Source organism: Paenibacillus marinisediminis (assembly GCF_054343325.1).
The window spans coordinates 173,014-230,684 of the sequence record NZ_JBTGUH010000004.1; the positions used below are offsets into that span (position 1 = coordinate 173,014).

Annotated in this window: 48 protein-coding genes and 1 riboswitch (1 of these 49 running past the window's edge); of the genes, 10 read left to right on the top strand and 38 right to left on the bottom strand. The window is 48.1% G+C overall.

Annotation, left to right across the window (positions count from 1 at the left end):
• Positions 1 to 51: 51 nt before the first annotated feature.
• Positions 52 to 283: riboswitch (cyclic di-AMP (ydaO/yuaA leader) on the bottom strand.
• A gap of 326 nt (positions 284 to 609) precedes the next feature.
• The 11 genes from ACXX53_RS12000 to ACXX53_RS12050 all read right to left on the bottom strand — a co-directional run bounded on the left by ACXX53_RS12000 (position 610) and on the right by ACXX53_RS12050 (position 15,965).
• Positions 610 to 1,743, bottom strand: a complete 1,134-nt coding sequence (locus tag ACXX53_RS12000) for a CgeB family protein (RefSeq protein WP_458568889.1) — start codon at positions 1,741 to 1,743, stop codon at positions 610 to 612.
• A 3-nt stretch (positions 1,744 to 1,746) separates the two neighbouring features.
• The gene (locus ACXX53_RS12005) at positions 1,747 to 2,055 is read right to left on the bottom strand and encodes a hypothetical protein (protein WP_458568890.1); all 309 of its coding nucleotides are present in this window, start codon (positions 2,053 to 2,055) and stop codon (positions 1,747 to 1,749) included.
• Positions 2,056 to 2,190: 135 nt separating this feature from the next.
• Positions 2,191 to 3,603: a glycosyltransferase family 2 protein gene (locus tag ACXX53_RS12010; RefSeq protein ID WP_458568891.1), complete on the bottom strand. Its 1,413-nt coding sequence runs from the start codon at positions 3,601 to 3,603 to the stop codon at positions 2,191 to 2,193.
• 63 nt (positions 3,604 to 3,666) lie between these two features.
• On the bottom strand, positions 3,667 to 4,707 hold the full coding sequence (locus ACXX53_RS12015) for a GT-D fold domain-containing protein (RefSeq protein ID WP_458568892.1): 1,041 nt from the start codon (positions 4,705 to 4,707) through the stop codon (positions 3,667 to 3,669).
• A gap of 11 nt (positions 4,708 to 4,718) precedes the next feature.
• Positions 4,719 to 5,705: a dTDP-glucose 4,6-dehydratase gene (gene rfbB, locus ACXX53_RS12020; protein ID WP_458568893.1), complete on the bottom strand. Its 987-nt coding sequence runs from the start codon at positions 5,703 to 5,705 to the stop codon at positions 4,719 to 4,721.
• Positions 5,702 to 6,433 carry a sugar phosphate nucleotidyltransferase gene (locus ACXX53_RS12025; protein WP_458568894.1) on the bottom strand — a complete coding sequence of 244 codons (732 nt, stop codon included), beginning with the start codon at positions 6,431 to 6,433 and terminating at the stop codon, positions 5,702 to 5,704. Before ACXX53_RS12025 ends, rfbB begins: the two co-directional genes overlap by 4 nt.
• Positions 6,434 to 6,469: 36 nt before the next feature.
• On the bottom strand, positions 6,470 to 7,228 hold the full coding sequence (locus ACXX53_RS12030) for a glycosyltransferase family 2 protein (RefSeq protein ID WP_458568895.1): 759 nt from the start codon (positions 7,226 to 7,228) through the stop codon (positions 6,470 to 6,472).
• Entirely contained in the window at positions 7,225 to 8,493 is a 1,269-nt protein-coding gene (locus tag ACXX53_RS12035) for a glycosyltransferase family 2 protein (RefSeq protein WP_458568896.1), read from the bottom strand. Before ACXX53_RS12035 ends, ACXX53_RS12030 begins: the two co-directional genes overlap by 4 nt.
• Entirely contained in the window at positions 8,421 to 9,317 is an 897-nt protein-coding gene (locus ACXX53_RS12040; protein WP_458568897.1) for a glycosyltransferase family 2 protein, read from the bottom strand. The genes ACXX53_RS12035 and ACXX53_RS12040 overlap by 73 nt, the downstream gene beginning before the upstream one ends.
• Before the next feature lie 192 nt (positions 9,318 to 9,509).
• Positions 9,510 to 14,681, bottom strand: coding sequence for a WIAG-tail domain (locus tag ACXX53_RS12045; RefSeq protein ID WP_458568898.1), 5,172 nt, complete (start codon positions 14,679 to 14,681; stop codon positions 9,510 to 9,512).
• A gap of 60 nt (positions 14,682 to 14,741) precedes the next feature.
• On the bottom strand, positions 14,742 to 15,965 hold the full coding sequence (locus ACXX53_RS12050; RefSeq protein WP_458568899.1) for a glycosyltransferase family 4 protein: 1,224 nt from the start codon (positions 15,963 to 15,965) through the stop codon (positions 14,742 to 14,744).
• A 133-nt stretch (positions 15,966 to 16,098) separates the two neighbouring features.
• Between ACXX53_RS12050 and ACXX53_RS12055 the strand changes: the two genes are divergently transcribed.
• Entirely contained in the window at positions 16,099 to 17,199 is a 1,101-nt protein-coding gene (locus ACXX53_RS12055) for a YheC/YheD family endospore coat-associated protein (RefSeq protein ID WP_458568900.1), read from the top strand.
• A gap of 130 nt (positions 17,200 to 17,329) precedes the next feature.
• On the top strand, positions 17,330 to 18,127 hold the full coding sequence (gene asd, locus ACXX53_RS12060) for an archaetidylserine decarboxylase (RefSeq protein WP_458568901.1): 798 nt from the start codon (positions 17,330 to 17,332) through the stop codon (positions 18,125 to 18,127).
• Positions 18,128 to 18,240: 113 nt separating this feature from the next.
• On the opposite strand, the gene ACXX53_RS12065 is transcribed toward asd, so the two are convergent.
• Complete coding sequence (locus ACXX53_RS12065) at positions 18,241 to 18,711, bottom strand: DinB family protein (RefSeq protein ID WP_458569054.1); 471 nt, start codon at positions 18,709 to 18,711, stop codon at positions 18,241 to 18,243.
• A 17-nt stretch (positions 18,712 to 18,728) separates the two neighbouring features.
• Entirely contained in the window at positions 18,729 to 19,427 is a 699-nt protein-coding gene (locus tag ACXX53_RS12070) for an HAD family hydrolase (RefSeq protein WP_458568902.1), read from the bottom strand.
• 217 nt (positions 19,428 to 19,644) lie between these two features.
• Between ACXX53_RS12070 and ACXX53_RS12075 the strand changes: the two genes are divergently transcribed.
• Positions 19,645 to 20,181, top strand: a complete 537-nt coding sequence (locus tag ACXX53_RS12075) for an acyl-CoA thioesterase (RefSeq protein ID WP_458568903.1) — start codon at positions 19,645 to 19,647, stop codon at positions 20,179 to 20,181.
• A 336-nt stretch (positions 20,182 to 20,517) separates the two neighbouring features.
• Here ACXX53_RS12075 and ACXX53_RS12080 read toward each other — a convergent pair whose 3' ends face one another.
• The 11 genes from ACXX53_RS12080 to ACXX53_RS12130 form a co-directional block, all read right to left on the bottom strand.
• The gene (locus ACXX53_RS12080; RefSeq protein WP_458568904.1) at positions 20,518 to 21,276 is read right to left on the bottom strand and encodes a class I SAM-dependent methyltransferase; all 759 of its coding nucleotides are present in this window, start codon (positions 21,274 to 21,276) and stop codon (positions 20,518 to 20,520) included.
• Between the two features lie 184 nt (positions 21,277 to 21,460).
• Complete coding sequence (locus ACXX53_RS12085; RefSeq protein ID WP_458568905.1) at positions 21,461 to 21,943, bottom strand: GyrI-like domain-containing protein; 483 nt, start codon at positions 21,941 to 21,943, stop codon at positions 21,461 to 21,463.
• 382 nt (positions 21,944 to 22,325) lie between these two features.
• A complete protein-coding gene (locus ACXX53_RS12090) occupies positions 22,326 to 26,918 on the bottom strand; it encodes an S-layer homology domain-containing protein (protein WP_458568906.1) in 4,593 nt (1,530 codons plus the stop codon).
• A 131-nt stretch (positions 26,919 to 27,049) separates the two neighbouring features.
• Complete coding sequence (locus ACXX53_RS12095; protein WP_458568907.1) at positions 27,050 to 28,327, bottom strand: ABC transporter substrate-binding protein; 1,278 nt, start codon at positions 28,325 to 28,327, stop codon at positions 27,050 to 27,052.
• Positions 28,328 to 28,438: 111 nt separating this feature from the next.
• A complete protein-coding gene (locus ACXX53_RS12100; RefSeq protein ID WP_458568908.1) occupies positions 28,439 to 30,088 on the bottom strand; it encodes a response regulator in 1,650 nt (549 codons plus the stop codon).
• The gene (locus tag ACXX53_RS12105) at positions 30,088 to 31,860 is read right to left on the bottom strand and encodes a cache domain-containing sensor histidine kinase (RefSeq protein WP_458568909.1); all 1,773 of its coding nucleotides are present in this window, start codon (positions 31,858 to 31,860) and stop codon (positions 30,088 to 30,090) included. The genes ACXX53_RS12100 and ACXX53_RS12105 overlap by 1 nt, the downstream gene beginning before the upstream one ends.
• A gap of 86 nt (positions 31,861 to 31,946) precedes the next feature.
• Positions 31,947 to 32,624, bottom strand: a complete 678-nt coding sequence (pgmB, locus tag ACXX53_RS12110; RefSeq protein WP_458569055.1) for a beta-phosphoglucomutase — start codon at positions 32,622 to 32,624, stop codon at positions 31,947 to 31,949.
• Complete coding sequence (locus ACXX53_RS12115; protein ID WP_458568910.1) at positions 32,620 to 34,989, bottom strand: glycoside hydrolase family 65 protein; 2,370 nt, start codon at positions 34,987 to 34,989, stop codon at positions 32,620 to 32,622. The genes pgmB and ACXX53_RS12115 overlap by 5 nt, the downstream gene beginning before the upstream one ends.
• A 29-nt stretch (positions 34,990 to 35,018) precedes the next feature.
• Complete coding sequence (locus ACXX53_RS12120; protein WP_458568911.1) at positions 35,019 to 35,831, bottom strand: carbohydrate ABC transporter permease; 813 nt, start codon at positions 35,829 to 35,831, stop codon at positions 35,019 to 35,021.
• Between the two features lie 4 nt (positions 35,832 to 35,835).
• Positions 35,836 to 36,777, bottom strand: coding sequence for a carbohydrate ABC transporter permease (locus tag ACXX53_RS12125; protein WP_458568912.1), 942 nt, complete (start codon positions 36,775 to 36,777; stop codon positions 35,836 to 35,838).
• A 638-nt stretch (positions 36,778 to 37,415) separates the two neighbouring features.
• Complete coding sequence (locus ACXX53_RS12130) at positions 37,416 to 37,547, bottom strand: hypothetical protein (protein WP_458568913.1); 132 nt, start codon at positions 37,545 to 37,547, stop codon at positions 37,416 to 37,418.
• Between the two features lie 327 nt (positions 37,548 to 37,874).
• Here ACXX53_RS12130 and ACXX53_RS12135 point away from each other — a divergent pair, with 327 nt between their 5' ends.
• Genes ACXX53_RS12135 through ACXX53_RS12145 form a run of 3 tightly spaced genes read left to right on the top strand, consistent with a single transcriptional unit; the run spans position 37,875 to position 40,246 of the window.
• The gene (locus ACXX53_RS12135; RefSeq protein ID WP_458568914.1) at positions 37,875 to 38,120 is read left to right on the top strand and encodes a FeoA family protein; all 246 of its coding nucleotides are present in this window, start codon (positions 37,875 to 37,877) and stop codon (positions 38,118 to 38,120) included.
• A gap of 4 nt (positions 38,121 to 38,124) precedes the next feature.
• Entirely contained in the window at positions 38,125 to 38,856 is a 732-nt protein-coding gene (locus tag ACXX53_RS12140; RefSeq protein WP_458568915.1) for a FeoB small GTPase domain-containing protein, read from the top strand.
• Positions 38,834 to 40,246, top strand: coding sequence for a nucleoside recognition domain-containing protein (locus ACXX53_RS12145; RefSeq protein WP_458568916.1), 1,413 nt, complete (start codon positions 38,834 to 38,836; stop codon positions 40,244 to 40,246). Before ACXX53_RS12140 ends, ACXX53_RS12145 begins: the two co-directional genes overlap by 23 nt.
• 81 nt (positions 40,247 to 40,327) lie before the next feature.
• Here ACXX53_RS12145 and ACXX53_RS12150 read toward each other — a convergent pair whose 3' ends face one another.
• On the bottom strand, positions 40,328 to 41,113 hold the full coding sequence (locus ACXX53_RS12150; protein ID WP_458568917.1) for a helix-turn-helix domain-containing protein: 786 nt from the start codon (positions 41,111 to 41,113) through the stop codon (positions 40,328 to 40,330).
• A 48-nt stretch (positions 41,114 to 41,161) separates the two neighbouring features.
• Positions 41,162 to 42,637 (bottom strand): MocR-like pyridoxine biosynthesis transcription factor PdxR, encoded by a 1,476-nt coding sequence (gene pdxR, locus ACXX53_RS12155; RefSeq protein ID WP_458568918.1) that lies wholly within the window; start codon positions 42,635 to 42,637, stop codon positions 41,162 to 41,164.
• A gap of 160 nt (positions 42,638 to 42,797) precedes the next feature.
• On the opposite strand from pdxR, the gene ACXX53_RS12160 reads away from it, so the two are divergent.
• Entirely contained in the window at positions 42,798 to 43,427 is a 630-nt protein-coding gene (locus ACXX53_RS12160) for a pyridoxamine 5'-phosphate oxidase family protein (RefSeq protein WP_458568919.1), read from the top strand.
• Positions 43,428 to 43,563: 136 nt separating this feature from the next.
• Positions 43,564 to 44,859, top strand: a complete 1,296-nt coding sequence (locus ACXX53_RS12165) for an aminotransferase class I/II-fold pyridoxal phosphate-dependent enzyme (RefSeq protein WP_458569056.1) — start codon at positions 43,564 to 43,566, stop codon at positions 44,857 to 44,859.
• Between the two features lie 102 nt (positions 44,860 to 44,961).
• On the opposite strand, the gene ACXX53_RS12170 is transcribed toward ACXX53_RS12165, so the two are convergent.
• The 3 genes from ACXX53_RS12170 to ACXX53_RS12180 form a co-directional block, all read right to left on the bottom strand.
• Complete coding sequence (locus tag ACXX53_RS12170; protein WP_458568920.1) at positions 44,962 to 45,774, bottom strand: pyruvate, water dikinase regulatory protein; 813 nt, start codon at positions 45,772 to 45,774, stop codon at positions 44,962 to 44,964.
• Positions 45,775 to 45,794: 20 nt separating this feature from the next.
• Entirely contained in the window at positions 45,795 to 46,421 is a 627-nt protein-coding gene (locus ACXX53_RS12175; RefSeq protein WP_458569057.1) for a helix-turn-helix transcriptional regulator, read from the bottom strand.
• Positions 46,422 to 46,487: 66 nt separating this feature from the next.
• On the bottom strand, positions 46,488 to 46,988 hold the full coding sequence (locus ACXX53_RS12180) for a hypothetical protein (RefSeq protein WP_458568921.1): 501 nt from the start codon (positions 46,986 to 46,988) through the stop codon (positions 46,488 to 46,490).
• Between the two features lie 301 nt (positions 46,989 to 47,289).
• Here ACXX53_RS12180 and glpX point away from each other — a divergent pair, with 301 nt between their 5' ends.
• On the top strand, positions 47,290 to 48,279 hold the full coding sequence (glpX, locus tag ACXX53_RS12185; protein ID WP_458568922.1) for a class II fructose-bisphosphatase: 990 nt from the start codon (positions 47,290 to 47,292) through the stop codon (positions 48,277 to 48,279).
• A gap of 81 nt (positions 48,280 to 48,360) precedes the next feature.
• Here the strand turns inward: glpX and ACXX53_RS12190 are convergent, their stop codons facing one another.
• The 8 genes from ACXX53_RS12190 to ACXX53_RS12225 form a co-directional block, all read right to left on the bottom strand.
• A complete protein-coding gene (locus ACXX53_RS12190) occupies positions 48,361 to 49,638 on the bottom strand; it encodes an ABC transporter permease (RefSeq protein WP_458568923.1) in 1,278 nt (425 codons plus the stop codon).
• The gene (locus ACXX53_RS12195; protein ID WP_458568924.1) at positions 49,626 to 50,417 is read right to left on the bottom strand and encodes an ABC transporter ATP-binding protein; all 792 of its coding nucleotides are present in this window, start codon (positions 50,415 to 50,417) and stop codon (positions 49,626 to 49,628) included. Before ACXX53_RS12195 ends, ACXX53_RS12190 begins: the two co-directional genes overlap by 13 nt.
• Before the next feature lie 114 nt (positions 50,418 to 50,531).
• Positions 50,532 to 51,986 (bottom strand): ABC transporter substrate-binding protein, encoded by a 1,455-nt coding sequence (locus ACXX53_RS12200; protein ID WP_458568925.1) that lies wholly within the window; start codon positions 51,984 to 51,986, stop codon positions 50,532 to 50,534.
• A gap of 114 nt (positions 51,987 to 52,100) precedes the next feature.
• Positions 52,101 to 52,652: an STM3941 family protein gene (locus ACXX53_RS12205; RefSeq protein ID WP_458568926.1), complete on the bottom strand. Its 552-nt coding sequence runs from the start codon at positions 52,650 to 52,652 to the stop codon at positions 52,101 to 52,103.
• A 62-nt stretch (positions 52,653 to 52,714) separates the two neighbouring features.
• The gene (locus ACXX53_RS12210; RefSeq protein ID WP_458568927.1) at positions 52,715 to 53,908 is read right to left on the bottom strand and encodes a DEAD/DEAH box helicase; all 1,194 of its coding nucleotides are present in this window, start codon (positions 53,906 to 53,908) and stop codon (positions 52,715 to 52,717) included.
• 267 nt (positions 53,909 to 54,175) lie between these two features.
• The gene (locus ACXX53_RS12215; protein ID WP_458568928.1) at positions 54,176 to 54,319 is read right to left on the bottom strand and encodes a hypothetical protein; all 144 of its coding nucleotides are present in this window, start codon (positions 54,317 to 54,319) and stop codon (positions 54,176 to 54,178) included.
• A gap of 511 nt (positions 54,320 to 54,830) precedes the next feature.
• Positions 54,831 to 55,607 (bottom strand): SDR family NAD(P)-dependent oxidoreductase, encoded by a 777-nt coding sequence (locus ACXX53_RS12220; RefSeq protein WP_458569058.1) that lies wholly within the window; start codon positions 55,605 to 55,607, stop codon positions 54,831 to 54,833.
• 28 nt (positions 55,608 to 55,635) lie between these two features.
• Positions 55,636 to 56,085, bottom strand: a complete 450-nt coding sequence (locus tag ACXX53_RS12225; protein ID WP_458568929.1) for a chemotaxis protein CheX — start codon at positions 56,083 to 56,085, stop codon at positions 55,636 to 55,638.
• Between the two features lie 388 nt (positions 56,086 to 56,473).
• Between ACXX53_RS12225 and ACXX53_RS12230 the strand changes: the two genes are divergently transcribed.
• Positions 56,474 to 57,535: a saccharopine dehydrogenase NADP-binding domain-containing protein gene (locus ACXX53_RS12230; protein WP_458568930.1), complete on the top strand. Its 1,062-nt coding sequence runs from the start codon at positions 56,474 to 56,476 to the stop codon at positions 57,533 to 57,535.
• 90 nt (positions 57,536 to 57,625) lie between these two features.
• On the opposite strand, the gene ACXX53_RS12235 is transcribed toward ACXX53_RS12230, so the two are convergent.
• A protein-coding gene (locus ACXX53_RS12235) for a glycoside hydrolase family 125 protein (protein WP_458568931.1) crosses the window boundary here: on the bottom strand, positions 57,626 to 57,671 show its end. It continues 1,274 nt past the right edge of the window; only the last 46 of its 1,320 coding nucleotides appear in the window; its start codon lies beyond the right edge, outside the window; its stop codon occupies positions 57,626 to 57,628.

The following is a 57,671-nucleotide window of genomic DNA, read 5'->3' on the forward strand; positions in this document are numbered from 1 at the left end:
TGCGCTGTATCTAATGTACCTGACCTAATACTTCATGTACTTTAGCATAAACGCGCCTCTCCTCGGACGCTTACGAGGTTAGCTGTCGGGTTCGGAATCGAAGAGTCGCCCTACTGGTTGAAGCGACAACTCACTTGAACTTCGTGAATATGTCCTTAACCGGATTCACCCCAGCGAATATTATCCGCTTGGCAGCTCCAATCATCTTGCGGCTGCAAGCTATATTATTCGCGATAATGGTTCCCCCGTTTCCGCAATACGCGGAATTCAGCGATGAAATCGCAACGGCAATGATCAATTTCTGAAATGTATCTTACGCCTCTCACAACCTTCATGTAAACGAAACTGAAAGTTGCTATTGAATTATTAAAGCTAGATTCATGTGACTAATCACACACTATCTTGTAATTTCATATTCACAGCTATGTCTTGCTCGTTTATTCTAGCGTTTATTAGATTGATGCAGTATAGATCAGATAATTTAAGAACGGTATGGTTGTAATCGTTTTTTCGACATAAAGCAATCGTTTAACGCTCATCTAATCTATTTTTTTCCACACAACACAAAACCGCCGCTCGGAAAGTCCGCGCGACGGCTATCTACTTAAACTAAGAGCCATATATGGTCACAAACAGCTGATGGAGTCGGTGGGCATAAGTATGCTCACGCAGTGTGCGTGCAAGTCCGCGCAGCGCAATCTCACGGCGTGCTTCCTCATGCTTAAGATAATGTTCAATCTTCTGAAGCATTTCCTCCGGTGAGCTATAGGTCTCTATCTCAACTCCTGGGGTGTAGAAGCGCGTCAGATCACTGCGTACATCTGTCAACTGCAGCGTTCCGCAGCCCATGATCTCAAACGTGCGCGGATTAGGTGAAGCACCGACGACCTGTGCCGAATTGCTATTAAAGGTATCATCGTCATGCGAGCGATGCATGTTAATCACGATCTTCGTTTTGTTGTACATTTCTGCTGTTTCTTGCGGGGTGAGCCAGCGTCCAAGATCAACCTTATGCGTGTATTTGCCATACCCTGCCGCGCGATCCCACCATATTCCGGAGATTCGAATATCATAGGACATAAGCCTTGAGAAGATAGGATCTAAGAAGCGCACTCGATTCCAATAAGCAGTGCCGATGAAGCATACCTCACGCAATCTGCCGCTCGAAGTGGTCCTAGGCTGAAAATGTCCGGGATATACGCCAAACGGCAAATAGTTTACATTCCTGCAGCCAATGGATTGATAAAAGCTGACACAGTTCATTTCCAGGGTGAAAATATAATCATAATGCGGTACCACATTCTTCATCACATCTGTATAGTAAGGATCATCCGTCAACCAGATTGCCGTGCGAATTCCGATCGCTCTCAGCTCATTCAATTGCTCCACCGGAAGCTCCATCCCGTCCAGCGCAAGGACGAGATCTGGTCTGACCTGAGCTGCTGTAGCTGCTACTGCATCCTTCGGACCTATTGTTGTCACTTGGGCAACCATTCCCCGAAGGGTCGCGATCATTCCTTCATCAAGCGGCGAATAGGGATATCCCTTTCCAGTCGATACATACATGACGTGTATGTGCCTGAACGGAATCTCCGGACGAATCAACTGTACGATTGATGCTGCTCGGCCTCTAATATAGCCTTCCTGATAGCCTTCAAGCAGACCTATTCTACGTCTTCGCCGCGCTCGAGTCGCGGTTAGTGGGGGTCTCCTGCGGTATGTTAGTCCACGGGGGATTCTCATCCATCACACCTGACCTGCATAGGCCATCTGATGACCATCCTCAAAGCCCTTTGCAAAGCCCTGATTGAAGCCTTCGTTATACGCTTGGTTATAAGCCTGATTGTATGTCGGTCGTGTCGTGCGAGTTAATTTGGAGCGCCGCCCCCGTACTCCACTTTGACTTTTTCTCTTAATTCGTCGCTGGAATCGACTATTGCCCACACTTTTTTTATAGGAAATATTCATACGGCGCGGCTTCAGACGGCGATATATGGCTCTCTTAACCACTCCCTTACCTCTTCTTGCCGACACTTTCCCCTTGAGGCTATACACGAGCTGATTCCTCCTGTCATTCTGGACTGTTTATCCCGCTTGGCAGACATATGCCATTCGCATTTCGCTGATATACAGCATATTCCCTGCCTGTCAGACGGTACACGGTCTTTGCGCCTAATTGCTGGGCTAATATCACAGATGATAAGCATGAATGACTGGAGCAGCCATAATGGGGAAACCTTCGCCCAACGTAATCCGCTCCTGTTCTGAACGCGAAATGACCTTGCCCTCCAACTGCCAGCGAGACAGAGCATGAGCAGTCATAAATTCTCGGCATACTTCCCCCTGCCGTTGATAGCATCTTCCTGATTCGGTCTGGAATACAGCCCCGTCCGGGATACTGCCATCCGGTAAGGTTCTCATATTCCACTTGTTCTCGGCGAGAGCAGCGTCCATTTCGTTCCCGGTCGGATATCCCAGAAGATCCACTTGCGACAGCCTCACTACAGGTATGCGAACTGGACCTTTCAACGGATATTTGCTGCCATGCTCGATCCAGTAGATCGTCTCGCTGAGGCCAGTGGCCGCCACATGCGTAGGGAAGTACTGCTGAGCACGATGGTGTACGACCGTCTCACCGCGTTCATTAATCGTCCAACGCCGCATTCTGTTGATCCAATCCGCAGGATTCCCCCATTTTGCGCTAAAGAACATCGCATTTCTATTATTTACATGGTCAAACTGCGCGCCCAGATCTCTCATGCTTTGGCTTCCGTAATGGTGAATAAATGTATCTCTAGCAATCACCAGCTTTCTGCCGCCTAGTCGCGCCCTTACAATGTAATCTTCATCCTCAAAGTTGCCGATCTCATACCCCTCATCAAAGAATCCCGTAGCCTGGAAGAAGGAGCGAGTAAATAAGTAGCAGAACCCGACGATCCTGTCGCAATACTGCCACGACTCCGGATTAGCTTTATTGTATCTGGCGGCAAATTTCCACATATCATTTACGTCATGATAACGTACGGGAATTTGCTGTTCACCGCTAATGTAATTCGTAACAGGCCCTACTATACCGATGTTTGGATCGCTATGCAGGCAGTTCAGCAGATTGGACAGCCAGTTCGGTGTAACGAGAGTATCATTGTTTAAAATGCAGATCGTTTGACCCTTGGCCATCATCAGTCCTGTATTGACTGCGCCTGAGAAGCCGCGATTGCTCTCGTTGATATGGAAGCGAAGCTTGCCAACCATCGACTGTAAATATGCTCCCGTACCATCTGTAGATGCATTATCGATGACTATGATCTCATGATTGTTCGGCGTATGCTTCTGAATGCTGTCGATACAGTCTTTCAGCATATCCAGCTTATTGTAAGAAGGAATTATAATGCTCGTGCCCTCAATCATCGAGCAATATTGCTCTTGTCCGCTGCGCAGACCCTCGGCATATCCATAGGAAAAGCCTTGTTCAAATTGCTCATTCGGCATAGATCGAACGGTCTCCATGAACGGAAACTTTCTGCGTCGTTTCGCTTTTCTAATGCTTCGTTTGCGAATGGGCATCAGCCTCTTCCGCTTCAACCTCAACGACTGCTCCCCCATATCCCTCACCTCCATCTTTCAACTTAAAGAAGCTTGATGCATCAGTATATATGTCCACGCGCATCACACTAATGATAATTCACCGCTGACAAGCTTGTTTGCCAGATGACCGAAGTCGATCGCCACCTTGCCAAATTGCTGTGCGATGCGCTGAGACAGGATAACAGCAGGGATGCCCGCTGCTACTAGCGCCACATCAAAGTCATGCTGAGATGTCTCATTCAGTACACGCGGAATATCATGCATGCCCAGCACTGGAGAGACTATTCCTGCAACATGAATGCCTTGCTTCTGCAGCACAACGGCTAGCTCCGAGGCCGCATTGCCAACGATAAGCACGCGGCGCCCTTGCATAATTCGCAGCATATAGCCCTTCTGAGCCAGCAAATAGTTGATAGTCGAATACGTCATACGCATCTGTCCCATATGCAGACCATAAGCTCTGAAGGCTGGCAACAACAGACCGTAATAATTAGGCGCACGCGAGACCGGTATCCCTACGTATGTGGCGTGCCGGATCGCTTCCGCGAGTTGATTGCGGTGCTTATGATCAGGGATATCAATTCCCGAGTACCCTAGGAATGGCCCTTCTCTCCGCGCCAAACCTGAGGATATGACCGAATCATGCGCCAGTGCCAGCACCTCGCCATCGCCAAGACGAACTAATGAGAGCGGTCGCTTCTCATGTAGTGCGGCTTGTATCTCTATGAATATAGCCTCCGGTCCCATTAACGGGCACAGCAGATGCCGAACCAGCTCGAAGCCGAGCGCAATGACATGCTCAACAGGGACTTCCGGAAGGATCATATTTTCAGGCACATGACGTGCTAGAATCCCTTCTCCACCTTCGTACTTTCCTTTGCGATAGCCATCCTCAAAGGAGATGCCCAGCTCTGCTTCAATCTGTGTTGGAGATAAGGCACCTACTAGCCCGGCAGTTTTCTTTTGCTTCTTTAGATTGCGCCAGTCCTTCTTCGGGCGTTTGCGGCGCCTGCGCTGTGGTATGGCTGGCTTATCATTCTTCATCCTGTTTCGACGGCGAATGTGCCTTGCTCTAAGGGCGCGCTTCGCTGCAGACGGCTGGCCCTGAATTACCGGTTCCATACAATCACCCCCTACTCCTTATAAGCCCCTGAACGAACACGCTCCCACCATCGCCTGTTGTCAACGTACCATCTGACCGTATGTGCCAACCCTTCTTCCAAGGATACATTTGGCTTCCATCCCAATTCCCGTTCGCTCTTTAACGGATCGATTGCATACCGTCGATCATGACCCAATCGATCTGGAACATACTGTATCAGCGATTCAGGCTTGTTTAGAAGCTTCAGGATCATGCGTACCAGCTCTACATTGGTGTGTTCCTCACGCCCGCCAATGTTATAGACTTCTCCAGGCGCTCCGTGCAGATAAGCCGCGTGAATGGCTGAGCAATGATCGAGCACGTACAGCCAGTCACGAACGTTCAATCCATCACCGTAGATCGGAATCGGTTCGTGATGTAGTGCACGCAAGATAACGGTTGGAATCAACTTCTCGGGGAATTGATAGGGGCCATAGTTGTTGGAACAGCGAGTTGTAATGACCGGAAGGCCATAAGTATGGAAATAAGACCGCGCCATCAGATCAGATCCGGCCTTGCTCGCAGAATAGGGGCTGTTGGGCTGAAGAGGGGAACTCTCTTCGAAACGTCCTGTTTCACCTAGTGTTCCATAGACTTCGTCTGTGGAAATGTGAATAAAACGTTTCAACTGATGAAGCCGGGCGGCTTCCAATAGATTGAAGGTGCCGAGGACATTCGTTCGTACAAATTGCTCAGGATCTGCAATGCTGCGGTCCACATGAGATTCTGCCGCAAAATGAAACACGGCATCATAACTGACCGCTTGAAACAGCGCAGCCACATGATTGCGATCTGTAATATCAACACGTGCAAGGCGGCAGCGATCTGATCCTTGCCAAGCTGCGGCATTATCGGGATTGCCCGCATAGGTCAACGCATCTGCATTCGTAATCCGCAGTTCTGGGTATAATCGGAGCATATAGCCAATGAAATTACTCCCGATAAAGCCCATTCCTCCCGTTACCAGCACATGCTTCATAGCTGAACCCCCTTCAGCTTTAATGATGCTTCCTGGAGGGAATCGAATGTGCCCGCATCTGTCCACCAGCCCTGCAACATACTATGACGCAGCTTGCCATGAGCGGCATACAAATTGTTGACATCGGTTATTTCCATTTCACCGCGTGCAGATGGCTTAATCATCTTGATATATTCAAACACTGACGTATCATACATATAAATTCCGGTCACACAATAATCAGACTGCGGCCGCTTCGGCTTTTCTTCGATCCGAAGAATTCGATCAAGGCCGTCTCCATAAAACACAGGTACTCCATATCGACGAGGATCGTGAACTCGCTTCAGCATGACACGCGCTTCCCCATACTCCTGCTCTATGAACTGCTGCACATATGGATTTAGATCGTCCACAAACAAATTATCCCCCAGCAGCACGACGAACTTCTCACCCTTGGCTAGGAACGGCTCCGTCAATGCAAGCGCCTGCGCGATTCCGCCTGCTCCATCTTGAATAACGAAGCCAACTCTAATGCCCATATGTTTGCCGCTGCCGATATAATCTATATATAATGCGGCCGATAACTTGCCGATGACGAATAGTAAGTCCGTTATACCGGCAGAACGCAAACGCTCAATACCGTAGCCGATCATCGGAGATTTGCCAACCGGCAGCAGATGCTTATTCACCAGCTTCGTTAACGGGTACAGACGAGACCCGGTTCCGCCCGCTAATATAATCCCTTTCACCATTTTCACTCCTCAAATGTACGAGTTGACGACGATTTATATAAATTGATGAGGATCAATTCTCCACTTGTCGATAAAGAGATTATAGTTTCGCTGAACCAGCTGCTTAAGCGCGCTGTCCCCATGCTCTCGGAAGCTTTTGCTGCCATAATGATGAACGAGCACATCACCGCATATCATAATCCCGAATCCGCTTATCCGAGCACGCAGGCAGTAATCGTCGTCTTCATAATGACCTGGACTGAATCGTTCATCCAGCAGTCCGATCCTTTCGATCACTTCCCGTCTCATGACAAAACACAGCCCGACAATTCGCTGGACACGGAATCGCTTGGACTTGTCAGGTTCATTGATTGCTCTTGCGATTCGGTGAAATTGCTCTAGATTATCGTAATCGTACACGACCTGCTGCTTCCCAGAAGCATAATTCGTTATGGGGCCGACGATGCCGACATCCTCATTTTCTCGAAGCGCGGCTCGCATGTTCTCAAGCCATCTTGCCGACACGATGACATCGTTGTTCAGCAAGACGATCACATCGCCGGTTGCCAGCAGCATCCCCATATTACAAGCATGGGGAAAGCCGCTATTGTGCGGCAGCGCCGCGAACACAAGACCCGCTTCACGGCAATAGTCCACTGTTCCATCGGTGGAGCCGTCATCGACTACAATTATTTCATAGGGAGAATGAGTATGCTGCCGAATCGCTCGAATGCATTCATTCAGCAAGCTTCTATTATTGTAAGTAGGAATAATAATACTTGTAACGGAAGCTGATCTGATGGCGCTGCTCACGATGAATTCCTCCTTGTTGCGATCCGACTTCGCACCTGCTGCGGTTCATGCAAACTGTCTCCCTTATGCTCCCATATCGCATGTATGGCTTCCATATGGTCGCCCAAGATAAGCTGCGATACAAGATTGTCTTGCCCTACATTCGTATCGCGCACTCTATTATGCTTAATGACATCAACAGCCTGCACACTCTGTACGTTTAATCCGCGCAGCAGTGCGATGGCATGGGCCTTCGGCGGAACACTAAGCTGCTGTACCCCTATCGTTTCTATCGCTCTGCGGCTTAACGCATGCGGAATCGCGGTCATAGAATTCACATTAAGGTCTCCACGCTCTAAGATGGTGTTCAGCCATCGTTTACAATGGCTGATATTATCCTGCTGATCGAAGCGGCCCATGAATGGCCGAAGATCGTTCAAGGCAACATCTACCCCTTGTTCAACTGCCCATAAGAATGCGCCAAGCTCTTCAGCCGAAACCGCGAAGTCACTATCCGCAAATAGAATTGCATCCGCTCTCGCCACTTTTGCCCCAATCGCGCGGCCTACATCGTGACCAAGCTTATAAGGGTAATAGATGGTCGTGACATCGCTGGATCCGCTCCGAACGGCTTCATAAGTACTGTCAGTAGAACCGTTGATGATGACGATCACATCATCGACGACGAGACGTTCTAGTTCAGCAAGAACAGTCTTGATCCCTTCCTGCTCGTTGAATGCGCACAATACGATTGCCATGCGCTTCTTGCTAGGAAGCAAGACCAACTGAGGGATAGGCTGAGGATACCCGGAGGCAAAGCCAGATCGATAAGCCGCCCCCAACTGCTTCACTGCCTTATAACGCTTCTCTCCTCCCAGCACAGCTTGATAGTACTCGCAGAATAAAGCTCGCATGCGTCTCTTCAGCGCTGGAAGCGACGGCAGCTCAGTTTCGGCCATGCTGCTTGCATCACGGAAGCCTGCTTCCACCGCGGCTTGCAGTTGGACTTTACTGACTATGGCAGCGGATGTCTTGAACATGGATTTCTGTGAACGTGCAGAGCGCACTTTCCTGCCGCGCTGTTTGCGCCGTGAATTAGCCAGGCGTGACTTTCGTCCCCATATTCTCTGTCTCCGGCTTCTCGGTGCCGCTGGATATCGTTGCTTGCGTCGTGCATATCGATTATTAGGAGAACTCTTTGCCTTCAAGCGCTTCACCTCACCAGTTGACGTTGCCGATCCATATCCGTATATCCGCCGCGCGGGCCAGTATGCTCGATCATCCAACGCAAGGATTGCAGATGATCATTATCAATTAATCGCTCAAGCGGATCTACCGCGCCTTCCTTGACACGCCTCTTGTTCATTCTGCCTACATCAATCGCATGTGCGGGAATGAGCCGCAGCTGCTTATGAATCGCAATAACATGCGCCAGCGGCGGAATGGAGAGATGCTCTGGTCCGATCAGTTCCAACGCTTTTCGGCTTAGCGCGTGCGGAACTGCTGTCATCGACATTCCTCGCAGATCCGATCGAGAGAGTAATTCATTTAATACATGCTTGGCCAAGACGACACGATGCACCTGATGTTTATTCGTTGGCCCAGAATAACGATTGAGCGCAACATCAGCCCCCGATGTAATCGTGTGAACAAAGGGACGCAGTTGAGCTGCTGAGATAACCATATCTCCATCGATGAACAACAGAACTTCACCTTTCGCAGCATATGCTCCTACAGTACGGCCTACATCGTGCCCAAGCGGTTCGGCATGTCGAATAACGCGTGCCCCAGCACGCTCAGCAATTCGATCCGAGCCGTCGGTCGTGCCATTCGCTACGACGATAACTTCTGCGGCGGCATGTACTTTCCTGGCTTCACGAATAACCTTAGCAATCGTGCGACGCTCGTTCATAACGGGGATGATGACAGATACATAGGGATGAGGGTGAGACATTAGAGGACGTACAGCTTTCAATGCGCGCTTCTTGCCTCTGTTGACGCGCACGCGGGATCTTGATGAGGTATATGCTCTAAACCTTGACTGCTTAGTTGGGTACTCCTTTTGTCCTAATGATGGATCAGTACTGCGCAACCGCCTATGCTGACGCATACAATTCCCCTCCTTGCTGCATACATGCTGCTTCCTCCCATTGTATGAGCAGTGACAGATGTGGTAACGGCATATGTACAATCCAACAATTTTGTCCAAACCCACAAATTAATAGAAATAAAGGGACTGAACCTTAGTCATTTTCATGACATATGGTACAGCCCCTTGCGCGAAGCCCTGCATTTTATGAGGTTATCCAATAACGATCCAGGAAAGAGTTCCGCTGGATTGTGGAATCTGCGAGAGCAAGCTGCTTGGATCCATCTTGATGGTTTGCTGATCTCTGAGATGACGAACGATTTCAATAACAGCCCCGTCTACATACTGCTCTTTAATATAAGCATAGCTGTAAGGCAGGTTCGACGTAGCTACTAACGTATATCCCGCAAACTCATAAGCTTCTGAGAATATGATACTGATCTCTATGCTCTCCTCATCATTCAAGAAATCAAATGGACTCATGCCAAATTGTAGAGAAGGAGCACATTCTGAAATGGTTCTAACTGGTGTAAAGCCAAGGTGCCTCTCAAATATGGAGCCTGGACGGATATGATCGCCGCTAACACTCTCATTTGCCAGCTTCCCACTCGTTACAGCGCCATCCGCGATGTGAGCGGTCTGTATCGAATTCTCCATCAAGTGAATGGAATCTACCACACCATGGGCGAGCTTCTCTGATGTGATGCATCCATCTTGCAAAGTGTCCGTCGTGACCGCTTCTCGCTCCAAGTGCTGCGAAGTCACTGAGCCAGGTTGCAGATGCTTCCCGAAGATAGAGTCCGAACAGATATGATCGCAGCTAACACTCTCATTTGCCAGCTTCCCACTCGTTACAGCGCCATCCACGATGTGAGCGGTCTGTACCGAATTCTCCATCAAGTGAATGGAATCTACCACACCATGGGCGAGCTTCTCTGATGTGATGCATCCATCTTGCAAAGTGTCCGTCGTGACCGCTTCTCGCTCCAAGTGCTGTGAGGTCACTGAGCCAGGTTGCAGATGCTTCCCGAAGATAGAGTCCGAACAGATATGATCGCCGCTAACACTCTCATTTGCCAGCTTCCCACTCGTTACAGCGCCATCCACGATGTGAGCGGTCTGTATCGAATTCTCCATCAAGTGAATGGAATCTACCACACCATGGGCGAGCTTCTCTGATGTGATGCATCCATCTTGCAAAGTGTCCGTCGTGACCGCTTCTCGCTCCAAGTGCTGTGAGGTCACTGAGCCAAGCTGAAGATGCTTCCCGACGATAGAGTCCGAACAGATATGATCGCCGCTAACACTCTCGCTTGCCAGCTTCTCACTCGTTACAGCGCCATCCGCGATGTGAGCAGCCTGAATGGAGCTCTCCGTCAAGTGATTCGAAGCCACCGAACCGTATGCTAACTTCTCTGATGTTACGCTTCCGTCCTGTAGGACTTCCGACGTAACCGCTTCTCGCTGCAAGTGCTGCGATGCTACCGAGCCGGGCTGAAGATGCTCCGTGATGATAGAGCCTGATTGAATTTGCTTGCCGCTTATGATATCCTCCGCCAGCTTCTCGAGTGTAACAGCGCCATCTGCGATGTGATCGGTCTGAACGGAGTTCGCTGCCAGATGTGTCGAATCCACTGAACCGAACGCTAGCTTCTCTGATGTAACACTTCCGTCCTGTATGGCTTCCGACGTAACCGCTTCTCGCTGCAAGTGCTGCGATGCTACCGCGCCTGACTGCATGTGTTGCGAAGCTACCGAGAATGGCTGCAGATGCTTCGCGAAGATAGAGCCTGATCGAACATGCTCACCGCTTATGATCTCCTCCGCCAGCTTCGCTTGGGTAACTGCGCCATCCGCGATGTGATCGGTCTGAACGGAGTTCGCTGCCAGGTGGGTCGAATCCACCGAACCGTATGCCAGCTTCTCTGATGTTATGCATCCGTCCTGCAGGGCATCAGTCGTGATCGCTTCTGGCTGCAAGTGCTGCGATGCTACCGAGAATGGCTGCAGATGCTCGCTGGATATCGCTTGAATGGCAATCTTATCGGAGGTGACAGCTTGCGATTGGATCGCGCGCTCTTCAACCGCTTCATCCTGCAGATGCACATCCCCTACAGCTCCAAGCGCAAGACGCATTCCATCAACCGAGCCTGGCGCGATGGCTTCCCGTTCTACCGCCGATTCACGGAAATGGTAAGGTCGGATCGCTCGATCCGCAAGATGATGGGAATGTACCGATAACGGGGCTAGATGGTCTCCTTGAACCGCTTCTGGCGCCAGCTTAGAGGAAATAATACTGAAATCTACGATTGCATCCGTGTATACGGCATCTGCGGCAATGTGCGTTTCATGTACGCATTGCTCACGAAGATGATGAGGCAGCACCGCTCCCTCCGCCAGATGGCGAGAATCGACGATACCCGATTCAAGATGCCGCGCTTCAATGATGCCTGAGTGTATATGACCTGAGTGTATCGCATTCGCGGCAATATGATTGCCGTTTATCGCGTTCGCTGTGATGTGCTTGCTATTAACAGCTCCAGCACGGAGCACATGCTCATCAACAGCATCAGCAGCTAATTGCTCGCGGCTGACAGCGCCATCTACCAGCGCTTCACGCTGAATCGATCGCGGCGCCATCTGCTCAGCCGTCACCTGACCTAGTGCGAGATGACGTGTCTCCACTGCACCGTCAGCTATAGCGTAAGCGTCTACGGAGCCTATCTGCAGATGGTATGAGCCTACTGAAGCATCAGCGAGATGAGTATCTGTTATCGTACCATCCTTTAATTTATCTCCAGCAATGCTCTTATCATGCAAGTAGTCGCCAGTTAACAGATCCGGTGCGAGATGAGACACATTGATACTGTTCTTCTTCAAATGGTATCCCTGCAGAGTCTCCGTTTTTATATGCTTGCCGACAATCGTTTCCGGTCCGATATGATGCGCTTCAATCGCACCTGGTGCGATCTTGTCTGCCAATACAGACTCTTCCTGCAGCATATAGGCCGCGATCACGTCAGGCTGGATATGATCTGAACGAATAATTCCTTCTGCCAGATGCTGCTCTTCAACTGAGCCTGGCGCGAGATGCCATGCATGAACCGACTCAGAAGCCAGCTTGTCGGATGTTACGGCTTCTCCGCGCAGCGCAGCGCTGTCAACCGCTTGAAATCCTAGATGTTCTGTCGTAATCGAGCCTTCAGTCAGATGATGACTCTCGATCGAATGCGTCTTAATATGAACACCTGCGACAATATCGGCAGCCAAGTGTTCGGACTTTACACTGTCTCTCTCCAGCTTCGAAGCCGTTACACTGCGATTAGCCAGCTTGCTCGAAGTAACCGCCATGTCGCTGATCTTGTCGGTTGAGACACTCTCCGGCGACAGCTTCAGTGATGTGACCACGTGATCTCCTAGATGGTGTGAGAGGACTGCTCCTGATGCTAGATGACGGTCGCGAATAGACATCGGCATCAGCTTATCACTGCCGACCGACTCCAGCTTCAACATGGATGGAGCAATCGAATTGTCACGAATATGCTCTTCGGTAATTGAACCTGGCCCAATATGATGTTCATGAACAGCGCCATGCATGATCGCCTTCGAGGTGATCGAGCCCTGCTTCAGATGACGCGGCAGAACACTCTCATCGGCAAGCTTCGTTGAAATGATGCTCGAATCAGCAAGTTTGCTGCCAGTCACAGCGGCATCGGCTATTATGCCAGTCGTGACACTAGAGGCAGCGAGCTTGCTTGTGGTCACGACTTGATCCTGCAAGCTGTCTGTCTGCACTGCGCCAGGCTCCAAGTGTACGTGCTGAACAGCACCAGATGCAAGATGTTTAGAAGTCACTGCATCTGATCGAAGATGGCGCTCCTCGATCGAATCGGATTCCAGATGCTCGCCGCCGATCGTCTCGGATTGAATGTGCAGAGCGTTAACCGCAAGCGGAGCTATCTGGCTTGGACCGATAGCTTGCTTCGCGATATGGCGAGTTTGAACCGCTTCTTCGCTAATCTTGTGCGGAACGACTGCCTGATCTGCAATCTTGGAAGAGGTTACAGCATGATCCACAAGCTTAACTGTTGTAACAGATTGATCCGCCAATTTACTTGAAGTAATACTGTAATCAATAAAGTGTCTGCCGTGAATTTCACCTTCAGCGATATGTTCTTGATGAATAACTTCACGTTGAATATGGCGTTTTTCAATTACATTGTCGGACAGATGTTCACTGTTGATTGATCTAGACTGCATCATCACGCCGGATAAGGAGCCTGCTGCAATGTGTTCACTGCGAATCTGATAGGGGACAAGGTGACGTCCTTCTATGGAATGGTCTGCGATCACATTGCCTGTCAGGCTGCCGTCTGCGATATGTGTCCCATCTATGGAACCAGGAAGTATTTTATCTCCCGTTACAGCATGCTCTCTAAGCTTCGAACTGGTAACCGATTCGTCTCCAAGCTTCGAAGTATCAACACTATCGTTAGCGAGATTCTCCGTTTCAATCGCGCCGCTGCGAATTTTTTCTGACGTTATCGCTTGATCCTGCAGCAGATCATTCGATATTATCAGCTTCCTCAGATGTTTGGTATCAATCGAGCCCTCCGCTATCTTGGATGCGTCGATCGTTTTATCAGCCAGCTTCGCAGACGTAATGCTGCCATCCTTAATTTTCTCACCAGTAATCGAGCGGTCGCGAATCTTGCTGCCTGAGATCGCATTGCGTATCAGATGCTCACCTGCAATCGATTCCGAAGCGATCTTGTTTCCTGTCACCGATCCGTCCGCCAACTTAATGTTCGTCACCGAATAGTCATGCAGCGTGTCTGTGTCGATACTCTCACGCTTCAATTTTGAGCCGTCTATCGCATGAGGAGCAATCTTTTCGAGCGTGACAGCTTCATCAGCTATATCATCGGTATAGATAAACGCCTTCGTCCGGCGACCGCCGCGTTTCTCTGTCAGCCGATCCTCAATCATCTTCACTTCGATTGGATTCTCTTCAATTGGATTCTCTTCGATGGGATGGATTGGATGAACGGGAGCAGGCTCTTCCCTAACAGCGATTATCTCCAACGCTGGCTGCGTCACCATTTCTTTCTCGCGGCTGTCCACAACGATTGGAAGCGGCAGCTCCACTTCAGAAGTATCTGATGACCAACTCTTCGAGATGACTTCTTCCACCTGTGTCTTAGGTGCCAGCTCCGTTACCGCATTAAGCTTAGCAAGAGGTGGAATGGTGTCGCTCTGCTTCTTGATATTCTTCATCCGATCCAGCATGTTTAGCTCTGAAGTATTGGGATTATCTACGAAGTATTTGGGCTTTCTGGATTTCCCAGGTTTTGAAGCCGAGCGGCTGTCATTATTCTTTTTCATGCGCTCTCTCCTTTCTAACGGGCTGCAGTCTATGCCTATGCCATCATATGCATTGGGCAATCATCCCGTCACAAATGGATCGAGTGGAGCATCTATTCTGTCGTCAATCAAGTTCATGCGAGCATACACTTCATCCGCCCAACGATCCGCCGTCCGCTGCCACGTAAACGAGGACTCCACATGCACCACCCCCGCTCGCCCCATTCGCTCGCGCAGTGCTGCATCTTCAAGCAGATGATTAATCGCTTCCGCGAGCCGATTCGTCAGATGCTGAGGTGCAATTAGCAGTCCAGTCACTTGATCCGTTACAACCTCCTGAATCCCGCCAACACGGGTGGCGACTACAGGAATACCTGTTGCCATCGCTTCTACGTTAACTAGACCGAAAGCTTCTCTCTCAACAGACGGCACAACTGCAAGCTCTGCCATCGCATACCACGATGGTATCTCTTCATGAGATACGTAAGGTATGAAGCGTACATGCTGTGGATAGCGACGTCCGAGCCGTTCCAGTCGTCGCACATATCGAGTCTTTCGATTCCTGCCATAGGATACACCGCCGACAATAACGAATAGCGCGTCCTCGTGACGATGAACGACGGATGGCACTGCTTGCAGAAGATGATGAACTCCCTTGAGTGGAATCAGCCTGCCCACAAATAGAATAATTCTGCGCTGCTCCCAACCATGCAGCTGCTTTCCTGAAAAAGATCGCTCTGCGCCTGCCTCACACCAACGGCTAATAAATCTGCTGCCGTCAACACCCAGTGGATTGATGACGATGTGGCTGCTGCTCTCCGGCACTGCTCGGACAACCTGTTCATACAAGAAACGGCTGTTCACAAATATGCGGTCTGCCGTTCGCAGAGCCATACGGAGCATGCGATTCGAAATATGCCTCGACTGCATAAACGTAGTTGAATGCAGATTCAGCCATATTCTGGCCGACGGCAGCGCACGCCGTACAGCAAGCACGAAACGCGGACGGTTCTCAATCTGAATAATATCCGGTTGATCCTCAACCAACAGTCGAATGATACTTTGAATATACTTTCGATTGTTGGAAGCGCGAACCCGTTCACAGCTCACTCCTCGCACGGTGTCCGTCTTCGCCTGACCCGGCCATTGCTTGCCATATATTCGGGCAGCCACGCGATTGGAAGCGAGACTCACCACATATTCGACGACTCTTTCTACTGAGCTGCTGGCGCCGGAAGGGATAGGAAAAGTGCCAGGTGTAACAACCGCTACCCGAGGAAGCCGCATTTGCATCACCTCACTCATTCAACGTGAAATATAGACATTCGTCGGTCTGCACTCGTCCATACCTCAGCTAGTTACCTCTCATAAGATGCACTACATACGCCTTAGCTTGCTAGGAGCGTACATATCGCATAGGCTGACTGGAGGAGAGATCATGATCAATAATCGCATCGGTATCTTGTTCAACTCCAACTTACTGCTGGGACTCGTTCAAGGTAGAACCAAGCATGAATCGATTCTGAACTATGAGGAAGCGGCAAACCTTCACGATGTGCAGCCCGTTTATTTTCGATTGGAGGATATTAACCCGATAACGATGCAAGTGCAGGCCTACGTTCGATGCGGCAGTCGATACGAGCGCAGGAGCATGCCGCTGCCGCGTGTCATTCATAACCGTGCTATCTATATGCGCCCTGGCGCGCATGCGAAGCTGCGCCTGCTTACGAGTCGCGATATATGCATCTACAACCAAGTGAACCGCTACGGCAAACTGACGATTCACAAGCTTCTGCTCCAAGACCCGAGCATCGTTCCGCATCTGCCCGAGACGATGCTCGCAACACGGGACGCCATAGCTGAGATGATGCTGAGGCATCAGTCGCTTATCCTGAAGCCAGACAACAGCAGCATTGGCCGCGGTGTCATGAAGACAGAGCGGACGGATGGCGGATGGCGAGCAGAATATGCGATCCGCACCAAGTCGGGCAAGCGGGTATGGAAATCTGCCCCGTGTGGATCTGACGGGCTGTCGCGAGTGGTTATGAAGCGGATTGCCAAGGAGAATTACTTGGTACAAGAAACGCTGCCGCTAACGCGGTACAATGGCCGACCATTTGATCTGCGCGTGTCTGTACAGCGTGAGCAGAGTGGGAGATGGCAGATTACAGGCATTGTCGGCAAGGTAGCTCCCGCTCATACGTTTGTAACGAACGTCGCTCAGGGAGGACGAGTGCTGCCATTTGAACAGCTCGCTGCGGCTTCATTACCCGACATCCCCTTCTCCGTACTTCATGAACGCGTCTCCCAGTTGTCCCTGTGTATAGCAGAACGGCTCTCCTGTGAACTTCCCCATATGGCCGATCTCGGACTCGATATCGGCATCTCTCCGAATGGAACGCCTCTCTTTATCGAATGCAATGGCAGGGATCAACGTTACAGCTTCCTTGAAGCGCAGCAAACCGCGGTATGGAAAGCCACATATGAGAATCCGATCGCATATGGAGCTGGACTGATTCATCGATCATTAACCGTGTAAATTGCTTCTCCATGGATCATCTTATTGAAATATAAGGCGTTCTGTGCCATTATAGCCAAAGGAACTGGATATCGGTTTCTTAATACGCACAGGGCGCCTGCAATGGCGGCCTTACAATAGGTGGTTAACCATGAAGTCCATAATGCGACTGCTAACAGAACTTTCTTCCCGAAAATGGGTATCCCGCTGTGCTGGGATGGTTGCGACTTCCAGCGCCAGCCGCAGGCTTATCCCTAAGTTCGCGAAGTCCTACGGTATTCGAGTAGAAGATGCGGAGCGGGCTATTCACGAATATGAATCTTTGAATGATTTCTTTACGCGCCGCTTAAAGCCAGGACTCCGTCCGATTAGTGAGGGCGAAGATCTTCTCGTCAGTCCAGTTGATGCGCTGATTACTGGAATGGGACCAATCGAGGACGGTTTGATTCTCAATGTGAAGGGGCAGGATTACACATTAGATGAATTGCTGCACCATTCACCTCATATGCAGAAGTACAAGCATGGCCATTACTTCGTTCTGTATCTAAGTCCGTCAGATTATCACCGCATTCACTCTCCTGTTGCAGGCAAGACAGTAGAGAGCGAACATGTAGTCGGCAAGGTTTATCCCGTTAACGATTTCGGACTGCGTCATATGCCTCGCGTGCTAAGCCGCAATGAACGACTTATTACATACATCCAGCATATGTATGGCGAAGCAGCTGTCGTGAAGGTAGGTGCACTTAATGTAAGCAGCATACGCTATGTTGACGATAAGGTGAAGGCATCGTACGAACGAGGAGAAGAACTCGCCTTTTTCGAGTTTGGTTCTACGGTTGTGCTGTTGACAGATACGGGGACCTTCACACCTCGTCCAGAGCTTAAGCTTGGTGACAAGGTAAAGATGGGCGAAACACTTGGTACGATTCACGCAAAACCATGCAAGTAAATAAAAGACGTACAACATCGGAGCCGATACTGTACGTCTTTTTTATCGTTCGAGCCTATTGACCAACTGTTGAAGCTGCTGTTAAGGTGCAAGCTTTTTGCCGTATTAGAGCCTCAATTCAAGCCTCTGCCTATAAAGTTAGCCGATACCGGCTTCAGCCCCAGCTCGCGCGCCCAGACCGACATCTGACCTATATGATGTATCTCGTGGGCTATAATATGACGCATAACTTCCCCACAAGTATAGGATTTATCGTCCTCGCGCAACCAAGGAGGCACGATCCTATGCTGTTCCCGATCACTTTGCCAGTCCTCGACGAACTGAGCCACCACAGGGCGGCAAGCATGGTGAAATGCGATCACTTTATCCAAGGAAGCATAATCTTCGAATTCGGGATCTTCGACAACCCCACCTGCCATCGCTTGAATCCAGCTCACTTCGACATCGATAATATGGAACAGCGTCCGCAGAATGCCGCCCGCTCCTCCAATATGTACCTTTAAAAGCTCATCTTCAGGAAGCTGGCTGCACCAGTTCAACCATTCTTCCCGAACCTGCCAATTATAAGCGAACAAGGATTTCATCGCATTCAACCCTTCCCTTATGATTGAATCAGCTTCACCAATTCACCTAAGCGATTGATCACAGCTTTAGGTTTGATTTCTTCGTCGAAGGCCTTATTTTTGCTATTGTAATAACAGAAGTCCACGCCTGCATGAAGTGCGCCCGCATAATCATCTGTTAATGAATCACCTACATATAGTACTTCATGAGGCTCCAATTCAAGCTCGCGCAGTGAAAGCTCGAAGATCGCAGGATCCGGCTTGCGAACTCCGACCTCTTCCGAGATAACGAGCGAATCAAACAGGTGAAAGACACCGCCCTTCGTCAGCCTGCCGCGTGTAGCTTCGCCATGTCCGTTAGAGATCAACCCCAGCTTTACGCCGCCATGAAGCTCATTTAGCACCTGCTCCGCTTCATTTTCAAATATGCTGCTCTGGCAGAAATTCTCCCAGTAAGTGCTGCCGATCTGCTCAAAGTTGTCGGTATGCTCCGGCGATAGCGCATCTTTGAACGTATATGTCATAATTTCCTTTAGATCATTGAAACCCTTGCCTTTAAGATAATCCATCCAATGTCGGACGAAATGTTCGATATATCGCTGTTGAAACGCATTCCACTCTGTCTCATGATCGATATGTATTTGATGAGTCAGCCTCATCTTGTTCATAGCGCTGCCCACACATTCCTCGAATTTCATCAGCGTATTATCCAGATCAAATATAACGGCTTTATACATAGCTTCTCCTCCATTTTCCAGCACTGAACATCATCAAGCTCGAATGCTTCTTCACGTTACCTAAGTAAATAATGTGCTGCGCACAGATGACCTATATTATAAGCTATCTTCTATTAAATGGAAACCTCCTATAGGATGTCCATTCTCACTGCATAATACGAATATATCGTATATAATAATAAACTCACAGATTGAAGTATGAAAGGATGTTATCCCTATGTCCCAGCATTCCGCTGCAAACTTACAACCTAAGAAATGCAAAGAATCTCTTGTGTTTCGGACTGGGCGCGTATTTCCTAATGATATGAACAATCACTCTACGCTATTTGGCGGAAAATTAATGAGTTTAATCGATGAAGTATCCTCCATATCAGCTATGAGGCACTGTCGCAACAGCGTAGTAACGGCATCCACTGACTCCGTTGACTTTCTCCGACCGATCCGTGAAATGGATTCTGTCTGCTTGGAATCGTATGTGACGCATACCGGCACGACGAGCATGGAAGTATTCGTGAAGGTCATCTCCGAGGATCTGCTCACGGGTGAGCGGCACGTAGCCGCAACCTCGTTCATCACCTTCGTCTCGATGGACAAGGACGGGCGTCCAAGTCCGGTTCCGCCGATTATGCCGGAAACGGACGAGGAGAAGCTGCTGAACGAATCAGCTCCTGAGCGTTCCGCTCTGCGCAAGCAGCGTCGCGCAGCCAGCAAAGCGCTTGCTGCCAAGCTTGCGCTGCACAAGTATTGGGAGTAGCCGTGCGATAGCGGCTTTTTTATAAAGTTAAAGGGGCTGGCCCATAAGTAATGGGGTCCGCCCCTTTATTTTGGGCCCGCCGCGGCGGGCTGGGCGGCTGAGATGCAATTTTTCTGCATCTCAGCCCTTGCGCGGGCCGATTTTGGAGCTGAGACGTCGTTTTTCGACGTCTTAGCTATATTTTCGGCTCACCGCGGCGCCCTCGGCGGCTGAGATGCCAAAAGAAAGAACCTTCAAACCATCACATTAGTGTGGTGGTTTGAAGGTTCTTTCTCACTGAATATATCGCTCGAAGTAGAGACTGCTTGTTCAATCCATTTCTAAAAAAGCTGTATGTTAAGCGCGAATCGCTTCAAAGGTGTAAGTCTGACGATCGTTCGATGGAGCTTTGCCGTATTCGTAATCTGCAGATACCACAATATCACGGAACCCAAAGCGTTCCAGCACGAGCTTGAATTCCTCCAGGCCGTACCAACGCAGCGGGAAGCGCTGCAGTTCGGACTGAATCAACTGACCGGAGCGCCACTTCTCGTATTTAAGATGACGAATGACATATTGATGAAGATGGCTAACTTCAACAATTCGATTCTCCATCGTAATAATATCGCCTGTCGGCAGCTCGTAGGTTGAGAGTCGAGGCGCTTTGGACTCAAATTCATCCTGTAAGAATAAATCGATTATAAGTCTGCCCCCTGGCTTCAAATGGTGATGGAATCGCTCTAACGCAGCTAATGATTCCTCACGCTTCTCCAGCAGCAGAAATGACCCTGCAGGAATAATGATGGCATCATATCGATTGGGCAGCTTAAACTTCTGAAGTTCCCCCTCATGCAGGTTTACCTTCAACCCACGCTCATCACATCGACTCTTGCATGACTCCAACATGGTTGGAGAGGAGTCTAGTCCCTCCATTTGAAGCCCTGCTTCCATCAGCGGGATAAGCACTCTGCCAGATCCCACTCCCGCTTCCAGTATTAAACCCTCGCAGCCAATAAGTCTTTCTTTATAATATTCGATTTCTCTACCGAATGAATGCCCTACAGGCTTCGTGAAGTTATACACTTCCGTGCACAGTTCGCCATAACTGCTGTACATAAGAGGTCCCCGCTTTACTTTAAAATCTAGTTGAGAATGTTAATCTATATGTATATCGGTAATTGAATCGGATTCATTTATAAAAATAATTTGAGAATAAGAGCATAACACAGGAACCATAATACGACAATTGTTGACTTTAACAGAAATGTTGACACCCTGTACAAATTATGGTGAATCGGCGTTATCTTTTGATGGGAGCATAGATGTCATAGTCAAAGGATTGTATCTTGTCAGCAGGTATATCAAACGGATTGATCGGATGCAGACGATTCGCCTCAAAGCCTATAGAGCCCTCCGAAGTGTCTCTCGTATAGCCTTGCCTGCCGAACCAGGAGTTTAAAGCCACATATGCACGCTCCGAATGAATGCGATCACCCTTCACCGTTATCTTGGCATAGTCTCGCGCTGGAATAGTGATCGTTTCTACCCCTGCAGGAAGTGCATCTGTACTATTTACTTCGACACCTACCCAGAGCATATTTACTCCAGTAACCCACTGCCACTCCGGGACAAATACGAAGCCGTAATCCATGCTTGTTCGATTAGGATGATCCTGCAACAGCGTCTGAATATACCTCCAGCCTCGACGGACATCGAAGCCGTTTTGCTCTGTTTGTATAACAGCAGCTGTCATTTCCGGTCTCGTAACGAGTGAAATGTTCATATTCGTGCACCTCCGTTTAATGGTAACGCGTTAGGTATGACGAATTGTGACTGAACATATGAGGTCAATAATATGAGACACATGAAGTAAGAAGATGGCAGGCGCCATCCTCTTATCATTATACATGACCTATGCACTTCGAGGTAACCCTTTGTAAATCTCTGGTTTGGGCGCAGCCCAAATAAGCATCAAATCAGCATCAAATAATGCTCTGGTCAAAAAAGTTCAATGAGTCTTACACACTGCTGCACTTGGCTTGACCATCCGTCATAAAAAAATGTACCCCCTAGAATTTCATCGGATAAACCAGGGGTTTATTCCAATATCCATTCTAAGGGGTTCACTTCAACTAACGTTACTGCGTCAGAATAGTCACCTGTTCTTATTTAACCAGCTTCATAAGCACGGTAACCGCTTCGGCTCTCGTTAAGGGGTCGTTCGGAGCAAACTTGTTATTGCCTTTGCCCTGGATCAGACCTGCTTCATACGCTGCTATAGCGTAGTCTTTGCCCCATGCCGGAATCTGATCAGCATCAGCAAACGGCAGCGTATTTGTGCTGCCCTTCAAATCAAGTGCGCGTGCAACCATCGCCACGAATTCAATCCGGGTCATTTTACCATCAGGACGGAAGGTGTTATCCTCGTACCCTTTCACGATACCGGACTTCACCGCACTTGCGACGTAGGATTTCGCCCATGCCGGGATGCTGGATGCATCCTTGAACGAAAGATCTATATCCTCTTGCGGCAGCTTCAAAGCGCGGCCAATCATCACGATCAGCTCGCTGCGTTTCACTTCGTTATTGGGACGGAACGTTCCATCTTCATAACCTTTGACAATCTCGTGCTCTACCGCGCTCATGATGGACGTAAACGCCCAATGATTGGTGATGTCACTAAATTTCGGATGGTTGCCCGAATTACCGTTGTTGCCGCTATTACCATTGTTGTTACCGTTGTTATTATTGTTATTATTCCCGTTATTTCCGTTGTTTCCGTTGTTTCCATTGTTGCCGTTATTGCCGCTGTCACTGCCTTCAGGCAGATCGCTCAACGTGATCGTGACCGATTTGGTGCCAAGCGGTACGCTAACGATACCTTTGGCGTTGTCCACAACACCTGCGGAAGTCTTCTTAATGTTGTTCACCATGCTAGGCAGTTGGATGCTGAACACCGCATTGCTTGTATCCGCCTTGGCCTGTTCCAGACTTGTATTGAAGGTGAACACAAGGTTGTTTGCCTGTCTGACCACGCTGTACCCTACTCTTCCGCCTTGGAGTGCAGGATAGTTCTGAACTTTGGCTACCACATTGTTGTTCTTGTCTGCGTCCTTAACCCATTCCTTAGGAATCCCGCGGCCAACGATAATGTCGTACTTCGTATTCTGATCATAAATTCGTTCAGCGATCAGAGAGTCCACAAGCACCTTGGAGTTTACGGCCTGCCCCCACATATGCTGTGCCGAACCGCCGCCGCCTGGCGTACTGCGAACGCCGTAGTTGTCATTCAATGTCGACCAAGGGCTGGCAGCAGCAGGATCATACACGCCTTCCCACCAGCTGAACGGTCCGCTCATGGAGTTTTTAATCATGAACTCGTAAGCTTTGATTCCCATGTCTCTGTACGCTTCGCCACGAAGCGCCGCGCTGCCGTAACCGGCATTGTAAGAACTGGAATAAAAGCCATGAGGGTATCCGCCGAAGTTGTAAGGAGAATCGGTTACCCCTGCAGTGGTGCGTCTTTCAATACCGTAAGCATATGTGTCATCTAACATCGTCAGGTTAATATTATCTTCCGGTTGGTTTGCACCATACAGGTACCCATCCCACAGCCATCTTCCGAACAGGAACATGGAAGCCCAGTTCGCATCTTGGGGATCCTTCATCCGGTTCTCATCATTGCTTTGTACAACAGATGCCGGAATGTAATTCAGACCTTTGTTGGTAATCGTCTGTTGCAATTTAGCCGTAAAATCGGTGAGCAGCTTATCATATTGATCTTTAGCCCATACTGCTTCATCCAGATATTTCTGCTCGCCCTTCGATTTGTAAAGCTCGCGGGCAATATACTCGTAGGATGCCAAGCCGGTCAAGGCAGAGTAGTTGTCGATCGTCCAGTATCCCGTCGTATCGATCGCTTTCGTCTGTTTCATTATACCGCCGTCTCCGACACGATCGCTCTGAATGCTTTTCGCGCCGAATTTGACTCTCTTATCAAAAATCGTTCCTACAGAGCCGTCATCCGCCGTCATCATCTCATCAAAAATAGAAGTGTCGCCCGTTTTGCTGAGGTATACAGCATAAGCCCAAGGCAACTTCCAGTTGGCATCCCAGAACAGATTCGGATCCACTTGTCCGGTCTCAATATTAATTCCGCCGGTAAGAGGAATCGATTTCAAATAATCTTTCGCATGCTTAAAATCACCGTTTTGAATCAATTGAACAACAATTCCCAATGTATCGTGGGAATACAGTCGTGCGTAACCGTTCTCGCCTACGTGCAGATACTCAGCATCCTTAATGATCATCTCATAGATATAGCCGGCTTTAAACGCATTGACCAGCTCTTTATTCGGCAGGTCCAGATCTACGACCGTCGCCAAGCGGTTGTTCCAGTACGTTTTCATTTCTTCATAGTTGCTGTCAAACGTACCTAATTTAGAGATTTGATCTCTCGTTAGGGATGTGAATTTCGTTTTGTCCGCATCAAAGTACTCATACTTATCGCCTTCGATTGCGTATTCTTTAACTACGGTCTTACCAGATTTAATCGTAAATACTTCGTCAGCGGACTGGTTGATCAGAACTAGATTCGAAGATACTACTGGCAAAAGACGTGTCTCACTCGATTTGTTTGTAACCGTAACTCGCGAATAGTTAATGACGTAATCGTTGCCTTCTACCGACTTTTTGTTGCCGAAGGTCTCGATCTTGTAGTCCATATCGTTATTGGTAAACTCATGGACAAACACCGGTAAGTACCCTTCCGCATTGTACCATTTGATGTTCGCATCGCTTGTTGCGCCAAACGTAACCATTTGCTTCGGCGCAATCGGTCCATGCTGCATCGGACGGGTGCCGCCGATCTGGTAGGAGCCGTCAAGGAATGACAGTGATGAGTTCTTGTCACCCTCGAAGCCAAAGCCCGCCGTCATTTTCGGATTGACTTCGTATTGATATTTCAATTCAAGCTGTAATGCGTCCAGGGCGTTAAACACTTTCGAATACGCCTTGACCCGGTCTTGCACGGTTCCGTTCTTAACGGCTGTCGCTTCAGTAATCGCTTGCTCTAAAGCCTGCGCGGATTCTGACGTGTAGCCTTTCAAAACAGCTTGACTGATCGCATCGATCTGTACTGCCACGATATCCAAGTTTTTAGCAAGGACGAGAGCATTAAATGCCGCGTCGATTCGGTCTGCAGCCGATTGAAGCATTTCCGCTGTCACATCGACATCGGCCATGATTTCGTTGGCTGTATTCAAAGCCGATTCAAGTACAGACCAGCTTTGCAGTGTATAAAGCTGACGATTGTATTGTTTCATTGTATCGATCTTGTTTTGCAAGGAGGTAGAATCAACATTGCTCTCCTTCACGATTCTAAGCATTCCCGTGCCAATATTGAATTCAGGAAGAAACTTGCCCTTATCCGATTTTCCAAAGAATTCTTTCTTGGTTTCTACGGTAGAAGGCATCGTCGTCCAATAATAGTATCCACCGGATTGAAGATTTTCCTGAGTCAGTACGATCGCGTAACGTTTTCCTTTTTCCAAGTTATAGCTCATTTCAGCCGTAGTAAGTCCGCCATCCACGATGCTGTCACTGCTCACTTTAGCTTGGTTCAGAAGCATCACTGGCACGTCGGTTTCTACAGTATAGAGCTGAACAATCATGTCGCTTACAGGTTCTTTATATCTTTTGGCATTCACTTGCACATACTTCATTGTGATATTATCTGGTGCCGTAAACGTTTGATATCTTTCCTTCTGGTTGCCGGTTGAACTTGAAGAGCCAAACGTGTACCCTTTAAGCTCATTGCCTGTAAAATCGATGACAATGTTAGAATTCTTTTTCACCAGCGTATTTTGTGCAACGATTAACGCTTGAAGCGCGTCATCCACTTGTTGCTGGGTAGCGTCAACTTGCTCCAGCACGCTCTTGGCCGCTTCACGGGATGTAACAAGGCTCTGCCACGTCTCATCTGTATAAATTCCTTGCGTCATGTTAAAGACTTGATTGTATTCATTTTGCAGCGGCACTTTATTGGCGATAGCCGCGCTGCTCAATGCGACCCCGGACAATGACATGTTGCCGTTCTTCGAACGAACCTTGCTTAGCCGACCTTCCACTTTCAGGTTCACATTAGCAGGCACTTTCACCTGGTACAGGTAGACTTTCGAAACGCCATCGGCATAAACACTTTCGGTTACTGTCGGAGCGCTGTCGTCATTCATATACACCTTAAGATCTACATCCGCTTGCCACATGCCGATCCCTAGCACGAGCGTAGAATCACTAGGCTGCGGTGCGACTTGAATGTTCCAGCCGACATTGTCATACGGTCCAGCGTTCCGGCTTGCCTTCGGATAAAATAGGCCGAAACCGCTGTCATTCAATCCATTTGTAACATCCTGAATCGGGTTTGCAACAACGCCATTGGTCCAGGTATACGACATGAAGTCCGTGTCGCTGCCCTTATTTTCCTTACCCTCGGTCGATGTTTCGCCGTAGACGCTGAAGGTAACCGAGCTGGGACCGGATTTCCGGATTTCCTGAATTTGACCCGCAGCATTACCCTTAAGATGCAACCAATCGAGATTCCCCACTTTGGTCAAATGCATTGGATATTCGCCAGTAACCTGACCTCCACTTACATCAAGGTCGGTTGCTGCCTGAACGGAAGGCATCGGACCAAGGGTAGCAGTCAGCAAACATACGAGCAAAATCTTTGTTACCACGTTCTTAAATGACGTTCCCATCTTTCCTATAACCCCCTCACAATGATATAGCCTCTTGGCATCTACAGAGAAGAAGAACCACCTATAGATCGCCTTATGGAAATCACAAGTGGTTCTTCTACTCCTCTGCATGGACTAGTGATGTCGATTATTTAGTTCTGTCCGTACTTCGCTTGCAGTTCATCGAGCAATTCTTTAACAGGCTTCTTGCCGCCTTTGAAGATGATCTCTTCTACACCTTTTAACAGGTCTGCGTGGAATGCTTTGGTCTCTTTTGGATAAGCAAACGGTTTGCCCGCTTTTTCCATGTTATCAAAAACAGGCTTCAAATCAGGATATTTCTCCAAATATTTCGGCAGCAAAGAGGATACAGACGGCGAGTACCCTACTGTTTCAATCGCGTCTAATTGTGCCTCGTCACGCAATGCGTAATTGATCACTTTCATTGCTGCTTCTTTATTCTTACTTCCTGCTAGAATCGATAGACCGTGAGAGTATGCGCTTTGTGCGTTTACCGTACCTTTAGGCATCGGTAATGCTACCAATTTCAGGTTTGGATTCGCTTCTTTCAAGTAGCCTACATACCAAGGACCCGCAGTGGACATGGCTCCTTTCTCTTTCGAGAATACTTCGCCGTCCCAAGGCGCGCCGATCTCGATCGGTGCAATAGCTACTTGCTCTTTCAAGAACATATCTACGAAGAACTGAACCCCTTTGATGTTCTCTTCAGAGTTAATCGTCTTTCCGAAGTTCCAGCCGCCACCGAACGCATGAACATATTGTGTAATGTGGAACGGATCAATGCTTCCTACAATCCCCTTCACACCATCTTTGGTCATCGCTTTTGCTAGAGCCAGCACTTCATCCATCGTCTCCGGATATTTGGTGATGCCGGATTTATCGAACATATCTTTGTTAATCGCAAGCATGGACGTAGAAGAGTCATATGGAATACCGTACAATTTACCGTTATCGGTCCAGCCTTGGTATAAAGAAGACGTAATCCGGTTCTTATCAAAACCGACTTTACCAATCAAATCATCCAACGGCTCAAGGACACCATTCGCAATATACTCATAGTTTCCTTCATCGGACATCGCGATAATGTCAGGACCTACACCGGCTGCAATCGCTGCTGGAACCGCTTTCCAGAACTCATCGCTTGTCGGGTACTGTTGAAGCTTTACCTTAACCTCCGGATATTTCTCTTCGATGCCTTTCACCATAAACTCGAAGTTTTTCTGTTCAGCGGCATTGGCCCAATAAGCCATTGTTACTTCAACGGGATCAGCAGGTTTCTCAGCTTGTTCCGTTGAAGGTGTTTCTTTCGTTCCTCCATTTGTTGCATTGTCTGTCGTTTTAGAGCCGCAAGCTGCTAACATACCTACGAGCATAATGCAGCACAGGAGAAGCGTCATCGCTTTCTTCATCTGTTCTGTCCCCTTTTTTGATCCTATTCGTCAATATGTTCGACGTACTTTTATCATAATGAGATAACAATGTACGCAAAACAGAAGATCTTTACATGAGACCGAAGATTTTTACATCATTTCATATCGACTCATCAGAGCCGGGTTTTTGCGAACTTCATTCGGGGGATACCCAACCAACTTTTTGAATGCGATGTAGAAGTTGTCCGTGCTCTTAAAGCCAACTTTCTCTGCAATCTCATAGGTTTTGAGTGTGCTGTTCATCAACATATCCAATGATTTATTGACTCGGTATTGATTAATGTACTGAACTAGCATCATCCCCGTCTGTTCTTTAAATAAGCGGCTCAAATAAGAATTGTTCAATCCTACGTAATGCGACAATTCCTCCAACGTCAGATCCCGATCATAATGGCCATGGATATAGTCCAGGACGAGTCTGATTTTAGGGTTCATTTTCTGGGAGGCGGCACTCATATTCTTCTTCTGTTGGATGAGCTGAACCTCCTGAGCCAAGAGCTCGTAAAATTGCTGTTGGGTTTCTGCTTCTACAAATTCATCTAACGTAGGGAATCCAGGCAGCGGAAGGCCGTCTTCTCCCTCATAGAATTTGCTGAACGCAAAGTGAAGATAGGTTGCGATTCGCAGCACCTCCTGTCTTGACATTTGCCGGCTCTGACGTAGGTCTTCAAACAGCCTCTCCATCGAGGTGTGCAGCCGATCCCATTGTTCATTTTCAGCCTCTTGTCTGACCCGCTGGATTCTTTCTGAGATATGCTTCTTCATCACATCATCTTCAGATTTCATTTCATCTGCTTGCTTCTGAAAAAAGCTAACGCCCGCCTCAGCATTATAGAAATGGCGCTCCAGAACCTTCTCCGCCTCTTTGACCGCGATCGGCATGTCCCACAGACTTGCATGTAGAGCACTCACCCCGAAGCTAACGCTAATATTCAAAAACTTTCGCAGCGCATGCTGCACAGCCTTAATCAGATTCCATTGTTCACTATAAATCTCTTGCTCGCTCCGCAGGCTCGAATAAGACTTTAAGATGGCAAACCTGTTCACATGATGCTGGAAAAATTCCACCTCATCGTATCTGCGAAGCACTTCCGTTAAAATATTTTGAATTGAAAAATACAATAAATACTCCATATTTTGTTTGTACCGCTGCTTCACCTTGGAGAACTGATCAATGTGCATGACAAAGCAGACCAGATTGGGCGGCTTTAGGTGAATATCGTATTCATTAAGTTTAGCTTCAATTTCCCATTGATGCCGGATGGAACCTTCAGCCCACCCTTTGAAAAACAGCGCTTTCAAATTAGGCTTCACGTATTCTACATTCTGCCGCAAATGCTCCATCTCATCGGTATGCTTTCGTTCCCGCATAATCATCTCGCGCGCACGCTGGAGGGTCTCGAATATCCCAGTCTCATTTAAGCTGGGCTTATGAATATAATCGACGGCGCCTAAGCGCATCGCTTCCCGCACATATTCAAATTCCTTGAAACTGCTAAGCATAATGACTTTCGGCGGATGATCCCATTCCTGCAATGCTCTCAATACCTGAAGACCATCCATAATCGGCATTTTTATATCTAATAACATGATATCCGGTTTTAACTCCGCTATTTTGGCCAGGGCATCCTGGCCGTGATTCGCTTCCCCGATGACTTGGAACCCATAGGATTCCCAATCCAGCGATGTCTTCAAGCTCATTCTCATGAAAGATTCGTCATCAACAATAAGGATTCTCATTAACAATTAACCTCCTTAGGAGAAGTATCTTCCGTGTTGATCAACACTGGAATATCAATGTGAATGATGGTACCTTCCCCTGATGAAGCATGAATTTGTACACCATATTGAGAGCCGAAGTGAAGCCTGATACGCTCAGCGACATTTCGTACACCGATCGAATTCATCCCCTGCTGGCCTTTGACTGCATGCATAAGACGGTCGATGTAGGCTTGGTCCATGCCAATGCCGTTATCCTGGATCGTGAATCGAACTCCCTGATCATAGCGCTTGACGATCACACGCAGCTGATACGTTTGACTCTCATCCGTAAAACCATGGAATATGGCATTCTCAACAAACGGCTGCACAATAAATTTTAGTGTCTGATACGGCAGCACCTCTTCGTCTACATCATACGTTACATCAAAAGTGTTATAATACCGGAGCTCAAGCAGCGCGATATAATTTTGGATGAATGTCATTTCTTCTTCAATCGACACGAATTCCTTCGTATTACGAGCGGAGAAGGATAATAAATGAATTAAGGAATCCAACGTCTCTGTAATGTTATCCGCCATCTGCGCCTGAGACATCCACCTCACAACGGATAATGTATTATAGAGAAAATGAGGATTAATCTGCGCCTGCAGGGCATTCATTTCCGCGCTTCTCTTCTGCTGTTCCTCATCCTTGATTTTTTCAATCAGCTGTTGAATTTCCCTTGTCATCGTGTTGAAGGAATTGCCCAAGCCGCCGATTTCATCCTGGCTTTTCACATCGATCGTAACGTTAAAATCGCCTTTCTCCACTCTGCGCATCATTCGGCTAAGCTGCATAATAGGATTCGTAATGCCCCGAGATACGAAAAATGCCATACCAAAAGCTGCAAACACGATAATCGCCATGATGATCACGATAGCATTCCGTACGAGGTACACCTCATGAAACATCTCTTGTTTATGTATGATGGAATAGAATGTCCATCCGCTGATAGCAGAAGTGTTGTGGACAATGTAGTATTCTTTTTGATCCAAACCTACCTTATCTTGAAATTTCCGACCTATATCTTGGCTATCGGTGCTGAATAGAATCGTATGATTCTCATCGACTATAATCTGCTCTGCTTCAGGACCGAAATTTAATCCTTTATACAATTTCTGCAGGGCTGTATCTCGGAAATTTACAATGAAGGTACCCAGCTTCTGACCTGTGCTTGGATCGACAATTACCTGACCGACAGACATAACAGAACTGTTGCTGCTGACTTGCTTCTCGGGATGCAGTCCAACAACGACGGGTTGACCCCGCTTGCTCTCGATCTGCTGGAACCAAGGCTCCTCAAATGGCGTGTAGTCATAGTTATAAATAACTTGATACCCTTTGCGATAAGCCGCTTCATTGTTATTCGCATAAATGATCAAGGAATCAATATCACTATTAAATAGAAAAGTCTTTCGGAAAAATTCATCATTGATGTATCTGTAGTCACGAGACTTTTCATACATCGGATATTCGAAATCCTCATAATTTTTGGACAAAATGTGCAGCAATTCCTCGTCATAGAACGGACTTTCCGAGACTCGAAGCATACTTTTCAAAAATGTATCTGTACTTGTCATCATCTGCTGATTGAGTTCCTTGAAGGACTTCACAATTCTCTCTTCTAGAAAAGTACTCGAATAAGAATAGGAGATCGAACCAATCAATACAAGCGGAATAACAATAAGCAGCAGGTACGTAATATATAGCTTCTGATTAATGCTCCGATCCTTGAATTTAACCATTCTCATAGATACCTCGCCATCTGCTAACTACACTCATAAAAAAGATTGAATCAGGAAACTAATTCCTGACCCAATCATATCATGCCTCTTATCTATAAATAGACTTTTTTTGTTAGCTTTCGACAGTGTTCGATAATATTGGCATAGTTCATGTCATCCCCATGTGATATCACCATATCAGCTGCTTGCATGGAGACTGGATCTCCCACGCCAACGGCGAACATCCCTGCGCGTCGGATCGCTTCGATTCCAGCCTCGGCATCCTCCACTCCGATACAGCTGTCCGGCGCAACTCCAAGCAGCGCGGCTGCGGTCAGAAAGATATCGGGATCGGGCTTGCCTTTCTTTAATGTACCCGGGTCCACGATGACATCAAAATAGCTTGCCACCTGCAGCAGATCCACAATCATCGGAGCGTTGTGACTTGCCGAAGCTAGTCCAATCCGGATGTCAGCGTTCCGTAAATCTTGCAGTAGCTGTGCGATTCCAGGAAGCAGATCCGCTGGCGTGATTTGTTGGATGAGCTGCTTGTAGTTCTCGTTCTTGCGATCTGCCAGCATCATTTTCTCGGATGGCGTATATGTCCGATCATCCTTCGAGTTCGCAAGAATCAGCTCCAGGGATTCCATACGGCTTACACCCTTCAGACGCTCATTGTACGAACGGTCAAATGGAATGCCGAGTTCCGCTGCAAGCTGTCCCCAAGCTTGATAATGATATTCTGCAGAATCCACAATAACGCCGTCGAGGTCAAAAATAAACGCCTTAATTGATTTGTCCAACAGAATTCTCCTTTCCAGCCAGCGGAATTGTCAGCCCATCCGTATTTGAAAGAGTGTACTGCTGTCCTTGAACTGTTAAACTGAGTGACGGCCGCACATTCGTAACCTTTACAATGTCAATGGTGTCGTGCGTCATATGAACCTTCAAGAGATCCCCCTGCCAATAGATCGGGAAGGATAACGAATCCCATGATATCGGTAGCTGCGGTTGGATTCGGAGCTGACCGTTAACAGCACGCACGCCGCCAAATCCGAATACGACACATTTCCAGATGCCGCCAATGGAAGCTGTGTGGATTCCCTGATCCGAAGACTTCATATTCTGTCCAAGATCAATTCTTGCTGCCTGCTCGAACAGTTGATAGGCAAGATCCATCTCTTCTAAATCCGAAGCGAGAATGCTGTGAGTCGACATACTAAGCGAAGAATCATGGAGCATCTTCGGCTCGTAGTAGTTCCAGTTCGCCTGCTTCACTTCACTACTGAAGCAATGCTCGAGCAAATAGAAGAGCACCATTATATCAGCCTGCTTCGATACTTGGATTTGGTTCACTTGTTCCATGTTATAGTCTTCTAGGATCAAGCCCACTTCCTTTTGATTGCGGTATTTCGTTAAATCAATGATTTGCTTCGTCAGGTACGTATCATCCTGCGGGATGACTAGATCCGCTTCCCGTGGTTGCGGAAGATAAATAAGCTCTGCCTTCTGAATCCATTCTTTATACGCTGCTTGAAGATGCAGACGTTCATTTAAGCGTTCCCACACAACCGATGATTCCTGCTGCAAATGTTCATAACAAGCAATCGCTGTCCGCATATTCCAATGAGCCATATAGTTCGTAAAGGCGTTATTGTCTACATGCTCCTTATACTCATCGGGTCCAATGACTCCTCGAATCTCATAACGTTGATTGGATTCGTCCCAAGTCAAGCGGCTGGCCCAGAAGGTAGCTGTCTCCATGATGATCTCGTAGCCCATGGTGTCCATGAATTCTTGATCACCCGTAGTCAGATAATACTGCCAGACGCCGTATGACACGTCGCTCGTAATATGCTGCTCGATGAGCCCTGTCCAGATCTTGGTTGGCGTCCCCGTGACCACATCCACAGGACCCCATTCAGGGGTGACCTCATCACCCGTAAGGGCTGACTCCCATGGATACATGGCGCCTTGGTATCCGTTCGCTGCCGCCTTGCGACGGGCTCCGTCCAACGTATGGTATCGATATTCGACCAGCTTGCGGGCTGTAGCAGGCTCTGTAAACAAGAAGTAGGGCTGAATGAATATCTCGGTATCCCAGAAGGAGTGTCCTTTATACCCTTCGCCTGTCAAGCCTTTCGCTCCAATGCCAAACCGGTTGTCATGAGCCGGAGCCATCAGGACGAGATGATACTGCGCAAATCGAAGCGCCAGTTGATCGAAATCGTTCTTGCTCTGGATCTGGATATCCGACGCTTCCCATTTCTTCAACCACGCCTTGCTGCTCTCCTCCAGCAGCTGCTCGTAGCCTTTCAACGTCTCTTGACACAATTCCCGAAGCGACTCCGCACATACTGCGGCTACATCCTGATCTACATGCTCCAGATCCAGGGAGGTGTGCATATTCGCGATCTTCTCGATAACCAAGGTCTGTCCCGATTCTAGCGAGAAGCTATGCTCTACAGTAGCCTTCCTCCGCTCAATGGAAAGACGCGGCTCTGTATTCACTTCCGTACCGTCAACGAGGAACCGATGCTGGCAATGAGTCACCACATGAATATGCGATTCCGTTGTTGTGGCTGTATACTGAATAACTTTCTTATCGTGGATGCGTTTATCTCCCTCAATGAAATGCTGCGCGCCGGAATTCGTCACTTGTCCGTTGATCCCGGACTTTATCGTAATCTCTGACGCCATATGCGGTGTCAATTCTACCTTCATACCGAGCAGATGCTTGTTATGCAAAGATACGAATCTACGGAATACCATCTCAACGATGTTTCCCTTGCCATTATGCCAGCGCACACGACGAGTTAATTCTCCAATGCGGAGATTTAATACCCGCGAATACTGCTCGATACTCCCTTTCTCCAAATGAAATTGTTCCCCGTCAATATAAATACCCAGCTCCGTAACATCTGCGATATTCGGGAGTTCGGTCACTTCCGTATCATTAAATTTATTGAATGTGCCTGCAATAAAGCAATTGCGCGTTTCCTTCGGATACGATTCCTCCGTACAGGCTCGAATGCCCATATAGCCGTTGCCCAGACACATAATCGTCTCATACTTGGCCAAATGCCTTACATCAAATTCCGTCTCCTCAATGACCCAATTCTTCAACTCCGCTTCGCCCATATCATATCTCAACATGTGAACAGCCTCCTTCTCCCTTTTCGTCATTAGCCTTTCAAGCCTGTCGTTGCAACCCCTTGAACCAGATGACGCTGGAAGATCAGGAATACGATAATGATCGGCAGCGTGAGCAGCACAACCCCTGTCATCGTCAGGTTAGGCCATTCGAAATAGCGGTTCTTCAATGTATTTAAGCCGACCGTTAACACATACCACCGGCTGTCGTTGACTAACGTAACAGGCCATACGAACGAGTTCCAAGTCCCTGTGAAGCTGAAAATAATTTGAGTTGCGATCGCTCCTCTAGATAGCGGAAGGATAATGCGGAAGAAGGTCCCGATCTTGGTCAATCCGTCCACTTCTGCAGCCTCCTCCAATTCCTTCGGAATACTCATCATAAATTGCCGCATGAGGAAGACCAGGAAGCCTTGGAACATGAATGGAATAATTAGACCTTGATAGCTGTTCAGCCATCCTAATTTAACAATCATCGAGTAAATCGGAATAATGGTTACCTGGTAAGGGACCATCATCATCCCAATAATAATGAAGAAGATTAGTTTGCGTCCCGGATAATTCAATCTAGACAGCGAATAGGCGGCCGTCGTATTGATGACTAGATTCCCGATCAGAATCCCTAGCGTAACGATGATAGAATTCATGTACCATATCATCATATCCGAGTTTATGAATACGTCCTTGTAATTCTCGAACGTCAATTTCGAAATTCCGACCCAATGGCCAATATCGCTCTTGCTTAATAAAGAGGTGTAGATGGCATACCCGAACGGGATGATAAATACGATGGAACAAAGTGATAACAGGACATATCGAATGAATGTCTTTGCTCGATTATTCATGGGATCAGATGTCCTCCTTAACAAAGCGTTTTTGAATAACGGTAAACAGAATGATCAGCGCAAAAATGATAAATGCAGCGGCGCTTCCGTATCCGGCACGATTAAAGCTAAACGCCTGGCTGTAGAAGTAAATAACGATGGTGCTCGTTGCCCCTGCAGGACTTCCAAGCGAACCATTCCGAGCAAGTGCATACGGCTGGTCGAAGATCTGCATCGCAAAGATTAACCCGGATGTCAACACGAGGAAGGTAGTTGGTTTTAGCATTGGAATCGTGATGTAACGCAGGCGCTGCCACGCATTCGTACCATCTACCATGCCGGCTTCATAGATGTCGTTAGGAATATTCTGCAATCCCCCCAGATAGACCACCACATAGAAACCGACATATGTCCAAACCGTCAGTATAATTAAGAATGGCAAGGCATACTTAGTACTGGCGTACCAGGATACGTCATCCATCCCGAATAAGGTGAAGAACTTCGTAGCAATACCATCCTGCTGCATGAACAAATACATGAATACAGTTGTTACGGCAACGGTAGAGGTAATGTAAGGCAGATAGTACAAGGTGCGGAACACTGTCTTCATGCGAGTAATTTTGTTCAGACCCACCGCGATGAGCAATGCGATGATAGTCTGCAGCGGTACAGCAACCGCTGTCAGAATAACAGAGTTCTTTAATGCTCCCCAGAAGTCGGGATCCTTCAGCATCTCGGTATAGTTCTGCAGCCCAATAAATTTAGCAGCGTCCGGATTCAGGAAGCTGATATCCTGGAAGCTGTATATAAAGGATTGCAATAATGGATAGTAAAACCAAATCCCCATAAATATGAGGATGGGCGCTACAAACAAATAACCTACAAACTTAGATGAAGATGCTAACCTCATCCAGATCTGAGATAATGAATGGCCCCTTTTCAAATTTGTTTCTCTGCCATGCTCCATATCTGTATCCTCCTTCAAGTTCCCTGCCACAGGAATTCATCATTTGAATCCAATCAGGTAACTACATCATACGGGGTGGCTATATCGACGAAAACAGAGGATATTTACATGAAGCCGAGGATTTTTACTTCGTCTTGTATCGATTGGAAATTAATTGTCAGAAACAAAAGGGGCTGTCCTAAAAGTCATTTTTCTCATGACTTTTGGGACAACCCTTCTTTGTTTCTACACCAATGAGTATGACCCGCGCTTGAACGGACACAGGGGCCGCTATTTCATGATTTCGGGGTATTTTTTGAAGGCTTGCGGACACAGATGACGCTATTTGCTTCAAAACTAGCACTAGACGGCTTATTCAGGTCAAATAACGGCTCTACGGTCCGCTAGTATGGCGAATTAGTGGTGTTTGCTGCAAATAGCGGCTCGTGTGTCCGCTCCCGGCTCTTGTAGATAGCTATCGAATTTATGTTGAGACGTCAAAAACCTGCATCTCAGGCGCTACAACCGCATTAGTGAGCCGAAAAATAAGGGGCTTTCCCAGGTAGAAAAAATCTACTTTTGGGACAGCCCCTTCTTTCATTCACATATATTTGGTTTCTAAATATTGAATCAGCTTGAGAATATCGTTAAGAAGTTCGTTAGGATAGATCAGAAGCGTTTCGTTGAGCATGCCAGGATTGAACGCGGCGGTGATGATTAATGACGATCACAGAACAGATTCCTGTAATTACAAACAACCCTGTCGTCACGAGAGAGAATACTACACTCATTATGATTGCTCCTTTCAAACGGTGTTTCCGAATTGATAATCATTATCAGTTATTATAACCGATAATCGTTCTCATGAGAAGTGAAAAAAATCATAGAGTTGAGATTTTTTTCACATAGTTGGACTAGACCTAAAGTGTTGCACAAGAGAAAGATTTTGTTGTATGTGAAAAAACGTTGGTGTATACTAAAATCACCGCAGCAAATAAGAACCATTTTCATTTACATGACTATACTGTATCAATCTTTTATCTCAGTAAGGTATTTGTACCTTGAAAGTTGCACTCGGCAAACTTTATGTCCTATACGAAAATTAGGAGGTCACTTTTATGACTTCAACTATTACGACTTTATATGAAGCAGGAACAGGCAGCATCTTGCGTATCACTCGAATCGAGGTTCAGGGCGTCATGCGCAGACGATTATTAGATCTCGGGTTTGTACCTGGCAATACCCTTGAAGTACTGCAGAAAAGCCCTTTGGGAGACCCGATTGCATTTCGAGTCAACAATACGACCATTGCTCTGCGCAGTGAAGAAAGTTCATTAATATGGGGAGAACGGTTAGGAGGGTAATCTGATGGCATCCTATACAATTGCTTTGGCAGGTAATCCGAACACAGGCAAGAGCACCTTATTTAACACGCTGACTGGACTGCGTCAGCATACCGGAAACTGGGCGGGAAAGACCGTCATTCGCGCGGAAGGCATCTATACATTTGAAAATGTGGAATATAAACTTGTCGACCTGCCCGGTACGTATTCCTTGTACTCGAATTCCGCTGATGAAGAGACTGCGCGGGATTATATCATATTTGAACAACCGGACGTTACCATTGTCGTGCTTGACGCTACATCCCTTGAACGCAACCTCAATCTGGCTCTGCAGGTGCTAGAGATGACCAATCGCGTCGTCGTATGCATTAACCTGATGGATGAAGCGAAGCGTCTTGGTATCCATATTAATTTAAAAACGATCGAGCAGAAGCTTGGGGTACCGACAATAGCTATCTCAGCGCGCAACAAATCGGGCATTCAAGAATTAATGAAGCAGGTGCTGAGGGTTGCGTCAGGTGAGATCATACCTAATCCGATTCATATCTCTTATAACGAGGATATTGAACACAAATTGCGCGAGCTTGAACCGTTAATCAAGCAGATGCTCGGTGATCGGCTGCCCGCTCGTTGGGTGGCACTGCGATTGTTGGATGGCGATGAAAGTCTGCTAGCTTCTCTAAAGCAATGGCTGAATCGCGAAGATCATCCACAGACGAAGGAGGTGCTGGCTTATGGACAAACGGCTTGCCACTGATGCCGCTAATTCCAGTTCACTTGACGCGCTGTTGGATCGAGCTCGCGGCATGTCAACCGGAGACAGCGTTCGAGACAGCATCGTAAGCAATATTTATAAGACTACTAGCGAAATATGCAGTGAGGCTGTGCAGTATAAGGATAAGACTAAGCTTTCTAGCACTTATAAACTTGATCGCATATTAACATCGAAGATATGGGGCTTTCCGATTATGCTGGCGATGCTGGCCGTTGTCTTCTGGATCACGATCGCTGGAGCAAACGTCCCTTCTGCTATGCTTGCTGATATGTTCGCCTTCATTGAAGGCTATATTACAGCATTCTTTCAGGCAGTTCATGCTCCGGAATGGCTGTATGGCATCTTGGTTCTAGGTCTATACCGCGGTTCAGCTTGGGTCATCAGCGTTATGCTGCCGCCTATGGCTATCTTCTTCCCTACATTTGCGCTATTGGAGAACTTCGGTTACTTGCCGCGCGTTGCCTTCAATATGGACCGTATGTTTAAACGAGCTGGCGGACATGGCAAGCAAGCGCTCACGATGTCGATGGGCTTCGGCTGCAATGCCGCCGCGATCATGTCCACTCGGATCATTGAATCTCCGCGCGAACGAATGCTGGCGATCATTACGAATAACTTTGTTCCGTGCAATGGACGCTGGCCTACGTTAATCTTGCTGTCATCCCTCTTCCTGACTGTGAGTACAACGAGCGGACTTCAGACATTTGCTACTGCCGCTGTCGTCATGGGAATGGTGCTGTTAGGCATCGTGGTTACGTTAACTGTTTCATGGGTACTGTCCAAAACTGCACTGCGCGGCGTACCGACACATTACACGTTGGAGCTTCCTCCATATCGCCGCCCGCAAATATGGAAGACGATCCTATTATCATCTCGCGATAAGTCGTGGAACGTATTAAAGCGCGCTGTCATTGTTGCCGCTCCAGCAGGGATTATTACTTGGATCCTCGGCAATACCTTCGTGGGCGGTGACAGTATCCTTAACCATATGGCAGCCTTCTTTGATCCGTTTGGTCAGCTCCTTGGATTGGATGGCTTCATTATCATGGCATTCCTGCTCGGTCTTCCAGCTAATGAGATCGTACTGCCTATTCTGTTGATGGGCTACTTATCCTCTGGCGCTATGGTTGATGCTGATGGCATCGACAACATTAAACAAATCTTTCTGGACCATGGCTGGACGTGGCTGACGGCGTTAAATATGATGCTGTTTTCCTTGCTCCACTATCCTTGCGGCACGACACTGTTCAATATCTACAAGGAGACCAAGAGCAAGAAGTGGACGTTGTTATCTGCTCTTATTCCACTTGGCATCGCTATTGCAGTTACCTTTACAACCGCTCAGCTTGCACGCGCATTGGGCTGGGTCTAACACGATCTTATTCGATTCATTACGAAAAAGAGGCTCTCCTTCAAGTAGACATCTACTACGAAGGCAGCCTCTTTTGTCATGTTATCGAATCTCAGATGGACTTCGGCCCGTATACTGCTTAAACTGGCGGCTGAAAAAGAAAATATCGCGATAGCCGAGCGCATCCGCCACTTCCGTAACGTTCATCCCCTCATGATGCAGCAGATGCTCCGCGCGTTCGATGCGTGAACGTATAATATACGTTTGCACAGACATGCCGATCATCTCTTTGAACTTAACAGAGAAGTAGCGCGGCGATAGCTGTGCGCGAGCTGCTAAGTCTTCGATCCGATGCGGCTTGCCGGGATTCTGACGAATATAATTCGCAATTTCATATATCGATGCGCCAAGCTGATGGCTGGCGTTCTGTTCATCCGGCACTTCTCGATCCACGCGCAGCAAATAGATCATTAATTGCTTCAACACCAGCTGAATCTCCGTCTCATAAGCATACGGCTTCTTTAAGTACAAACGTACAAATCTAGCCAACATATGCTCGAAGTCGACGGTCTCTATCAATTTGCGGTATGGCGCTGGAATATCCGTCAATGACTCTTGTACTTCAAAATGAATATACGTTAAAGTTAACGGCTTCTGAGGATTGTGAGTTGCGCTTGTATGGTCGCCTGCACGAAACAGGAAGCAGCTCCCTTTGCTTACTTCGTAAGGCATATCATTCAGAATGACTTCCCCTTCTCCACTCCACACGTAAAATAAATCAAAATTGGGTAGAGGCTTCTCTCGCTTCTGCCACTTCCAATTCGGTTCGCACGTAATCTTCGCTATGGCTGGCTTCCATACGAACGAAGTCGGCGCTGCATGTAACACGGTGATGCCCCCTTTAAATAATCCATCATGAAGGGTATATCCATATCCCTATATGTATGTAGCTGATATCGTATCCCAAGCATTGCGCATTCGCAAGCAAGCTTCCCGCCACCTATTCTCATCAACATGTGCAATGCCAAATATAGCGCTCTGAGAGACGTTTACTTCATCTATATAAGTATCCCCATCTCTCAACAACACGCCTAAGCGCGCAACCTCTTGCGACCATAGCACATACTGTTCTGGGGCCTGCCGCCAACGGGCATACAAATGGAAACCAATATCATCAGCATACCAATTAAACAAATGACCTGCATATTCCTGCAAGATATTGCAAAATTCTTGCGCTTTTCGGCGAATTTCTCGATTGACCCTTCGCAGATGCCGTTCATATTCCCCGCTCTGCATCAGCAGCGCGAGCGCGGATTGCTCAATTCGAGGCATCGCATGCTGCCCGTTAACGGCTAATACAGCTTGAACTAAGCTGACTAGCCGTTCTGGCAGCAGCATATATCCGATGCGCAGATTCGGGCTCATGGTGCGCGAGAATGAGCCGATGTAGATGACGCGGCCGCTTCTGTCGGCGGCCTGCAGCGGCTCGAAGCGCTTGCCGCCAAAGCCGAAATCGCTGTCGAAGTCGTCCTCGACGACGAAGGCTTCGCGATTCTTGGCCCAGGCAAGCAGCGCCGCGCGCGCGGAGGCGCCCATCGTGCGCCCCGTCGGGAATTGGCGGTTCGGCGTGACGATCGCCAAACGTGCGGAGGTGTGCAGCAGCGCCTCCTGCAGCGCTGCCTCCTCATCCGCCGCGAACAGCTCCGGAACGCCGCCCGCAGCCAGCACCGCGGCGCGGATGCCGACGTAGCCCGGCGTCTCCAGCAGCACGCGGTCGCCCTCGTCCACGAACAACGAAGCGAGCAGCATTAAAGCATGCTGCGAGCCATTCGTGACGATGATGCGCTCGGGCGACGCGTGCACGCCGCGCCAGCGCATCAGATGGGCGGCGATCGCCTGCTGCAGCGACGGCATAGGCGCTCCGCTCCTCGCGCCGGCACAGCTCCAGCTGCGCACCGCGGCACGCAGGCACCTCCGCCACGCTTCGTGCGGGAACAACGAGTGCACGTGCTCCACTGGACGTAGGTCGATTGGATCGACCTCGTCCTTGACGTGCACAACCGCTTCCCGCTCCTTCAGCTTGCGCGCCGCGTCTATCGCCGCCTGTCCCCGCTTCGATATCGCCGGCAGCGCGCCCTCCGCTGAGGCGCCTTGCTGAATGAACTTGGCGGATACCTTCGTATATCCGCCGGGCACGGACTCCACGTAGCCCTCCGCGATCAGACTCTCGTACGCGATGATGACCGTGCCGCGCGACAGCCCCAATATCTTCGCTGTCTCACGAGTCGAAGGCAGTCTGTCGCCATGCGTCAGCAAGCCTTCAGAGATACGCTGCCGTAGAGCGCGGTACAAGGCTTCGCCTTTGCCTAGTCCTTGTGCGATTCCGGCATAGTACGTTCCCCATCCGTCCATGGTGAAGCCTCCTCTATTTATTTTCGGACCACACAACCTATATAGATACATCCCTACAATAACTCCAACTGGTACATTCATAATATAACGAATTGGATCTTTCAAACAATCCAATTGATTTGTAAGATGGGGAACAACTCAATAAAGAGGGGGAACATGTATGCGCCGATCCGAATTTGAGATTCACGATCAGGAGCTTATTACAGCCTTTTTACAGGAACAAGCCTATGGTGTACTAGGAACTCACGGTACTGATGGATATCCGCGGTTAACACCGATCCTATTTGCCTATTTGCCAGAGGAACAAGCTGTTTATTTTCATAGCAGCCGCAAGGGAGAGAAAGTAGAGCTGCTAGCTGCATGCCCGCTTGCTTCGTTCAGTGTTTCTGAGATGCACGCGATGATCCCGTCTTATTTTACGGATCCTGTCTATGCTTGTCCGGCTACTACATTTTTTCGATCGGTTCATATCCGCGGGCAGATGAGCATCGTGAACGACCCTGATGAGAAGACGCGCTTCTTCACCGCGTTTATGGAAAAGCTGCAGCCAGAAGGCGGATATGAGCCCTTCGATTGGTCGCTTGAAGGCTATGCTAAGCAGGATGCCGCCATTCTCGTATACAAGCTAAGCATCTCGGACATAACCGCCAAGTTCAAGTTCGGCCAGAACGCAGGAAGCAGCAAGCGTGAACAGATCATAGAAGGGTTGCGGAATCGCCAGGCAGATAGTGATATGGAGACCCTTGAATGGATGGAACAGCTCTGTCCCCACCGCAAATCCCAATCCTGAATTCATTATCGTTATTTACCAGCAGTATTAAGCTGCATCCCCCACCACTTCTTTCCAAATGCCGATGACTACATTTCGCCATGATGTTATAATAAGGAACAAGTTATTCAAGAATGAGACTGGAAGGATGGAAGAGATGAACCCAATCGCGCAGCAGTTGAACGAAACGATTCGTCAAGAGAATGAACAGGTGTATGGCATGCTATCCCGTTTAGGGCAGCTCATATACTTCCCGAAGGAAGGTATTCTGAGCCAGTCCGCTGAGGCATCAAGCAAAGCCAAGAAATATAATGCCACAATCGGTATCGCTACAGAAGGCAATGTGCCAATGCATTTGAAGGTCATTCAGGACCAACTTTCCGCTTTTAATCCCAAGGACATTTATCCATATGCACCGCCGGCAGGCAAGCCTGAGCTGCGCAAGCTATGGCGTGAAAAGATGATAAAAGAGAATCCCGCTCTCGAAGGCAAGCTCATCAGCAATCCGATTGTGACCAATGCGCTCACGCACGGGCTCAGCATCGTAGCTGATCTATTCGCTGATCAAGGCGACCCTGTTATTATGCCGGATAAGAACTGGGAGAACTATGAGCTGACGTTCAATATTCGCCGTGGAGCTGAGATGGTTTACTATCCGCTCTATAACGAAGCAAACACCTTCAACAGTGAAGGGCTGCGCGAATCGCTGCTCGCTAACAAGGATAAGGGCAAAGCGATTGTCGTATTGAACTTCCCGAACAACCCAACAGGCTATACGCCGGGACGTGAGGAAGGCAAGGCGATCGTCAATGCTATTGTGGAAGCTGCGGAAGCTGGAATGAAGATCGTTGTCGTAACGGATGACGCCTATTTCGGTCTCTTCTTTGAGGATTCCATGCATGAATCCTTATTTGGTACCCTTGCATCCATCCACCCTAACGTGTTGGCAGTGAAGGTAGACGGCGCGACGAAAGAAGAATATGTATGGGGCTTCCGTGTAGGCTTCATCACTTACGGGGCATCCTCCGCAGAGCTGCTTGCAGCGCTCGAACAGAAGACTATGGGAATTATTCGTTCAGTCATTTCCAGCGGACCGCATCCGTCTCAAACCTTCGTTATGCACGCACTTCAGTCTCCTGAATTCGAAGCGCAGAAGCAAGAGAAATTCACGATTATGAAGGGCCGCGCGAATCGCGTGAAAGAGCTGCTGGACAGCGTAAAATATGATAACGTGTGGACGTATTATCCATTTAACTCCGGATACTTTATGTGCTTGAAGTTGAACACCGTCGATGCGGAGACGCTTCGCAATCATCTGCTGAATCAATATGGAATCGGCACGATCGCTTTAGGAGAAACCGACCTGCGAGTTGCCTTCTCTTGCATCGAGGAAGAGCATCTGGAAGACCTGTTCAACCTGATCTATCAAGGCGTGCTCGATCTGCAGGGATAACATTATTTTTATGTAAAATGAACACCCTATCCATAACAGAAGCCGAGCAGGATTCGGATATACTCCGAAGTCCTGCTCGGCTTCTCTATATGTCTTCTGCTCTTATAGCTTGGATAATATAATCCCTGCCGTCTCTTCAATGGCTTTGTCTGTCACGTCAATAACCTGACAGCCAAGCTGCTCCGCCAGCGCATGAGCATATTCCAGCTCTTCTTCGATACGTTCCAGCGTCGCATACATTACTTCAGCCGGCAGCCCCATCGCTTTCAAGCGCTCCGTGCGAATCTTCAGCAGATGATCCGCCTTCATCGTCAGAATGAACACACGGTTGCCAGCCACATCTTGCAGCTGCTGCGGAGGCTTTACTTCTGGAACGAGCGGAATGTTCGCCGTCTTATAACCCTTATGACCTAAGAATATGCTAAGCGGTGTTTTCGAGGTGCGCGACAATCCGAGCAAGACGATATCTGCTTGCATCAGTGATGTCGTATCATGACCGTCATCGCAGCGAACCGTGAATTCGACCGCTTCGATCCGCTTAAAATACTCCTCATCCAACTGATGCATCATCCCGACCTTGCGGTTTGGCGAATCATTAAACGTATCGATGAAGGCTTGCATCATCGGTCCCATAATATCCACCGCGCGAACGCCTAAGCGGATCGCCTCTTCTCTCATCATCTCGCGCAGCTCCGGCTGAACTAGCGTATAAACGACGAATCCGCCATCACGACTAACTCCTTCCATGATGGTGCGAATCTCATCTTCATTCTTAATATGACTCAAGCGGCGAATATTCACTTCATGGCCGTCAAATTGTCTCATAGTAGCGCGGGCTACACGTTCTGCTGTTTCTCCCACCGAATCCGAGCAGATCGTGATGGTGTGCGGTGAATGCTGCTTCAAAGAATCCATTCCGACTCTCCCTCCGTCCTTTATCCTTTGGCGATTCGAAGCAGCACCTTCGTCATCGTCGTTTTCGTAATACGGCCAACCACTTCCCACTTGTCCAACTGCTTTTGAGCACGGTGCGGAATAACTACTGGCAATGTTTCGATCTGATGCTCATCTAGCTTTCTCGCTGCATCAAGCACCGTGTCCTCAGGCTGCACAGTAATCAGAGGTGTCCGAGTCATGACGAAGCTAATAGGCATAGAAGCAGCCATCGGATTACCTAGCGTCACTTTCAGCAGGTCCTTTCGTGATACGACTCCAAGCAGCATGCTGTCCTCATCGGCTACGGTTAAGCTGCCTACATTTTCAAGAAATAAGGCTACGACCGCATCATTAATAGTAGATGTCTCACGTACAATGACCGGCATCGACATGACATCTTTAACGCGCAGCTCCAACGGAAGCGGACCCTCCGATCGAGACTGCTTGCCCGGAAAATAACCAACCTTCGGTTTAGCATCCAGATACCCGAGCATGACTAACAGGGATAAGTCTGATCGAATGGTCGGCCGACTTACCCCCAGATGTTCGGCAATCTGTTCACCTGTTATCGGTGCATGATGCTGTACGAATTGAATAATGTCTAATTGACGCGATGTCAGCTGTATAACAGATCACTCCCTACAACGGATCGAGAATACACTCTAACACCAGTTTATCGAAATAAACTCCGATCACGCAAGTGCCGAGGTCTCACGTTCGACCCGATAATGGCAATATTTATATTCCTCACCGAGAACCTGCTTCGCTACCAGCTTCGTCAACTGCTGAAGATCGTCTACTTCAACCATTGAATTAGAAGGAAGAACAACCACAGGAATGCGGTATGCGCCCTGCGTACGGCAGCGCAGCCAAGCTCTGAATAAAGCTTCTAATTGCATGTCATATACCGCTGAAAACAGCTCTTCATCACGCTTCGCGCTTTCTGAGCTCAACTGTTCTGATGAAGTATCCAACAGCTGCGGCAATGGTGTATCCAGCAATCTGACAGCGAGCGGGGTTTTCGTTGCTTCCAGGAGCAGCTGTTCAAGATCGCTCTCCATCATCGGACGCAGCTTGCGGAGTGCGCGTTGAAGCGCCTTGTCTCCCGAAGCCATCACGATCTCCTGCACGATTGGCAGTCTGGTTGATGTTACAAACATATGCTCTGTCGAAACAATGGTAATTGGTTTCATGGGGCAGCCCTCCGATAGTTCATACTTGATTAATAATGCCTCACATCAGCAGCAAACCAATAGATATCCTTATTTCATCATATATATGACGTTCTATATGTGAATTAAGAACAAAAAGCTTGTGCAGATGCGGATAATTAGATCGTCCTTCTTCTTGCTGTATGAGAAATATTCGTAATATTTCGGGCTTAGCCCCCTCTTGCTTTCATATATTTTATATCATATTATTATTTATGATACAACATTGAAACGGCATATATCATATTAATGTCACAATATAAGGACGCGATGGGAGGACAACATGGAGAGACAACTAACTTTGGAACTAGCCCGAATAACCGAGGCCGCTGCGCTTGCAGCATCACATTGGGTAGGACGCGGAATGAAGAATGAAGCCGATGATGCAGCGACCACCGTTATGCGTCATGAATTTCAATACATTCCCGTTCAAGGAACCGTCGTTATTGGTGAAGGAGAAATGGACGAAGCACCGATGCTCTATCTCGGCGAGAAGCTTGGCTCAGGAGAAGGTCCCCCTGTTGATATTGCGGTTGACCCTGTGGAAGGAACTGAGCTTGTTGCGAACGGCTTGAACGGCGCGATGGCTGTCGTCGCTATAGCTCCTGCAGGACAACTGCTGCATGCTCCCGATATGTACATGCAGAAGCTCGCCGTCGGTCCTGCACTCAAAGGGATTGTTGATCTGGATGATCCTCTATCCATTACAGTGCGGAAAGCAGCTGAGCGGCTAGGCAAGCGGGTAACCGACTTAACAGTGGCTATACTGGATCGCGAACGTCACCAACAGGAGATTCAGGAGCTTCGCGAAGCTGGAGTTCGCCTTAAGCTGCTCGGAGCTGGAGATGTTGCAGCAGCTATCGCAACCGCGTTTCCCGAATCAGGCATTGATCTGTATGTGGGTTCAGGCGGAGCGCCTGAAGGCGTTCTTGCTGCAGCCGCACTGAGATGCCTAGGCGGTGATATTCAAGGCCGACTTATGCCAGGCGACGATAATGAACTGCAGCGCTGTTATGCGATGGGGATGAAAGATCCTTTGTGCCGACTGACGACCGTCGATATGGTTGGAGATAAGGATGTCTTGTTTGCCGCAACCGGCATTACACCTGGAGATGTGATTCAAGGCGTCCGCATGCTGCCTGGCGGCAGAGCAGAAACACACTCCATCGTCCTGCGGGCGAAGACAGGAACCGTTCGTTTCGTACAGACATCTCACCTACTCCCGCGCAAATCATCGTTGGCGCACCAATTAACTGATCCGCATGCCTCATAATAAACATGATGTCTATACATCTAAACAGCCCAAGCAGAATGGATTCCTACCACTCCCGCTTGGGCTGTTCGTTGTTAGTTTCTAATCGTCGTTCGACTCATTCCGATATCGCTTCCCGTTGCCTCTCATTCGGAACAAGCCAATGACCAGCACAATCCCGAATAGAATTAGCAGCTTGTATTCGATTGATGTCGATCCGAATGCAATCGGAACGAATAATATGACTGCCGTTGCGGTCTGCAGCTCTGTGCCAAGCTGCAGTGCAGCTCGATGCTTAGAGCCAGAGGGAATCGGATATAGATGCCGCCAGACGTCGTGACGATGAAGTTGGAACAGCGCATTGCACTGTGCCCCGATCGCGACGAGAAATAGCAGTAAGACTAGACTGTTCCATTCCGTATCTCTTGTCCACCACAGCAGGACAACTCCGATTACGGTAAGTCTGATTAACATTCCGAGCAATTCACTTCGTATCAAGGTCTTCATTAGCAAATAGCGATAAGCATGCTCCTGTCGGAAAGCAAAGCGATCCCCTAGCTTGTTGAGCCAAGGACGCGCGAAGCGGCGCTCATCTGTCGCAGGCAAATCAACGAAGCCGCTCATAAACGTATGGATCCGGCTTACATGTGTTCGCTCTGCATCAATATGCGCCTCCCATGCGAAGCTCAGCTTAGGTACGAATCGGCACGCCATAATATATACGATACCTGCCGCGCCTGTGATAAGGCCCGCCATAGATGCCGATAGCCAGAGCCAAGCGCCTACAGCGCCAAACGCCCATAGATAGCGCGCCAGACGGAAGATCATATGCCAGCGCTTATCCGGAATATGACGCTCGGTCCAAGCGCCGTACGCTGCGACTGCCTTCACTAGTGAGAGAAACAGCATTGTGATGAGAAAATCCTTAGCAGAATCAGCTGCACGATAGTATAGCGGCCATAGCACGCACCACGCAGCTAGCAGCAAGATAACCCGCGGGATGAAGCTTGATACTATCGCACGCTTAAAGTAGGGCTGCAGCCTATGTTCGATGCGCAATAAGAAGGCTACATCCGCCGGAACCAGATAAGTGCGATACGTCATATAAGCCGCGAGCGGCGACAACACGATCCACGACAGCTCTTGCACTGGGAATCCTGGAGGGATGCGATCAACGAATGATGCGTATAAAGCCGTACCCGCCACGAAGCCGAACACAAGCAGTGTTCCGAGACCGCTAGAGATCACATACTTCATGTAAGGCAAAATATCCATCCAAAATGCGCGCACTCGGCTCGCCCAGAGCAGCTCAGGCTGAATCCAGTCGCTGACATTCGGACGCTCACGTTGACCTTGCTGAGACGGGCTCAATCGCGCCATGCCAAGCCCTCGCCTTCATCATCGTCATTGCCGCCGACCCAAGCATAGAACAGATCCTCAAGCCTAGCCTCAGGCTGTACCTGCCCTCCTTGCGCAAGCAGCTGCTCTCGCAATTCAGCGGCAGTTCCCGCAGCCAGCACCCGCCCCTGATGCAGCAGGATGAAGCGGTCACAATACCCTTCAATCGTTGACAAGATATGCGAGCTTACGAGCAGAGCAGCCCCCTCTTCCTTCAAATGCTGCATAAACTGCAGAAGCGATCGAATACCGAGCGGGTCCAATCCTAGAAAAGGTTCATCAATTATGTATAACGGCGGTCTGACAGCAAAAGCGCTCATCAGCATGACCTTTTGCTTCATCCCTTTCGACAAATGCTGAGCGGCCTTGTCCAGATGCGGCTTCATATGAAACATGGAAGCTAGACGCTCTAAGCGGGCATCCATCTCTTCTCTTGGTACTCCGTATGCTGTAGCGGACCAGATCATATGTTCACGTACAGTCAAGGCTTCATAAAGGAGCGGCGACTCCGGTACATATGCCATAGCAGCTCGATAGCTCTCTGAGTCTTGCGCCAATGTCGCTCCCTTTATGTTAACCTTGCCTCCCTGCGGCTCCATTAGGCCCAAAATATGCTTCATGGTCGTGCTCTTGCCTGCACCGTTCAAGCCAATCAGACCGACCATCTCACCCGGTTCAACGGTAAACGAGACGTCATGCAGCACGGGACGACCGATGCTGTAGCCGCCGGTCAAATGTTCTACTTCCAGCAATGGCTTCATAGCCTTTCACCTCTCTTATCTACCCTTGATTATAACGAATTCAGCATCAAGATGCGAACAAGCGCAAGAAAGAAGACCTCTCTCAGGGAGAAAGGCCTTCATAGCTTGTACTCATTATCCTGCAGGTGTTACGGTAACAGAATCGCCGCCTCCACCAGCTGCTCCAGCATTCTCAGCCTGCTTAGCTCCAGCTTTCTTCGCTTCCACCAGCTTTACTTGAAGATCCTGTTGCAGCGCTGGCAGCACCTCGTCAGCAGATTTACCTGCTACCATATCATCGATAGCTTTCACAACAATCGTATTCATGGTTTGAAAAAATTCATATGAGATATTCTGCTCAGCAAACACCGTATACATGTCCGTTGTATTGAGCTTCGGTCTTAACATCGTTGCAGCTTCGGCACTTCTTCCAGCTATTTCTTTGGTATAGGCTATTCGTGTCGGTAAATCACCGCTTGTAATCTTAGATGATGCTTTGGCCATTTTAGGACCGTTAATAAATTTGATCAGTTCCCAAGCAGTCCGTTTGTTAGTCGCTTCCGCATTAATAGCAAGCACCGTGTAAGAACTTACATATACTGACTCGTTGGGTGAGTTTGGATCTACAGGCATCGTTACCATCTGCCAATCAAATGCCTTCATCTCCGGATTCCAGCGAGACATGTTTTCCAGCTGCTGCGCCATCCACAAGCTCTCCATAGCCATAGCTGCTTTGCCGCTCATAAATGCAGAATCCATTGGTGAATAGCCGAACTCGTTGTTCTGGTCACGCTTTACAACTTGAATAGCATTATTATTAACCGCATTGACAATCGTGTTGAACATTTCGCGCCATGCTGGTGAATCAATCAGCACCTTTTCGCCACGCGCATCTACCAGCTGTAGATTGGAAGTTCTTGCCATATCAAACAGGATATCAGCTGAAGTTCGGTATTGATTTGCAAGTCCGTATATTTGATCTTCGCCAGATCCGATCTTACCGAAGCGAGCACCGAGCTCCAATACCTCTTTCCAGCTCATCTGATTGCGCGGCACTTCAATACCGTGCTCTTTGAACAAGTCGGCATTATAGAACATGACCTGAGTATAATATTTAGGTGCTAGACCATAGAGTCCGCCATTCCCCTGTTCTCGAATAAGATCGATCAGCCCTGGCAATATATCGTCCAGATTATACTTTTCTTGTTGAATGATAGGGTCTAGATCGTACAGCTTGCCTGCATCAACTAGCTTTTTCATGCTTTGAAGATCCGTCATGATCACATCCGGCTTCTCTTTATCGATGAAGTCAAGCATTCTCTTTTCTGGATCAACAGGTTCCTTCTCATCTGGATTGTTTTGATACAAAGAATTCGTGCTGACAACTTCAATTTCGATGTCCGGATATTCTATTGAAAAGAAGGCCCCATATTCCCGATAGAATTGTTCTTCATCGTAATACATAACCCGCAGCTTACCTGAACCATCCTTCGCCAGTTCCTCTATTACCGGCTTCTCTTTCATACATCCACTCAGCATCACCATAACCAGGAAAATCGTTAACAATCTGTACCATTTGTGCTTATGCAAAACTTACTTCCCCCTCTCTCACGTTTCAACATTTTCTACAATTTCCAATGATAGAGTATATAGGGAAGTTTTTCAATTATCAACCACACAACTGTAACTTAATACATACGATTGTTATTGAAGTATCTTGTTTGCCTTGACCCAGCGCCGCTGCATCATCGTCAACAGCTGCTCCAAATAAACATTGACGGCAGACTGAGGAATGTTAATGGAAGCTCGTACCAGATTGAGGTTCGCTTGAAGCATTGGACGCTTCCATGCCGCCTGATTCGTGATGTAATGCTCCGGATTCCGCAGCCGAACTCCCAAGTATCGCTGCCCCATATAGTCATACAAGAACAATTCTTCTACTTCCGTCCAACGGATAAATGCCTTGCTGCCTAACGAAGTTGTTTGATCTTGAAAGCCCTCAGCATTCACGATGACAGCCGGCTTCGGCTTTACTAGCCGAAAGAGCGCGTACAGCATCGATATTCCGAAAGTAATGGCCGTAACAGTGCCTACTGTATTCCAAACGGTGTTGCCTTCTTGAAATGTAACCAGCCACACAGAAGCTAAGACAAGCAGCAGAGAAGCGATAAAGACGATCACCATCTTCTTGCTGCTCGCCATAACCAGAACCTGCTCGTCTACTCGAGCCTGAGCTTTATGCTTTTTCGGCCACATTGAAACATTCCTCCCGTTTCTATGGACGATCTTTATTCAACAATTCCTATGATCCATTACTTTTATGAACGTTTCATACTGTCGCTCTGCTTTGACTTCAGCCATTTAGGCGCCCCTTTATTCTTGCGTTCACGATGGCGTTCACCCGACTTGTCGCGAGCAGGAGTCTGAGCTGCTTGAGGACGCATACGCTGCTTAGCTGTATTCTTATCCTCTGGCTTAATAAGCTTACCGCCCGAATAAACTTTTTCCGCAATCGTAATGTTCAGCGCACGTTCAAATTTACGCATAATAAAGCGTTCCCGTTCTGTAATCAAGTTGACCGATACTCCCTTGCGCCCCATTCGTCCAGTGCGGCCTGCACGATGCACATAGTGCTCGGCGTCAAGCGCCGGCTGCAGACTGAATACGTATGGAAGCTCAGGAATGTCCAAGCCGCGTGCAGCTACATCCGTCGCCAGCAGCAGTTGGAATTCGCCGTCACGGAAACGGCGCAGCACATTGACGCGCTCCTGCTTGGGGGCATCCCCATACAGCGAGCCAACAGACATGTGGGCATACTTCAGCTTCGCTTCCCATTCGCCAATCTGCTGCGAATCGTTCACAAACACGATAGCGCGTTTAGGTTCCCATAGTCGAACCAAGCGTCTCAGCATATCAATCTTCTCGCGTTCCTCGACTACAAACATAAGATGTTCAATTGTATCTGCTACACGCTTATCCGGCTCAATGCCGATCTGAACGGGCTCATTCATCCATTTCGCCGCGAGCGCTTTAACTTCCTGCGGCAATGTCGCAGAAAAGAACAACAATTGACGGCTTCGCTGGGCGCGGTTCAAGATCGTTTCGGTATCTCGCGCACCGCTCTTCTGAAGCACGTGGTCTACCTCATCGATGACGATCGTGCGCACCTCATGCATCTTCAGCTTCTTCATCTCGATAATCTCACGTATGCGTCCTGGTGTCCCGACGATTAGCTGAGGACGCTGCTTCAGCTTGTCGAGCTGACGGTTAAGCGCAGCCCCGCCGATAAGCGGTGCCGTCACAAGGCCAAGCTCAGAACCGAGCGCTTCCGCCTCTCGAACAATCTGCATCGCAAGCTCTTGTGTCGGCGCGACAATAACCACTTGCGGCGTGCGCTGATCCCAATCCATGCGCGATAATACGGGCAGCAGGTAAGCAAAGGTCTTGCCTGTCCCTGTTTGAGATTGTGCGATAACATCGCTGCCATTCAACGCTGCCGGTATCGCCTCCATCTGTACAGGTGAAGGTTTATCTATTCCTCGGGCTTGCAGCTTTTCGGCTAAACCCGGAGCTAAATTATAATCCGTAAATGAAACGGTCACATTTCATCGTTCCTCTCATAAGAAGTCTTTATTTATTATATCGAAATTGCTGCTGCCGCACCAATTTTTCACGAAACGCTTCTCCATCCGTGCACGACCCCGACTCTGTAACTCGGTTTTTCCCCGTTATCTCACCTAACCTGCGAGTTTCAACCGCTGTAACGGGGAAATAACCCGTTAGCTCGCACGAGCCTCTCCATACGTGCACAGCCTCGACTCTGTAACTCGGTTTTTCCCCGTTATCTCACCTAACCCGCGAGCTTCGACCGCTGTAACGAGGAAAATACCTGTTACCTCGCGCGAGCCTCCCCATACGTGCACAGCCTCGACTCTGTAACTCGGTTTTTCCCCGTTATCTCACCTAACCCGCGAGTTTCACACGCTGTAACGGGGAAATAACCGGTTAGATCGCGCGAGCCTCACCATCCGTTCACGACCCCGACTCTGTAACACGGTTTTTCCCCATTATCTCACCATACCCGCGAGTTTCGCTCGCTGTAACGGGGAAATAACCGGTTAACTCGCGCGAGCCTCCCCATCCGTGCACGACCCCGACTCTGTAACACGGTTTTTCCCCGTTATCTCACCTAGCCCGCGAGTTTCGCTCGCTGTAACGGGGAAATAACCCGTTAGCTCGCGCGAGCCGCTCCATCCGTGCACAGCCTCGACTCTGTAACTTGGTTTTTCCCCGTTATCTCATCTAACCCGTGAGCCTCGACCGCTGTAACGGGGAAATAACCCGTTAGCTCGCGCGAGCACCGGCACCAGTCAACTATGACAAAAGGGGCTTTTCCGCCTGGTACAGAAAACCTAGGCGAAACAGCCCCTTCATTTATTTCTTATTCAGCACTCGTTCAGCAGCGCGGCTCGTCAGCCGAGGAAACAGCTGCATCAGCTTCGTGCCCGCTGATGCCATCCACGGCAGATTCACTTCCGGCTTGCGCGTCTCCATCACTCGAATGACATGTCGAGCAACCTTCTCCGGCGGCATGATGAACTTTCCTAGGTTACTCTTATAGCTGCCAGACGGGTCAGCTGTATCGAAGAACGGCGTATCAATCGGTCCAGGATTGACCGCAGACACAGCTACACCGCTTCCGCTCAGCTCCATGCGCAGCGAATTCGTATAGCCCAACACCGCATGCTTGGAAGCGGCGTAAGCGGTAGACTTAGCCGAGCCAACCTTCCCTGCCATTGAAGCAATGTTCACGATGTGACCGCTGCGGCGGGCAAGCATCGAAGGCAGTACAGCCTTCGTACAGCGCACAACCCCCATGTAATTGACATCCATCATCGCTTCATAGTGCTCCAGCTCTAGATCAAGCTCACGCTCAAATAGTCCAAAGCCTGCATTATTGACTAATATATCTACTCGTCCGTGCTTCTCCAGAATATATTGAAACTGTCGAGATACCTGCCCAGCATCTCTCACGTCCATCTGAATACATTCATGAGGAGCCGATATCGTGCTTGAAACTTGCTTAAGCTTATCCAGCGATCTCGCAACCAGAATCGGATATGCGCCCTTATCAGCTGCATACTGCGCGATCAGAGCGCCGATTCCACTGGAAGCTCCCGTCACCACGATGACAGCCCCATTCCAATTCATCATAAACATTCGACTCGCTTTCGATTATTCACCCACGTATTAAAATATCAAAGCGGCCAATATCTTTCAACAATAGCGGAACAGCCATCGCATTCACACCACTATGTGACTGCGTGTCATTGATGATTAATTGCGGAGTCGTAATATCTACCATAATGCCTTGATTGTATAGCATAGTGGATGCATTTCCACTTATCATATTACCAAGCTCCGATATTGCGCTCTCACCCATCATATCCAATGATTCTAAAGGATATCCGCCCATCATGGCTGAAGCCATTCGTATGGCTACCGGCTTATTAAGCCCGAATGCTACATGCCCATTCAGATTTCCACTTAGACCAATCTGGATGCTAAGATCATGCGCTCCGTCCCAAGCTACCATCTCAAGTTCCCCTCGCTCCGGTCGAACCTGCATTACCTGTTCAATGACATTGCAGGCCGAGTGAAGAAAAGGTTGGATCATTTCGGCTTTCATTATGAGACTTTCGCCCCTTTCCGACAATAAACAACATGAATCAAGTGTCCTAAGCTACCAACTATATGCAGACTATTATACTGAAAATATACTACAAAACTCTACACGTTTTTTTATAAATCAAGAAATATTTAAAAAATATTCATTATATACAATTGCTCTGAATCAATTCTGAACTTGCTATATGTGACATAAAACGACGTTTTTTGATGTGACCAGATGAGTCTTCGAGTGCAGAAAAAGAGTAGCGAAAATGGTTCAATCATGGCATTGCGATGACTATTTCTAGCATGAGCACCGTTATTTATACTAAGAATCTGATAAAGTAGGATATGGATAAAAGATACTTATGATCGTAAAATTTAATGGAGAGAAGGCATTACAGTTCATGAATAAAATTATGGTTGTTGGGGCATCTGGAGTCCTAGGTAAATTAGTTTGTGTCGAATTACTGCGAATATTTGATAATCAAATAAAATTAGTCGTAACTGACTATAAAGCGGAAAGAGGGAAAAACTTAGCAAGTTCATTTGCTCAGGAGGTTGAATATCAACATTTAGATGTAAGGGATGAAGAAAGTGTAAAGCAAGCAGTTAAGGATATTGACATTGTAGTAGTTGTGTTAAAACAGGAGTTTCCGCATATTCAGAGGATTTGTATCGATCTTAAGATATTATGTGTAGATGTTACTCCGTTTTATGATTTTGTAGAGAAAGTTAACCACTTAAATCAGAATGCAGAAAATAATGAGGCAGGTTCTGTTGTAATGTCGGGATATTTCCCCGGATTATCAGGTCTGATGGTGAAAAAAGCTATTTCTAATTTTCAAGAAGTAACAGAGGTAAACGTTGGATTATTACAAAATACGAATGCTAATGTAGGGGTATCTGGAATCTTAGATATGTTAACATTAATTTCTCAACAAGTGATATTTGACAACAAAGTCATATCTGGATTCACTAAAAAAAGAAAAATGCATTTTGTTAATCACCATGAAGATAAAGAAGTCAGACTAATAGACCATCCAGAGAAAATCTTATTAAAGAATAAACTAAGAACGAATCAACTAAACTATTGGACTGCTTGGAATGTCAACGCTTTCAATAAACAGATATCGCTATTGAGACGAATTGGATTTTTTAATATTATACATAAAATTAATAATCAATTTCTATCTAAAGTTGTAAAACACAACCCTGATCAACATGAAGATACGCTTCTTACGGTTGAGGTAAAAGGAATAATAGATAACAAGGAGAAGATAAAAATAATATCTTTATCCACTTTTTCTGATTATCATACAACAGCAATGGTTACGGCTTCAATAGCTAAAATTGCTCAGCAAAAACATGTGAAAGGCGTAGTTTCTCCTTTTGAAATTACAAATCTAGATGAGGTGCTATCCCAAATTAACTGTCCCCGCATTGTACTCGAAGAAGTAGAGAAGTAAACCATTTCACATTGAACAGAGTGAATCAAAAAAGAGTGTCCCATAAGCCACAGACGACTTTGGAACACTCTTATCTTTATTCAATGACGATTATAGCAAGTTTGCCTTCATCGCCTTGTAAACCAATTGGGAGAAC

What these genes read in the sequence shown, in the direction of transcription:
- ACXX53_RS12000 (WP_458568889.1), bottom strand. Translation starts at nt 1,743, where the DNA reads ATGAGAATCCCCCGTGGACTAACATACCGCAGGAGACCCCCACTAACC.
- ACXX53_RS12010 (WP_458568891.1), bottom strand. Translation starts at nt 3,603, where the DNA reads ATGGGGGAGCAGTCGTTGAGGTTGAAGCGGAAGAGGCTGATGCCCATT.
- ACXX53_RS12015 (WP_458568892.1), bottom strand. Translation starts at nt 4,707, where the DNA reads ATGGAACCGGTAATTCAGGGCCAGCCGTCTGCAGCGAAGCGCGCCCTT.
- rfbB (WP_458568893.1), bottom strand. Translation starts at nt 5,705, where the DNA reads ATGAAGCATGTGCTGGTAACGGGAGGAATGGGCTTTATCGGGAGTAAT.
- ACXX53_RS12040 (WP_458568897.1), bottom strand. Translation starts at nt 9,317, where the DNA reads ATGCGTCAGCATAGGCGGTTGCGCAGTACTGATCCATCATTAGGACAA.
- ACXX53_RS12045 (WP_458568898.1), bottom strand. Translation starts at nt 14,681, where the DNA reads ATGAAAAAGAATAATGACAGCCGCTCGGCTTCAAAACCTGGGAAATCC.
- ACXX53_RS12050 (WP_458568899.1), bottom strand. Translation starts at nt 15,965, where the DNA reads ATGAGTGAGGTGATGCAAATGCGGCTTCCTCGGGTAGCGGTTGTTACA.
- ACXX53_RS12055 (WP_458568900.1), top strand. Translation starts at nt 16,099, where the DNA reads ATGATCAATAATCGCATCGGTATCTTGTTCAACTCCAACTTACTGCTG.
- asd (WP_458568901.1), top strand. Translation starts at nt 17,330, where the DNA reads ATGAAGTCCATAATGCGACTGCTAACAGAACTTTCTTCCCGAAAATGG.
- ACXX53_RS12065 (WP_458569054.1), bottom strand. Translation starts at nt 18,711, where the DNA reads ATGAAATCCTTGTTCGCTTATAATTGGCAGGTTCGGGAAGAATGGTTG.
- ACXX53_RS12070 (WP_458568902.1), bottom strand. Translation starts at nt 19,427, where the DNA reads ATGTATAAAGCCGTTATATTTGATCTGGATAATACGCTGATGAAATTC.
- ACXX53_RS12075 (WP_458568903.1), top strand. Translation starts at nt 19,645, where the DNA reads ATGTCCCAGCATTCCGCTGCAAACTTACAACCTAAGAAATGCAAAGAA.
- ACXX53_RS12080 (WP_458568904.1), bottom strand. Translation starts at nt 21,276, where the DNA reads ATGTACAGCAGTTATGGCGAACTGTGCACGGAAGTGTATAACTTCACG.
- ACXX53_RS12085 (WP_458568905.1), bottom strand. Translation starts at nt 21,943, where the DNA reads ATGAACATTTCACTCGTTACGAGACCGGAAATGACAGCTGCTGTTATA.
- ACXX53_RS12090 (WP_458568906.1), bottom strand. Translation starts at nt 26,918, where the DNA reads ATGGGAACGTCATTTAAGAACGTGGTAACAAAGATTTTGCTCGTATGT.
- ACXX53_RS12095 (WP_458568907.1), bottom strand. Translation starts at nt 28,327, where the DNA reads ATGAAGAAAGCGATGACGCTTCTCCTGTGCTGCATTATGCTCGTAGGT.
- ACXX53_RS12100 (WP_458568908.1), bottom strand. Translation starts at nt 30,088, where the DNA reads ATGAGAATCCTTATTGTTGATGACGAATCTTTCATGAGAATGAGCTTG.
- ACXX53_RS12105 (WP_458568909.1), bottom strand. Translation starts at nt 31,860, where the DNA reads ATGAGAATGGTTAAATTCAAGGATCGGAGCATTAATCAGAAGCTATAT.
- ACXX53_RS12115 (WP_458568910.1), bottom strand. Translation starts at nt 34,989, where the DNA reads ATGTTGAGATATGATATGGGCGAAGCGGAGTTGAAGAATTGGGTCATT.
- ACXX53_RS12120 (WP_458568911.1), bottom strand. Translation starts at nt 35,831, where the DNA reads ATGAATAATCGAGCAAAGACATTCATTCGATATGTCCTGTTATCACTT.
- ACXX53_RS12125 (WP_458568912.1), bottom strand. Translation starts at nt 36,777, where the DNA reads ATGGAGCATGGCAGAGAAACAAATTTGAAAAGGGGCCATTCATTATCT.
- ACXX53_RS12130 (WP_458568913.1), bottom strand. Translation starts at nt 37,547, where the DNA reads ATGAGTGTAGTATTCTCTCTCGTGACGACAGGGTTGTTTGTAATTACA.
- ACXX53_RS12135 (WP_458568914.1), top strand. Translation starts at nt 37,875, where the DNA reads ATGACTTCAACTATTACGACTTTATATGAAGCAGGAACAGGCAGCATC.
- ACXX53_RS12140 (WP_458568915.1), top strand. Translation starts at nt 38,125, where the DNA reads ATGGCATCCTATACAATTGCTTTGGCAGGTAATCCGAACACAGGCAAG.
- ACXX53_RS12145 (WP_458568916.1), top strand. Translation starts at nt 38,834, where the DNA reads ATGGACAAACGGCTTGCCACTGATGCCGCTAATTCCAGTTCACTTGAC.
- pdxR (WP_458568918.1), bottom strand. Translation starts at nt 42,637, where the DNA reads ATGGACGGATGGGGAACGTACTATGCCGGAATCGCACAAGGACTAGGC.
- ACXX53_RS12160 (WP_458568919.1), top strand. Translation starts at nt 42,798, where the DNA reads ATGCGCCGATCCGAATTTGAGATTCACGATCAGGAGCTTATTACAGCC.
- ACXX53_RS12165 (WP_458569056.1), top strand. Translation starts at nt 43,564, where the DNA reads ATGAACCCAATCGCGCAGCAGTTGAACGAAACGATTCGTCAAGAGAAT.
- ACXX53_RS12170 (WP_458568920.1), bottom strand. Translation starts at nt 45,774, where the DNA reads ATGGATTCTTTGAAGCAGCATTCACCGCACACCATCACGATCTGCTCG.
- ACXX53_RS12180 (WP_458568921.1), bottom strand. Translation starts at nt 46,988, where the DNA reads ATGAAACCAATTACCATTGTTTCGACAGAGCATATGTTTGTAACATCA.
- glpX (WP_458568922.1), top strand. Translation starts at nt 47,290, where the DNA reads ATGGAGAGACAACTAACTTTGGAACTAGCCCGAATAACCGAGGCCGCT.
- ACXX53_RS12190 (WP_458568923.1), bottom strand. Translation starts at nt 49,638, where the DNA reads ATGGCGCGATTGAGCCCGTCTCAGCAAGGTCAACGTGAGCGTCCGAAT.
- ACXX53_RS12195 (WP_458568924.1), bottom strand. Translation starts at nt 50,417, where the DNA reads ATGAAGCCATTGCTGGAAGTAGAACATTTGACCGGCGGCTACAGCATC.
- ACXX53_RS12205 (WP_458568926.1), bottom strand. Translation starts at nt 52,652, where the DNA reads ATGTGGCCGAAAAAGCATAAAGCTCAGGCTCGAGTAGACGAGCAGGTT.
- ACXX53_RS12210 (WP_458568927.1), bottom strand. Translation starts at nt 53,908, where the DNA reads ATGGAGGCGATACCGGCAGCGTTGAATGGCAGCGATGTTATCGCACAA.
- ACXX53_RS12220 (WP_458569058.1), bottom strand. Translation starts at nt 55,607, where the DNA reads ATGAATTGGAATGGGGCTGTCATCGTGGTGACGGGAGCTTCCAGTGGA.
- ACXX53_RS12225 (WP_458568929.1), bottom strand. Translation starts at nt 56,085, where the DNA reads ATGAAAGCCGAAATGATCCAACCTTTTCTTCACTCGGCCTGCAATGTC.
- ACXX53_RS12230 (WP_458568930.1), top strand. Translation starts at nt 56,474, where the DNA reads ATGAATAAAATTATGGTTGTTGGGGCATCTGGAGTCCTAGGTAAATTA.